Source organism: Variovorax paradoxus, from assembly GCF_030815975.1.
Taxonomy (GTDB): Bacteria; Pseudomonadota; Gammaproteobacteria; order Burkholderiales; family Burkholderiaceae_C; genus Variovorax; species Variovorax paradoxus_N.
This window is the reverse complement of sequence record NZ_JAUSXL010000002.1, coordinates 4,109,319-4,163,214: the sequence shown is the minus strand read 5'-3', so window position 1 is coordinate 4,163,214 and position 53,896 is coordinate 4,109,319. Positions and strand designations below refer to the sequence as shown.

The 53,896-nt window shown below is 66.1% G+C and carries 58 protein-coding genes and 1 pseudogene (2 of these 59 only partly in view); 26 read left to right on the top strand and 33 right to left on the bottom strand.

The annotated features are described in order from the left end of the window. The 3 genes in view from QFZ47_RS23285 to QFZ47_RS23275 are tightly spaced (at most 45 nt apart) and all read left to right on the top strand, a layout consistent with a single transcriptional unit that may run on beyond the window. A protein-coding gene (locus tag QFZ47_RS23285) for a histidine phosphatase family protein (protein WP_307657887.1) crosses the window boundary here: on the top strand, positions 1-11 show its end. 631 nt of this gene lie to the left of the window's left edge; 11 of the gene's 642 nt are visible here — the last part of the coding sequence; its start codon lies off the left edge, out of view; it ends in the stop codon at positions 9-11. A 45-nt stretch (positions 12-56) separates the two neighbouring features. Then, positions 57-1,019 carry a DnaJ C-terminal domain-containing protein gene (locus QFZ47_RS23280; protein WP_307657886.1) on the top strand — a complete coding sequence of 321 codons (963 nt, stop codon included), beginning with the start codon at positions 57-59 and terminating at the stop codon, positions 1,017-1,019. A gap of 2 nt (positions 1,020-1,021) precedes the next feature. After that, positions 1,022-1,333: a chaperone modulator CbpM gene (locus tag QFZ47_RS23275; protein ID WP_307657885.1), complete on the top strand. Its 312-nt coding sequence runs from the start codon at positions 1,022-1,024 to the stop codon at positions 1,331-1,333. Positions 1,334-1,363: 30 nt separating this feature from the next. Here QFZ47_RS23275 and QFZ47_RS23270 read toward each other — a convergent pair whose 3' ends face one another. From QFZ47_RS23270 to QFZ47_RS23235, 8 genes are all read right to left on the bottom strand, one after another. Continuing rightward, a complete protein-coding gene (locus QFZ47_RS23270) occupies positions 1,364-1,996 on the bottom strand; it encodes a DUF2894 domain-containing protein (protein WP_307657884.1) in 633 nt (210 codons plus the stop codon). 22 nt (positions 1,997-2,018) lie between these two features. After that, a complete protein-coding gene (locus QFZ47_RS23265) occupies positions 2,019-2,675 on the bottom strand; it encodes an OmpA family protein (protein WP_307657883.1) in 657 nt (218 codons plus the stop codon). Then, entirely contained in the window at positions 2,675-4,765 is a 2,091-nt protein-coding gene (locus QFZ47_RS23260) for a DUF802 domain-containing protein (protein ID WP_307657882.1), read from the bottom strand. The genes QFZ47_RS23265 and QFZ47_RS23260 overlap by 1 nt, the downstream gene beginning before the upstream one ends. Continuing rightward, a complete protein-coding gene (locus QFZ47_RS23255) occupies positions 4,758-5,462 on the bottom strand; it encodes a DUF3348 domain-containing protein (protein WP_307657881.1) in 705 nt (234 codons plus the stop codon). Before QFZ47_RS23255 ends, QFZ47_RS23260 begins: the two co-directional genes overlap by 8 nt. 121 nt (positions 5,463-5,583) lie before the next feature. Further along, positions 5,584-5,928: a DUF2867 domain-containing protein gene (locus tag QFZ47_RS23250; RefSeq protein ID WP_307657880.1), complete on the bottom strand. Its 345-nt coding sequence runs from the start codon at positions 5,926-5,928 to the stop codon at positions 5,584-5,586. 12 nt (positions 5,929-5,940) lie between these two features. Further along, a complete protein-coding gene (locus tag QFZ47_RS23245) occupies positions 5,941-6,120 on the bottom strand; it encodes a hypothetical protein (RefSeq protein ID WP_307657878.1) in 180 nt (59 codons plus the stop codon). Beyond that, positions 6,117-6,344 carry a DUF7661 family protein gene (locus QFZ47_RS23240; RefSeq protein ID WP_307657877.1) on the bottom strand — a complete coding sequence of 76 codons (228 nt, stop codon included), beginning with the start codon at positions 6,342-6,344 and terminating at the stop codon, positions 6,117-6,119. The genes QFZ47_RS23245 and QFZ47_RS23240 overlap by 4 nt, the downstream gene beginning before the upstream one ends. Continuing rightward, entirely contained in the window at positions 6,341-6,817 is a 477-nt protein-coding gene (locus QFZ47_RS23235; protein ID WP_307657876.1) for an NUDIX hydrolase, read from the bottom strand. The genes QFZ47_RS23240 and QFZ47_RS23235 overlap by 4 nt, the downstream gene beginning before the upstream one ends. A 64-nt stretch (positions 6,818-6,881) precedes the next feature. Here QFZ47_RS23235 and QFZ47_RS23230 point away from each other — a divergent pair, with 64 nt between their 5' ends. Further along, positions 6,882-7,454: a DNA-3-methyladenine glycosylase I gene (locus tag QFZ47_RS23230; protein ID WP_307657875.1), complete on the top strand. Its 573-nt coding sequence runs from the start codon at positions 6,882-6,884 to the stop codon at positions 7,452-7,454. A 99-nt stretch (positions 7,455-7,553) separates the two neighbouring features. Here the strand turns inward: QFZ47_RS23230 and QFZ47_RS23225 are convergent, their stop codons facing one another. The 5 genes and pseudogenes from QFZ47_RS23225 to QFZ47_RS23205 all read right to left on the bottom strand — a co-directional run bounded on the left by QFZ47_RS23225 (position 7,554) and on the right by QFZ47_RS23205 (position 11,861). Continuing rightward, positions 7,554-7,895 carry an alpha/beta hydrolase gene (locus QFZ47_RS23225; protein ID WP_307657874.1) on the bottom strand — a complete coding sequence of 114 codons (342 nt, stop codon included), beginning with the start codon at positions 7,893-7,895 and terminating at the stop codon, positions 7,554-7,556. 163 nt (positions 7,896-8,058) lie between these two features. Continuing rightward, positions 8,059-8,791 (bottom strand): annotated as a pseudogene (locus tag QFZ47_RS23220) (isocitrate lyase/PEP mutase family protein). 4 nt (positions 8,792-8,795) lie between these two features. Beyond that, positions 8,796-10,250 carry a bifunctional 2-methylcitrate dehydratase/aconitate hydratase gene (locus QFZ47_RS23215; RefSeq protein WP_307657873.1) on the bottom strand — a complete coding sequence of 485 codons (1,455 nt, stop codon included), beginning with the start codon at positions 10,248-10,250 and terminating at the stop codon, positions 8,796-8,798. Positions 10,251-10,284: 34 nt separating this feature from the next. Continuing rightward, entirely contained in the window at positions 10,285-11,451 is a 1,167-nt protein-coding gene (gene prpC, locus QFZ47_RS23210; protein ID WP_307657872.1) for a bifunctional 2-methylcitrate synthase/citrate synthase, read from the bottom strand. Next, positions 11,448-11,861, bottom strand: coding sequence for an acyl-CoA thioesterase (locus tag QFZ47_RS23205; RefSeq protein WP_307657871.1), 414 nt, complete (start codon positions 11,859-11,861; stop codon positions 11,448-11,450). Before QFZ47_RS23205 ends, prpC begins: the two co-directional genes overlap by 4 nt. A gap of 105 nt (positions 11,862-11,966) precedes the next feature. Between QFZ47_RS23205 and QFZ47_RS23200 the strand changes: the two genes are divergently transcribed. Further along, a complete protein-coding gene (locus QFZ47_RS23200; RefSeq protein ID WP_307657870.1) occupies positions 11,967-13,481 on the top strand; it encodes a short-chain fatty acyl-CoA regulator family protein in 1,515 nt (504 codons plus the stop codon). On the opposite strand, the gene QFZ47_RS23195 is transcribed toward QFZ47_RS23200, so the two are convergent. Then, positions 13,423-14,292, bottom strand: coding sequence for a hypothetical protein (locus QFZ47_RS23195; RefSeq protein ID WP_307657869.1), 870 nt, complete (start codon positions 14,290-14,292; stop codon positions 13,423-13,425). The two genes, QFZ47_RS23200 and QFZ47_RS23195, sit on opposite strands and share 59 nt — an antisense overlap. Positions 14,293-14,328: 36 nt before the next feature. Continuing rightward, positions 14,329-16,674, bottom strand: coding sequence for a 5-methyltetrahydropteroyltriglutamate--homocysteine S-methyltransferase (gene metE, locus QFZ47_RS23190; RefSeq protein WP_307657868.1), 2,346 nt, complete (start codon positions 16,672-16,674; stop codon positions 14,329-14,331). A 102-nt stretch (positions 16,675-16,776) separates the two neighbouring features. On the opposite strand from metE, the gene QFZ47_RS23185 reads away from it, so the two are divergent. Further along, positions 16,777-17,703 (top strand): LysR family transcriptional regulator, encoded by a 927-nt coding sequence (locus QFZ47_RS23185; RefSeq protein ID WP_307657867.1) that lies wholly within the window; start codon positions 16,777-16,779, stop codon positions 17,701-17,703. Here QFZ47_RS23185 and gcvA read toward each other — a convergent pair. Beyond that, positions 17,672-18,616, bottom strand: coding sequence for a transcriptional regulator GcvA (gcvA, locus tag QFZ47_RS23180; RefSeq protein ID WP_307657866.1), 945 nt, complete (start codon positions 18,614-18,616; stop codon positions 17,672-17,674). The genes QFZ47_RS23185 and gcvA overlap by 32 nt on opposite strands. 147 nt (positions 18,617-18,763) lie before the next feature. Here gcvA and QFZ47_RS23175 point away from each other — a divergent pair, with 147 nt between their 5' ends. Together QFZ47_RS23175 and QFZ47_RS23170 are read left to right on the top strand one after the other, a co-directional pair. Further along, positions 18,764-20,044, top strand: coding sequence for an MFS transporter (locus tag QFZ47_RS23175; RefSeq protein WP_307657865.1), 1,281 nt, complete (start codon positions 18,764-18,766; stop codon positions 20,042-20,044). Then, positions 20,016-20,171: a hypothetical protein gene (locus QFZ47_RS23170; RefSeq protein WP_307657864.1), complete on the top strand. Its 156-nt coding sequence runs from the start codon at positions 20,016-20,018 to the stop codon at positions 20,169-20,171. Before QFZ47_RS23175 ends, QFZ47_RS23170 begins: the two co-directional genes overlap by 29 nt. 11 nt (positions 20,172-20,182) lie before the next feature. Here the strand turns inward: QFZ47_RS23170 and mmsB are convergent, their stop codons facing one another. Genes mmsB through QFZ47_RS23150 form a run of 4 tightly spaced genes read right to left on the bottom strand, consistent with a single transcriptional unit; the run spans position 20,183 to position 24,946 of the window. Next, entirely contained in the window at positions 20,183-21,082 is a 900-nt protein-coding gene (gene mmsB / locus QFZ47_RS23165) for a 3-hydroxyisobutyrate dehydrogenase (RefSeq protein ID WP_307657863.1), read from the bottom strand. Positions 21,083-21,114: 32 nt separating this feature from the next. Next, positions 21,115-22,230: an enoyl-CoA hydratase/isomerase family protein gene (locus tag QFZ47_RS23160; protein WP_307657862.1), complete on the bottom strand. Its 1,116-nt coding sequence runs from the start codon at positions 22,228-22,230 to the stop codon at positions 21,115-21,117. Between the two features lie 31 nt (positions 22,231-22,261). After that, complete coding sequence (locus tag QFZ47_RS23155) at positions 22,262-23,416, bottom strand: acyl-CoA dehydrogenase family protein (RefSeq protein WP_307657861.1); 1,155 nt, start codon at positions 23,414-23,416, stop codon at positions 22,262-22,264. A 6-nt stretch (positions 23,417-23,422) separates the two neighbouring features. Next, positions 23,423-24,946 (bottom strand): CoA-acylating methylmalonate-semialdehyde dehydrogenase, encoded by a 1,524-nt coding sequence (locus tag QFZ47_RS23150; RefSeq protein WP_307657860.1) that lies wholly within the window; start codon positions 24,944-24,946, stop codon positions 23,423-23,425. 140 nt (positions 24,947-25,086) lie between these two features. On the opposite strand from QFZ47_RS23150, the gene QFZ47_RS23145 reads away from it, so the two are divergent. Both QFZ47_RS23145 and QFZ47_RS23140 read left to right on the top strand, forming a co-directional pair. Continuing rightward, positions 25,087-25,992, top strand: a complete 906-nt coding sequence (locus QFZ47_RS23145; RefSeq protein WP_307657859.1) for a LysR family transcriptional regulator — start codon at positions 25,087-25,089, stop codon at positions 25,990-25,992. Between the two features lie 338 nt (positions 25,993-26,330). Next, positions 26,331-27,497, top strand: coding sequence for a pyridoxal phosphate-dependent aminotransferase (locus tag QFZ47_RS23140; RefSeq protein WP_307657858.1), 1,167 nt, complete (start codon positions 26,331-26,333; stop codon positions 27,495-27,497). On the opposite strand, the gene QFZ47_RS23135 is transcribed toward QFZ47_RS23140, so the two are convergent. From QFZ47_RS23135 to QFZ47_RS23125, 3 genes are all read right to left on the bottom strand, one after another. Then, positions 27,494-28,873, bottom strand: coding sequence for a CoA transferase (locus QFZ47_RS23135; protein ID WP_307657857.1), 1,380 nt, complete (start codon positions 28,871-28,873; stop codon positions 27,494-27,496). The two genes, QFZ47_RS23140 and QFZ47_RS23135, sit on opposite strands and share 4 nt — an antisense overlap. 82 nt (positions 28,874-28,955) lie before the next feature. Then, positions 28,956-29,594 carry a 3-oxoacid CoA-transferase subunit B gene (locus QFZ47_RS23130; protein ID WP_307657856.1) on the bottom strand — a complete coding sequence of 213 codons (639 nt, stop codon included), beginning with the start codon at positions 29,592-29,594 and terminating at the stop codon, positions 28,956-28,958. Between the two features lies 1 nt (position 29,595). Continuing rightward, complete coding sequence (locus QFZ47_RS23125) at positions 29,596-30,399, bottom strand: CoA transferase subunit A (protein ID WP_307657855.1); 804 nt, start codon at positions 30,397-30,399, stop codon at positions 29,596-29,598. A gap of 103 nt (positions 30,400-30,502) precedes the next feature. On the opposite strand from QFZ47_RS23125, the gene QFZ47_RS23120 reads away from it, so the two are divergent. Further along, a complete protein-coding gene (locus QFZ47_RS23120) occupies positions 30,503-31,069 on the top strand; it encodes a LuxR C-terminal-related transcriptional regulator (RefSeq protein WP_307657854.1) in 567 nt (188 codons plus the stop codon). A gap of 64 nt (positions 31,070-31,133) precedes the next feature. On the opposite strand, the gene QFZ47_RS23115 is transcribed toward QFZ47_RS23120, so the two are convergent. The 6 genes from QFZ47_RS23115 to QFZ47_RS23090 all read right to left on the bottom strand — a co-directional run bounded on the left by QFZ47_RS23115 (position 31,134) and on the right by QFZ47_RS23090 (position 36,012). Next, on the bottom strand, positions 31,134-31,370 hold the full coding sequence (locus QFZ47_RS23115) for a hypothetical protein (RefSeq protein ID WP_307657853.1): 237 nt from the start codon (positions 31,368-31,370) through the stop codon (positions 31,134-31,136). After that, a complete protein-coding gene (locus QFZ47_RS23110) occupies positions 31,363-32,352 on the bottom strand; it encodes a hypothetical protein (protein ID WP_307657852.1) in 990 nt (329 codons plus the stop codon). The genes QFZ47_RS23115 and QFZ47_RS23110 overlap by 8 nt, the downstream gene beginning before the upstream one ends. A gap of 108 nt (positions 32,353-32,460) precedes the next feature. Continuing rightward, the gene (locus QFZ47_RS23105) at positions 32,461-33,432 is read right to left on the bottom strand and encodes a Bug family tripartite tricarboxylate transporter substrate binding protein (RefSeq protein ID WP_307657851.1); all 972 of its coding nucleotides are present in this window, start codon (positions 33,430-33,432) and stop codon (positions 32,461-32,463) included. A 47-nt stretch (positions 33,433-33,479) separates the two neighbouring features. Then, the gene (locus QFZ47_RS23100) at positions 33,480-33,860 is read right to left on the bottom strand and encodes a VOC family protein (protein ID WP_307657850.1); all 381 of its coding nucleotides are present in this window, start codon (positions 33,858-33,860) and stop codon (positions 33,480-33,482) included. Next, complete coding sequence (locus QFZ47_RS23095; RefSeq protein ID WP_307657849.1) at positions 33,857-34,840, bottom strand: hydroxymethylglutaryl-CoA lyase; 984 nt, start codon at positions 34,838-34,840, stop codon at positions 33,857-33,859. Before QFZ47_RS23095 ends, QFZ47_RS23100 begins: the two co-directional genes overlap by 4 nt. After that, positions 34,837-36,012, bottom strand: a complete 1,176-nt coding sequence (locus QFZ47_RS23090) for a CaiB/BaiF CoA transferase family protein (protein WP_307657848.1) — start codon at positions 36,010-36,012, stop codon at positions 34,837-34,839. The genes QFZ47_RS23095 and QFZ47_RS23090 overlap by 4 nt, the downstream gene beginning before the upstream one ends. A 113-nt stretch (positions 36,013-36,125) precedes the next feature. Here QFZ47_RS23090 and QFZ47_RS23085 point away from each other — a divergent pair, with 113 nt between their 5' ends. After that, positions 36,126-37,037 (top strand): LysR family transcriptional regulator, encoded by a 912-nt coding sequence (locus QFZ47_RS23085; RefSeq protein ID WP_307657847.1) that lies wholly within the window; start codon positions 36,126-36,128, stop codon positions 37,035-37,037. Between the two features lie 57 nt (positions 37,038-37,094). Here QFZ47_RS23085 and QFZ47_RS23080 read toward each other — a convergent pair whose 3' ends face one another. Beyond that, a complete protein-coding gene (locus tag QFZ47_RS23080; RefSeq protein WP_307657846.1) occupies positions 37,095-37,784 on the bottom strand; it encodes a hypothetical protein in 690 nt (229 codons plus the stop codon). Positions 37,785-38,045: 261 nt separating this feature from the next. Here QFZ47_RS23080 and QFZ47_RS23075 point away from each other — a divergent pair, with 261 nt between their 5' ends. Continuing rightward, the gene (locus QFZ47_RS23075) at positions 38,046-38,318 is read left to right on the top strand and encodes a helix-turn-helix domain-containing protein (RefSeq protein ID WP_307657845.1); all 273 of its coding nucleotides are present in this window, start codon (positions 38,046-38,048) and stop codon (positions 38,316-38,318) included. Positions 38,319-38,345: 27 nt separating this feature from the next. Here QFZ47_RS23075 and QFZ47_RS23070 read toward each other — a convergent pair whose 3' ends face one another. Next, complete coding sequence (locus QFZ47_RS23070; RefSeq protein WP_307657844.1) at positions 38,346-39,299, bottom strand: LysR family transcriptional regulator; 954 nt, start codon at positions 39,297-39,299, stop codon at positions 38,346-38,348. Positions 39,300-39,403: 104 nt separating this feature from the next. Between QFZ47_RS23070 and QFZ47_RS23065 the strand changes: the two genes are divergently transcribed. The 3 genes from QFZ47_RS23065 to QFZ47_RS23055 all read left to right on the top strand — a co-directional run bounded on the left by QFZ47_RS23065 (position 39,404) and on the right by QFZ47_RS23055 (position 43,678). Beyond that, positions 39,404-40,912 (top strand): CoA-acylating methylmalonate-semialdehyde dehydrogenase, encoded by a 1,509-nt coding sequence (locus QFZ47_RS23065; RefSeq protein WP_307657843.1) that lies wholly within the window; start codon positions 39,404-39,406, stop codon positions 40,910-40,912. A gap of 114 nt (positions 40,913-41,026) precedes the next feature. Continuing rightward, the gene (locus tag QFZ47_RS23060) at positions 41,027-41,872 is read left to right on the top strand and encodes a class I SAM-dependent methyltransferase (RefSeq protein WP_307657842.1); all 846 of its coding nucleotides are present in this window, start codon (positions 41,027-41,029) and stop codon (positions 41,870-41,872) included. Positions 41,873-42,079: 207 nt separating this feature from the next. Further along, a complete protein-coding gene (locus QFZ47_RS23055; RefSeq protein WP_307657841.1) occupies positions 42,080-43,678 on the top strand; it encodes an OpgD/OpgG family glucan biosynthesis protein in 1,599 nt (532 codons plus the stop codon). A gap of 49 nt (positions 43,679-43,727) precedes the next feature. On the opposite strand, the gene QFZ47_RS23050 is transcribed toward QFZ47_RS23055, so the two are convergent. Beyond that, entirely contained in the window at positions 43,728-45,416 is a 1,689-nt protein-coding gene (locus QFZ47_RS23050) for an acyl-CoA dehydrogenase family protein (protein WP_307657840.1), read from the bottom strand. 220 nt (positions 45,417-45,636) lie between these two features. On the opposite strand from QFZ47_RS23050, the gene QFZ47_RS23045 reads away from it, so the two are divergent. The 9 genes from QFZ47_RS23045 to argE all read left to right on the top strand — a co-directional run bounded on the left by QFZ47_RS23045 (position 45,637) and on the right by argE (position 52,915). Beyond that, positions 45,637-46,476 (top strand): AraC family transcriptional regulator, encoded by an 840-nt coding sequence (locus tag QFZ47_RS23045; protein ID WP_307657839.1) that lies wholly within the window; start codon positions 45,637-45,639, stop codon positions 46,474-46,476. A 231-nt stretch (positions 46,477-46,707) separates the two neighbouring features. Next, on the top strand, positions 46,708-47,700 hold the full coding sequence (locus QFZ47_RS23040) for a class I SAM-dependent methyltransferase (protein ID WP_307657838.1): 993 nt from the start codon (positions 46,708-46,710) through the stop codon (positions 47,698-47,700). Between the two features lie 46 nt (positions 47,701-47,746). Then, a complete protein-coding gene (locus QFZ47_RS23035; protein WP_307657837.1) occupies positions 47,747-48,565 on the top strand; it encodes a hypothetical protein in 819 nt (272 codons plus the stop codon). Between the two features lie 60 nt (positions 48,566-48,625). Next, positions 48,626-48,925, top strand: a complete 300-nt coding sequence (locus QFZ47_RS23030) for a DUF1330 domain-containing protein (protein ID WP_307657836.1) — start codon at positions 48,626-48,628, stop codon at positions 48,923-48,925. Between the two features lie 85 nt (positions 48,926-49,010). Beyond that, on the top strand, positions 49,011-49,922 hold the full coding sequence (locus QFZ47_RS23025) for a DMT family transporter (protein ID WP_307657835.1): 912 nt from the start codon (positions 49,011-49,013) through the stop codon (positions 49,920-49,922). Positions 49,923-49,943: 21 nt separating this feature from the next. Beyond that, positions 49,944-50,669 carry an alanyl-tRNA editing protein gene (locus tag QFZ47_RS23020; protein ID WP_307657834.1) on the top strand — a complete coding sequence of 242 codons (726 nt, stop codon included), beginning with the start codon at positions 49,944-49,946 and terminating at the stop codon, positions 50,667-50,669. A 12-nt stretch (positions 50,670-50,681) separates the two neighbouring features. Beyond that, positions 50,682-51,314 carry a Rieske 2Fe-2S domain-containing protein gene (locus QFZ47_RS23015; protein ID WP_307657833.1) on the top strand — a complete coding sequence of 211 codons (633 nt, stop codon included), beginning with the start codon at positions 50,682-50,684 and terminating at the stop codon, positions 51,312-51,314. 219 nt (positions 51,315-51,533) lie between these two features. After that, positions 51,534-51,779, top strand: a complete 246-nt coding sequence (locus tag QFZ47_RS23010) for a Rossmann-fold NAD(P)-binding domain-containing protein (RefSeq protein WP_307657832.1) — start codon at positions 51,534-51,536, stop codon at positions 51,777-51,779. Beyond that, positions 51,776-52,915, top strand: a complete 1,140-nt coding sequence (argE, locus tag QFZ47_RS23005; protein WP_307657831.1) for an acetylornithine deacetylase — start codon at positions 51,776-51,778, stop codon at positions 52,913-52,915. The genes QFZ47_RS23010 and argE overlap by 4 nt, the downstream gene beginning before the upstream one ends. A gap of 69 nt (positions 52,916-52,984) precedes the next feature. Here argE and QFZ47_RS23000 read toward each other — a convergent pair whose 3' ends face one another. Beyond that, positions 52,985-53,410 (bottom strand): FKBP-type peptidyl-prolyl cis-trans isomerase, encoded by a 426-nt coding sequence (locus tag QFZ47_RS23000; protein ID WP_370880606.1) that lies wholly within the window; start codon positions 53,408-53,410, stop codon positions 52,985-52,987. Positions 53,411-53,513: 103 nt separating this feature from the next. On the opposite strand from QFZ47_RS23000, the gene eat reads away from it, so the two are divergent. After that, on the top strand, positions 53,514-53,896 hold the 5' end (the start) of the coding sequence (eat, locus tag QFZ47_RS22995) for an ethanolamine permease (RefSeq protein ID WP_307657830.1). The gene runs 1,039 nt beyond the window's last position; only the first 383 of its 1,422 coding nucleotides appear in the window; the start codon lies at positions 53,514-53,516; its stop codon lies beyond the right edge, outside the window.

The following is a 53,896-nucleotide window of genomic DNA, read 5'->3' as shown; positions in this document are numbered from 1 at the left end:
GCCTGGCCTGAACCGGCCGGCGCGCGTACCGTTCGGCGTTCACACTACCGACAAGCATGGAATTCAAGGACTACTACAGCGCCCTGGGCATCGACCGCACCGCGTCCGACGACGAGGTGCGCAAGGCCTACCGCAAGCTCGCGCGCAAGTACCACCCCGACGTCAGCAAGGAGCCCGACGCCGAGAAGCGCATGCGCGACATCAACGAAGCCAACGACGTGCTGCGCGACAAGGAAAAGCGCGCCGCCTACGATGCGCTGGCCGACCGCGTGGCGCGCGGCGGCCACCCCGAGGGCGACTTCCAGCCGCCGCCGGGCTGGGACGCCGGCTTCGAATTCCACCGCGGGCCGAACCAGGGCCCGGCCGACCATGCCGAATTCAGCGAGTTCTTTTCGTCGCTGTTCGGCGAGGCCGAGCGCCGCGGCGCGGCAAGGCGCAACTACCGCGCACGCGGCGAAGACCATCATGCGGCCATCGAGATCGCGCTCGAGGATGCGCTCAACGGCGCCGAGCGCGAGATCACGCTGCGCGCGCAGGAACTCGACGCGCAGGGCCGGCCCACGTTCAAGACGCGCACCCTCAGCGTCAAGATTCCGCCCGGCGTTCATCCGGGGCAGTTCATCCGGCTCGCCGGACAGGGCATGCCCGGCCATGGCGGCGAACCCGCGGGCGATCTCTACCTGGAGGTGCGCATCGCGCCGCACAGGCTCTATCGCATCGAGGAGCGCGACCTCTACATGACCTTGCCCGTCACGCCGGCCGAGGCCGCGCTCGGCGCGCAGGTGAAGGTGCCCGTGCCCACCGGCGGCGTGGTCGAGGTGACCGTGCCGCGCAACGCGCGCAGCGGCCTCAAGCTGCGGCTCAAGGGCCGCGGCCTGGCCGGCAAGCAGCCCGGCGACCTGTACCTGCTGCTCGAGATCGCGCTGCCCCCGGCCGACAGCGAGGCCGCGCGCAAGGCCTACGAACAGCTGGCGCAGGCATCCGCTTCGTTCAACCCACGCCAGCATCTGGGAGTCTGAGCATGGCGACCGTTTCCGTGACAACAGCCATCAGTGCGTCGCAGCCGCTCGCCGCCAGCGAGCTGGCCCATGCCTGCGGTGCCGATACCGATTGGGTGGTGCAACTGGTCGAGGTGGGCATCGTGCAGATTGCCGTGGCCGAGGCGCCGCCCGAGCACTGGCGGTTCTCGAGCACCGACCTGCAATACGCGCTCGAGGCGCGCCGGCTCGAGCGCGACTTTGGCGTGGGCCTGGATGCCGCCGCGCTGATTCTCGATCTGCAGCATGAGGTGCGGCGGCTCAAGGCGGTGATCCGGGCCCACGGGCTTCGCTAGCCGCTGCGCAAGCAGCGGGACAAGCGGGAATCAGCCGGATTTGCCGCGCGACGTTTTCTTCTGGCCTTCGGCGCGCGGCGCATTCGCAGTGGCCGCCGGGGCATTGCTGCCGTTCAGCTGATCGACCCACAGCAGGGTGTCGACGTACGACATGAACCGGTTGAGATATTCGGGCGACAGCTCGTGCATCAGCATGAGGGACCGGTGCACCAGGTGATGCGAGTTGAGCGGGCCCGCATTCTCCGGCACCTTGGCCAGTGACTGCGTCAGCCGCCGGTCGGCGCTGAGCCGCGACCAGGTGCTTCTGAAGTAGCGCAGGGTCCTGAGTTCGGGGGTGGCGGATGCGGCATTGTCGGCCGCCGCACTCTCATCGCCTTGCGGCGACGCCTGCCGCGCCATGTGCTCGACGAGCTCCGCCAGCGGCCCGCGAGGAAGCGGGGCCGCCTGTTTCGCGCTGCCATCTGGAACGGCCGAAGCACTGTCAGCGCACGGGGCCTTTTCGAGATTTTCGCGAAACGCCGCAAGCAGCGTGGCCAGCCTGTCATCGAGGATGCGCCGCGCATCGCCCTCATGGGCACTGGCCCTCCTGGCGAGCACCTCGATGAACCGAAAGCGCACGGGATCCCGGCGATGCTCGCCCCGCACGCGCCATGCGTCGAGCACCCCGGCGGGGTCCGTGCTGCTGCTACCCACGAGACTTGGTGCCGGCGCCAGCCTGCCTCGGCGTGGGCGCCATCTCGACACGCCGGTTCTTCGCCCGTCCTTCGGCGTCGGCATTGGACGCCACGGCCTGCTCGGAACCGAAAGCCGCGGCAAACACCGATGACGAAGGAACGCCCTCCTCGATCAATGCGCGGGTCACCGTCAAGGCTCGCTGGGCCGAGAGCTCCCAGTTGTCCGCGAACGGCCGGTTGCCGTCCTTCGGCTGCCGCATCTGCCGATCGTCGGTGAAGCCGCTCACCATCAGCACCTCGTCGCGGGACCGCAGATAAGTGGCCACCGGCGCGGCCAGGCTCTTGAGCACTTGCCGGCCCTCGGGCTGCAGGTCGGCCGAGTTGAAGGCGAACAGCACGCTGCCGCTGATGCCGATGCGCCCGTTGTTCAGCGTGACGCGGCCGGCAGCGAGCGGCCCGGCCAGCGCTTGCTCGAGCGCCTCGCGGCGCTGCGTCTCGGCCTGGCGCTGCTGCACTTCGGCCTGCAGCTTGGCCGCCAGGTCCAGTTGCATGCCAAGCGCGCCCACCAGAATCAGCACGAAGGCCCCCACCAGCCCCGACATCAGGTCGCCGAAGACCGCCCACACCGGCACGCTCGGCTCCAGGCCGGCGTCGAGATCGTCCCGCATCACGCCTCGCTGCCCACCGCGGCCTGCCGGCTCGCGATCTGCTGCAGGTCTTCGACGATCTGCTTCTGCGACATGATGCTCAGGTCGATGACTTCTCTTGCCTGCGCCACGTAGTAGGCCAGCTGCTCGTCGCTGCGCGCGATCGATTTGCCCAGTGCGCCTTCGACGCGCTGCAGGTGGGCCACCAGCTTGTCGTTCGATTCGCTGAACAGCTGCACCGCAAAGCCGAAGGCCTCGCCAAGGCTGGCCACTTCGACGGCGCTGCCGGTGATCTGCGCGGCGACCGCGGCCATCTTTCCGGTTTCCTCATCGACCTTCTCGGTGAAGCGGCTGCCCACGCGGTCCAGCACGTCCGCCGATGCACCCACCAGCGCATCGACCGCCGAGCGCTGTTCGGTGGAGGCGTGGTTCACCGCGTCGAGCAGGGTTCCCAGCGTTTCCATGATGCGGCTGCGTTCTTCCAGCATCGCGTTGTCGCGCGCCATGCTGTCGGAAAGTTTCTGGCGCAGCTCGGCCACCACTTCGGCCGCGACCCGCGGCGCTTCCGATGCGGCCTGCAGCAGCCGGGCAATCTCGCCGACCGTGTTCTTCGCGTGGGCCTCGGCCTGGGTGGACATATCGCGCGCGGTCTGCGCAAGCGCTTCGAAGAGCTGCTGCTGCTGGCCCGCCGTGTGGGCACCCGCCTGCTGCCACTGCTGCTGCAGCGATGCGGACACCGCGGCCAGCGCTTGCGTCCAGGCCGACAGCCGCTGTTCGTCGCGCGATGCGATGTCGGCCTGCAGCGTGGCATGCGCCTGTTCCACCGTGCGCAAGAGCGATGCCGAGTGCTGCTCGAAGCCGGCCGCTGCCGCCGCGAGCGACTGCTGCGCATCCTGCGACAGTTTCTCGCTGACGCGCTGGTGCTGCGCGAGCGCGCTGCCCCAGGTCTCCGACACGCTGCCTGCCGTCTTTTCAAGGTGTGCGGACACGCCCTCCACCAGCGATGCCGACCGCTGCTCGAAGGTCTCGGCAAAGCGGTCATGCGAAGCACGCAGATCCATGGACAACGCCTCGGAGGTGCGCTGGTGCTCGGCCAGCGCAGCCAGCCAGGTGCCTGCCACGCTCGCGGTGGCGGCCTCGAAGCGGCTCGAGAGACCATCGAGCTGCTGCTGCACGGTGCGCGCCACCGTGTCGTGCAGGGAGGCCGTCTCGCGCGCGATGCCCGCCATGGTGGCTTCGACCACCGGCTGGATCGTCGCGCCGGCGATGCGGGCGCTTTCGCTCAGGCTCTGCTTGAGCGACTGGTCGACCGAGGAAGCCAGGCCGGCATACACGGCCTCGGCCTTGGTGTGGAACTGCGCCTGGCCGGTGGCGAGGCGCTCATTCAAGGCCTGGCTCTGCCGCTCCATCGCCGCCATCATGGCCTGCAGCTGGTCGACCAGCCGGGGCATCTGGTGGGCCTGCTGCTCGAGCAGTTGAAACGACGCCTCGCGCTGGTGGGCCAGCGAGTAGGCGCGCAGCGTGGTTGCGATTCTGCTGTCGAGCATCTGGCCCGCTTGCAGCCGTTCGCGCCGGCACAAGGCCGAGGCCAGCCCTAGCATCGCGGAGGCAGCCACGCCGGCCACCGACGTGCCGAATGCCAGCCCCAGGCCCTTCACAGGCGCCGACAGCGAGGCGCGGATGGCCGGCAGGTCGGTCGCGCTTTCCAGCGCCATGCCGGTGCCGTTCAGCGTGACCACCATGCCGAGGAAGGTGCCCAGCATGCCCAGCAGCACCAGCAGTCCGGCCAGGTACGGCGTGAGTGCCGGGCCCGGCAGGCCCACGCGCTCGCCTTCGATGCGAAGGCGCACCGCGTTGCGCAGCGTCGGATGCAGCCGGTCGAGCCAGGCGCCCAGGCTCGCCGGAGGCTCGGAAAGATCCGCCACGGCACGCGTCAAGGTGGAGGTGGCCTGCTGGAAGCGATGCAGTTCCAGCGCCCCCATCAGGTAGAACGCGCCGACCAGCATCGTGACGGCGAGCGCCAGGGTGTGCGAGCCGACGTATCCGGCCCCGACCCAGCACACGACGGCCAGGCCCGCGGCAAAAACGGCGTAGTGAAGAAATCTATTCATGGCACTCTGGTTGCCTCATGCGAAGGGCTTCGAGCAGCCCTTCGATCGGTTGAAATCGGAAGTCCAGTTCGGCGAGCAGCACGTTCTTCATGTCCTTGCGGAACACATGCAGCCACTCTCCGGCCTGAGCCTCGCTGTTGTCGGGTTCGCCCGCCGTCTCCAGGCCCTCGAGGCTGTCCTGGCGCAGGCGCGTGAAATGCTTTTCGAGCAGCGCGGGCACGGCCCCGAGCAAGCTGTGCTCGCGCGCAGCCAGCACCTGCTCCATCACCACGTCCACGGCGGCAAGCCGGGCCATGGCGGGCGACCTGGCCGCCAGCAGCGCCCGCAAACGGCCGCGCAACGGGCCGATGCCCGCTTCCATGGCCTGTTGCAGCGTGAGATGGCGGCGGCGAAACGGCGTGAAGTCAACGGCTGCCGCGACAGCGCCGTCTTCGGCCACGGCCTTTGCCAACGCTGCGCGCGCACGGACGCATTCGCGCTCCTCGGCGCTCGCGGAAGCTCGTACGCGTGAAGGCGCTGCCGCCGAAGCACCATCGAGCGCCGCGGACAGCGAGATGGCATCGGTCCAGCCGAACCATTGACTCAATCGATCCGCGGTGGCCTGCCTGGGTTCGCGGACGCCGATGTCGGTCAGTCGAGAGAGCAAGCGAACAAGCGCCGAGCCGTTGAAAACTGTGCGCTGTGAAACTTGCGCCATACCGCCAGAACGAAAAACCTGGCAGTCTACACTGGCAACTCCCGCTGGCCTTCCCGTCCCTGTGCGCCTGCCGGGAGAGAAAGTTCAAGCAAACGTTCCAAGCGGTAACGAGGCGTTCCGTTCAGGCCGCCACTTCCGTGGGCCAGCCCGAGCGCGCCGCGCGTTCGAGTGCCGAACGCACCACCAGCCGATGGAACGGCGCGATCAACCGGATGTAGTTGCGGCCGAAGAGGTTATGGCAGTGCACCACCGTGACGGCCGTGAGCGAATCCCCCGCCACGGAACGCATTACCGAAACGCGGAAATCCAGGTGCCGGTCGTCCTCGCCGAGCACGACCTCGTCCGCATGCGTCTCGTAGATGCGAAAGAAGCCGATGCGCGGCGCACCGCCCCGGGTACCGGCGGCGCGCAGCGCGCTGGCCGTCTTGAGGCCCAAGCCGCCGACCAGCCCGTCGCGCAGCGCCAACAGCCTGTTGACTCAGGGGGCGGGACGCTCGAACGCAAAGCGCGCAAGCGCCAGCACGTCGCGGGTGGCGCCCTGCGGCAGGTCGATGGCGAAGGCGTCGGCCAGGAAGGCGCCGTGATAAAGGCCGGCCACGCGCGCGCCGGAGGGCAGCGCCTCGCGGCGGGACTTGTGCAATCGATGGCTGTTTTTCATTGGAAGATCTCGAAGACATCGCCGTTCGTCGGCGTCGCCTGCTCGTGATAGATGTCGTAGAGATACTGGGCAAGCTCGCCGCGCGTGAGGTCGGATGGAATTGCCAGCTGGATCCTGCGGCGCTTGCCATCGGGCCCCATCAAATAGCTCTCCCAGCGGTCCCCGGCTCTTTCAATGGCCATGACCTGGCCGAACACATTGAACAGGTAGCGCTCGCCAGTCATTGGTATTCGCGCTGAACCGCGTGCGAAAACACCAGCGGATCGGCCGCCAGCGAGGCCGGGAGAAATGTCGGCCTCAGATTGACGGACGCAAGCTCCGCGACGGGGAACCAGCGAAATTCCAGATCCAGGTGGCTTTCGATGCCCCGGTAGGTTCGCGTCTTGTCGAGATGGCCCGAGTCCTCGGCCAGCGAGACGAGAAAGTAGAACCCGATCTCATGGTTGCGCCGGCCCGCAAGGTCGAAAAAATTCTCCGCCACGTGGAGAAGCCGGCCGCATTCGACTTCTTCGCCAAGCTCCTCCCTCATCTCCCGGACGATCGTCGCCGATGCCTCTTCGCCCACCTCGACCCTGCCGCCCGGCAAGGCCCAGTAGTCGTCGCCCGGAGCCCGGTGAAGAAGCGCGCAGCCCGCATGAAGGATGACCGCGGCGGCACGCACCTGAAAGCGCTGGCCGTGAAAATGAACTGAGATCATGAGGCTCGAGTATCAGTGGTTAAAGTCCGAACCACCCTTGCCGAAGAACGAAACCCGCAATCAGATGACCCCAGAGATCAAGCCCCGCTGCACCTGGGCCCGGAGCGATCCGCTGCTGGCCTCCTACCACGATGCCGAATGGGGCGTGCCCGAGCGCGACAGCCGCGCGCTGTGGGAAAAGCTCATGCTCGACGGTTTTCAGGCCGGCCTTTCGTGGCTCACGATCCTGCGCAAGCGCGATGCGTTTCGCGCGTCGTTCCAGGGCTTCGTGCCCGAAAAGGTGGCACGGTTCACTGCGGCGGACGTCGACCGGTTGATGCTGGACGCGGGCATCGTGCGCTCGCGCGCCAAGATCGAGGCCACCATCGGCAACGCCCGTGCCTATCTTGCGATGCAGGCGGCGGGCGAAGATTTCTCGGCGTTCGTCTGGGGCATGGCTGGCGGCAAGCCCATCGTCAACAGGACGGGCACGGTGCCGGCCAAGACGCCGCTGTCGGAAGAAGTATCGGCAGCGCTGAAGAAGCGCGGCTTCAAGTTCGTGGGGCCGGTGATCGTCTGTGCGTGGATGCAGGCCACCGGCATTGTGGACGACCACGCGCCCGACTGCTTCTGCCACCACGCTGCGCAGCAGCGCTGAAAACGCAAAAAGCCGGACGGCACCTGGTGCGCCGTCCGGCTTTTATCTTTGCAGAGAGAACATGCAGCCTGGCTGCCGCCGACTCTCTCCCGCCCGCCTTTACAGGCCGGCTTGGCGCGTGAAGCTGCGTGCTTGCGAGGGGATCACGCTGCCTGCGAAGGCTTCGCGGCGCAGGTTCTGGCCAGGCGCATGGGCAGCCGCAACGGCTTCGCTGCGAACCGCGGCGCGGTCGGCCGAGGCAGCCAGCACGGGAGCCACGGTGGACGAAGCTGCGTCGCTGTAGACATTGCCTTCGCGGGCGGCAGCAACGGCCTGGGGCGCCACGTCGGCGCGGCTGTAGCCGGCGCTCAGAGGTTGCACGCCTTCGTAGGTTTCTGCGTGGGCGCCGGCAGCGGCGAGCAGGGAGAGAGCGGCGGCGGCGAGGAGGTTCGAGGTCTTCATTTCAATTTCCTTCTTGATCGGGCTTTGGATGCCCTGAAGTTTGCACCGCAATGACAAGGGAAAACCCTAGCCAATCGAATCGCAGTGTTCATGAAACTGAAACAATGACGGGGAACTTTTTGAGTTGAGAGCCAAAGTGCACACTTCTTTGAAGAAATTCGGCTCAGCCTGCGTATTTTTTCTCTAACTCGTCGAGCCCGGGTTTGCCGACCAGGCGTTGCCGTTCGGCAAACGAAACCACGAGCGATGGGTCTTCGTCGAGGCGGCGAGTATCGCGCAACACGGTCAACGCACGTTGCATGCCAGCCACTGCGCCCTGCAACGCGGCATTGGCATACAGCACCAGCCCATCGCCGAGCGCACCGAGCTCTTCGGCGCCGAAGGTCGGCGTCTTGCCGCCGATCACCATGTTCATGAGCTGCGGCTTGTCGAGGCGCCGCGGCATCGGTGCGCGCATCGACCGCGGCCTTGATCTTGCCGAGCATCTCGGCCGTGTCGATCACCGCCTTGCCCGCGAAATGGCCGCAGCGCTTGGGGCTGACCTGGTCTTCGAGCTGGATGCAGTCGGCCCCGGCCCGCTCGAGCACGCGCACCGCATGCCGCACGTTGAGCGCGTTGCCAAAGCCGGTGTCGGCATCGACCAGCAGCGGCAGCGTCACCGCGTCTCGGATGCGCGCGGTGTGCTCCGCGATTTCGTGCAGGCCCATGAAGGCCTGGTCGGGCAGGCCGAAGTGCATGTTGGTGACGCCGGCGCCGGTGATGTAGACGGCCTCGAAGCCCAGGTCTTCGATCACGCGGGCCGACAGCGCATTGAACGCGCCCGGCACCAGCACGCCGCGGCGCGCCTCGGCCAGGCGGCGCAGGGTTTTCTTCGGCGACTCGTTGTTCATTGGCATGGGATCAGGCGGCATAGAGATCGACATACGCGTGCACCGGCATGGCCTCGAGCTTCTTCGCATCGAGCGACACATCGAGGATGGCCTGCTGCTGCTTCTGCGCGAAGCGGCGCGCCAGGTTGGTACGGAACTTGGCTTCGAGCAGCGGAATGCCCTCCGCGCGGCGGCGCCTGTGGCCGATCGGGTATTCGACCGCCACCTCTGCAAAGCTGGTGCCGTCCTTGAACTCCACGGTCAGCGCATTGGCGATGCTGCGCTTCTCGGGATCGTGATAGTCGGCCGTGAAGCGCGGGTCTTCCATGCACACGATCTTGCCGCGCAGCACATCGATGCGCGGGTCGTTCGCCACGCCGTCTTCATAGTCGGCGGCCGTGAGGCGGCCGAAGATCATCGGCACCGCCACCATGTACTGGATGCAGTGGTCGCGATCGGCCGGGTTGGCGAGCGGTCCCTTCTTGTCGATGATGCGAATGCAGGCTTCATGCGTGCGGATGCTCACCTTCCTGATGTCGTCCACGGTCTTTCCGCTCTGCTGCAATTGCGCATGCAGGGCCATGCCTGCCTCCACGGCCGTCTGGCTGTGGAACTCTGCGGGGAAGCTGATCTTGAACAGCACGTTCTCCATCACATAGGTACCGTACGGCCGCTGGAACTCGAAGGGCTGGCCCTTGAACAGCACGTCGTAGAAGCCCCAGGTCTTCGCGGTGAGCACGCTGGGGTAGCCCATCTCGCCGGTCTTGGCGATCAGCGCCAGGCGCACTGCGCGGCTGGTGGCGTCGCCCGCGGCCCAGCTCTTGCGGCTGCCGGTGTTGGGCGCATGACGGTAGGTGCGCAGGCTCTGCCCGTCGACCCATGCGAGCGACACGGCATTGACGATCTCGTCGCGCGAGAGCCCCATGAGGCGCGCCACCACCGCGGTCGAGGCCACCTTCACGAGCACCACGTGGTCGAGCCCCATCTTGTTGAACGAGTTCTCGAGCGCCAGGCAGCCCTGGATCTCGTGCGCCTGGATCATCGCGGTGAGCACGTCGCGCATCACGAGCGGCTTGCGCCCGGCGGCCACCGCATTGCGGCTGAGCCAGTCGGCCGTGGCCAGGATGCCGCCGAGGTTGTCGCTCGGATGGCCCCACTCGGCCGCGAGCCAGGTGTCGTTGAAGTCGAGCCAACGGATCATCGTGCCGATGTTGAACGCGGCCTGGATGGGATCGAGCTGGTACGGGGTGCCGGGCACCTTCGCGCCGTGCGGCACCGCCGTACCGGGCACGACCGGGCCGAGCAGCTTGGTGCACGCCGGATACTCGAGCGCTTCGAGGCCGCAGCCTAGCGTGTCGATCAGGCAGTGGCGCGCGGTTTCATAAGCGAGCGCGCTGGCGATCTGCTCATGGGCGAGCACGTAGTCGACGATGTCGACCAGCACCTGGTCGGGTTCGGGGCGGACGTTGCTGATGTGAGCTGACATGATTTTTCTGTGGTGGTAGGCGGAACGGATGCTTTCAGCGGCGATCGGAGATGGGCACGAAGATCAGGTCTTCGGGCCCGGTGTAGTTGGCGCTGGGCCGGATGATCTTGTTGTCCTGCCGCTGCTCGATGATGTGCGCGGCCCAGCCGCTGGTGCGCGCGATCACGAACAGCGGCGTGAACATGGCGGTCGGCACGCCGAGCATGTGGTAGCTCACGGCGCTGAACCAGTCGAGGTTGGGGAACATCTTCTTCTCGTCCCACATCACGGCCTCGATCCGCACGGCAATGTCGTACATACGCGTGGACCCGGCCTCGTCGGAGAGCTTTTTCGCCACGCGCTTGATGACCACGTTGCGTGGGTCCGAGACGGTGTAGACCGGGTGGCCGAAGCCGATCACGACTTCCTTGGCGTCCACGCGGCGGCGGATGTCGGCCTCGGCCTCGTCGGGCGTGTCGTAGCGCTTCTGGATTTCGAAGGCCACCTCGTTGGCGCCGCCGTGCTTCGGCCCCCGCAACGCGCCGATGGCGGCGGTGATGGCCGAATACACGTCGGAGCCCGTGCCCGCCACCACGCGCGCGGTGAAAGTCGAGGCGTTGAACTCGTGCTCGGCATAGAGATTGAGCGAGGTGTGCATCGCGCGCTCCCAGCTCGCCGATGGCGCGCGGCCATGCAGCAGGTGCAGGAAGTGGGCGCCGATCGAGTCGTCGTCGGTCTCGACCTCGATGCGCCGGCCCTGCGTGGACCAGTGGTACCAGTACAGCAGCATCGAGCCGAGCGAGGCCATCAGCCGGTCGGCGATGTCGCGCGCGCCCGGCAGCGAATGGTCGTCCTTCTCGGGCAACACGCAGCCCAGCGCCGAGACGCCCGTGCGCATCACGTCCATCGGATGGGCGCTCGCAGGCAGGCGCTCCAGCGCCTCCTTCACGCTCGCGGGCAGGCCGCGCATGGCTTTCAGGCGGCTCTTGTAGGCGCGCAGCTCGGCAGCACTGGGCAGCTTGCCGTGCACCAGCAGGTGTGCGATTTCCTCGAACTCGCAGACATCGGCAATGTCGAGGATGTCGTAGCCGCGGTAGTGCAGGTCGTTGCCGGTGCGTCCCACGGTGCACAGCGCGGTGTTGCCCGCGGTCACGCCCGAAAGCGCGACGGATTTCTTCGGCCTGAAGCCGGCGGTGGGCGCGTTCTCTGTGGTCAGTGTCATACGGTCTCCTCGAATGTCTGTTCATGAAGGCGCGGCGGGCTTGCCAGCCGCACCGGCCGTCCGGCGGCGTCCACCGCCACCATCTCGAATTCGCCGTCGAGCACGCGCGTGAGCGCCTCGGTGGCCACGTCCTGCACGTTGCCGACCACGCGCACGGTGAGCGAGCTGCGGCCCACGCGCGACACCTGCGTGTCGAGCACCAGCGTGCTGCCCAGCCGCACCGGTGCATGGAACAGCACCTCGCTGCAGCGCGCCATCACCACGTCGCCGCGCACGAAGCTGCGGCCCGACAGAAACGCGGCCTTCGACAGCAGCTGCAGCGCCTGCCCGCCGAACAGGGTGCCGTAGTGGTTGGTGTGTTCCGGAAACACCACCTCGATCAACCGGACAGTGCCGCGTGCGTTTTGCATGATTCGCAATTTACGCAACATCGTGCCCATAATGAAGACCTGAATTGGCGAATGATTGCGAAGGCATTGCAATTAATTTGCGAATCTTGCGAATGGAGCTAGAAGATGAAGAAGACCTTCATGGGCGTGCGACTGCGAAGCCTGCGCGAAGAGCGCGGCCTGAGCCAGCTCGCGCTCGCACAGCAGCTCGGCCTGTCGCCCAGCTACCTGAACCAGATCGAGCAGAACCAGCGCCCGCTCACCGTGCCGGTGCTGCTGCGCCTGCATGCCACGCTGGGGGTGGACATCCAGGCCTTCTCGGAAGACGAAGAGGCACGCCTCGTTGCCAGCCTGCGCGAGGCGCTGGCCGACAACCCGGGCGGCGATGCCGTCGCGCTCGCCGAACTGCGCGAAGTGGCCACGCAGATGCCCGCCGTGGGCCGCGCGCTGGTGGCGCTGCACCAGCGGCACCGCGATGCCATGGAGCGGCTCGAAGCGCTGGCGGCCGAGCTCGGCGACGGCCGCGGCGACCTCGCGCGCATGCCGCAGGCGCGGCCGATGCCTTTCGAGGAAGTGCGCGACTTCTTCTTTGCACACCAGAACCACATCGCCCCGCTCGACAACGCCGCCGAGGCTTTCTCCGCGCAATGGCGGCTGCGCGAAGGCAGCCCGGGCGACCGGCTCGCTCACCGTCTGCTCGAAGCGCATGGGGTGCAGGTGATTCCGGCGGAAGACGACGAAGGCGGCGCGCAACGCCGCTTCGATCCGGCCACGCGCGTGCTGCGGCTGTCACGCTACCTGGAGCCGGGCCAGCATGCGTTCCAGCTCGCCACGCAGCTCGCGTTTCTCGAACTCGGCGGCATGATCGACCAGTTGGTCGCCGAGGCAACGCTGTCGAGCGACACCGCGCGTTCGCTCGCGCGCATCGGCCTGGCCAACTACTTCGCGGCCGCCCTGCTCTTGCCCTACGGCATTTTTCTTGAAGCGGCCGAGCAGCTGCACTACGACATCGACCAGCTCGCGCGGCGCTTCGGCGTAGGCTTCGAGACCATCTGCCACCGCCTGAGTTCGCTGCAGCGGCCCGAGGCGCGCGGCGTGCCCTTCTTCCTGATTCGCGTCGACCGCGCGGGCAATATCTCGAAGCGGCAGTCGGCCACGCACTTCCACTTTTCGAAGACCGGCGGCACCTGCCCGCTGTGGAATGTGTACGAGGCCTTTGCGCAACCGGGCCGCGTGCTCACGCAACTGGCGCGCATGCCCGACGGCCGCGCCTACCTGTGGATCGCGCGCACGGTGTCGCACGGCTTTCGCGGCTACGGCTCGCCCAACAAGACCTTTTCCATCGGGCTGGGCTGTGACATCAGCCATGCCACGCGGCTGGTCTACTCCAAGGGCATGGACCTGCGCGACCCCGAGGCGCCGACGCCCATCGGCGCGGGCTGCAAGGTGTGCGAGCGCGAGGCCTGCCCGCAGCGCGCCTTTCCGTTCGTGGGCCGGCCGCTCGACGTGGACGAGAACCAGAGCCGCTTCATGCCCTATGCCGTAGCGCCCGACAGGTACGCCACCGCACGCACCGCCGTCATCAGGAACGCGGCCAGCCGCGCACCAGCGTCCGGATCGCCACGGCGCCGCTCCCCTTGACCTCGGCGCGGTAGGCACCCACCAGCGCTTGGCGCTCGGCCGCGGCCTGCGGGTCGTTGCGCCAGGCGAGCAAGGCGGCCACGTCCGCATCGGGCAGGGCGGCGAGCAGCGCCTGCGCGGCCTGTTTTTCGAACTCGCGCGCCACCGTCAGCAGGTTGCGCGGGCGCGGCGCGGTGATGCCGCGCGACCACAGCGTGTCGACAGCCATGTCGAACGTGCGGTCCGGCAGCGAAGTGAACTGGCCGGCGTTGCCGCGCGCCAGTTGCTTGGCGACGGAACTCAGCAGCAGCTGGCTCGAGAAGTCGACCTCGCGCAGGTCGGCCACGGCCATGCGCTCGAGCAGTTCCGCGCGCGCGGGGTCGGCCGGCTTCGCACGCTCGCGGTTGAAGAACTCCGCCTTGCCTGCATCGTCCATCGCGGCGTAGTCGGCGCGCAGCCTGGCGAACCGGGCCACGGCCTCCAACACCTGGGGTCCCGGTGCGGCACCTCCCTTGCCAGCCGCGGCCACCTCCTGCTGGATCGCAGCCATCGAGGCCTTGACGTCGAACGACTGCGCGGCGGCGGTGTCCAGCGCCGCGAACGCCTTGTCGGTAATGGCCTGGTCCGCTGTGCTCAGCAACTGCCGCGCATCGCGGGACACCGCACCCGGCGCATACGCGGCCTGATAGCGCGCCTGCACGCCTTCGAACTGCATCAAGGCCTGCGCGCGATCTTGCGCCCAGGCCATGGCCGGCGCGAGCAACAGCGGCAGCAGCAGCAGGAGAAAGGGCGCGAGAAAGAAACGTCTAGCTGAAACTGAAAGGGCAACCATGTCGCATTATTGGCCCCCCGGGGGTTCCCTGCTGCTTCAGGCCGCCGCCAGCTCCCTGCGCAGCAGCTTGGCGGCCGCAACCATGTTCGACAGCGCCGCCTCCGTCTCGGGCCAGCCGCGGGTTTTCAGGCCGCAGTCGGGGTTGATCCAGAGGTTCTCGAGCGGCACCACGCCCGTGGCCTTGCGCATCAGACGCACGATCTCGTCCACCGAGGGAACGCGCGGCGAGTGGATGTCGTACACGCCGGGGCCGATCTCGTTCGGGTAGCGGAAGCCGCCCGCGTTGTTCTCGCCGCCAAAGCCCCGCAGCAACTCCATGTCGGAGCGGCTGGTCTCGATGGTGATCACGTCGGCATCCATGGCCGCGATCTCGGGCAGGATGTCGTTGAATTCCGAATAGCACATGTGGGTGTGGACCTGCGTCTGGTCGCGCACGCCCGAGGCACTGATGCGGAAGGCGCGCGTAGCGGACTTCAGGTAGGCCGGCCAGCCGGCGCGGCGCAGCGGCAGGCCTTCGCGGATGGCGGGCTCGTCGATCTGGATGATGCCGATGCCGGCGCCCTCGAGGTCCACCACCTCGTCGCGGATCGCCCAGGCGATCTGCTCGCAGGTGGTGCTGCGCGGCTGGTCGTTGCGCACGAAGGACCATTGCAGGATGGTGACGGGGCCGGTCAGCATGCCCTTCATCGGCAGCTTCGTCAGGCTCTGCGCATAGGCGGTCCATTCGACCGTCATCGGCGCAGGGCGCGCCACGTCGCCGAAGATGACCGGCGGCTTGACGCAGCGCGAGCCGTACGACTGCACCCATCCGTTGGCGGTGAAGGCAAAGCCGTCGAGCTGTTCGCCGAAGTACTCGACCATGTCGTTGCGCTCGGCCTCGCCGTGCACCAGCACGTCGATGCCCAGCGCTTCCTGCTTGCGCACGGCCAGTGCGATTTCGGCGCGCATCTTCTCGCGGTAGCCTGCTGCATCGAGCTCCCCGCGCTTGAAGGCGGCGCGTGCGGCGCGGATCTCCGCTGTCTGCGGGAACGAGCCGATGGTGGTGGTCGGCAGCGCGGGGAATGCGAAGCGCGCGCGCTGCACCCGCTGCCGCTCGCCGAACGCGGACGCGCGCCGGTCATCGCCGGCCACGCTGCGTGCAAGCCGCAGCGCCACGTCGGCACGGTGCACGCGCGGGCTGCTGCGCCGTGCGGCCGCGGCGGCGCGGGCGGTTTCGAGTTCTTGCGCGACCGAGTCTTCGCGGCCGTCGAGAACGGCCTGCAGCACGCGCAGCTCGTCCAGCTTTTCGACGGCGAAGGCGAGCCAGGACTTGAGCTCTGCGTCGAGCTTGTTTTCGGCCGCCAGGCTGAACGGCACGTGCAGCAGCGAACACGATGGCGCGATCCAGAGCTCGCCGCGCTTCTTGTCGACCACCGGGCGCAGCGTGGCAAGCGCGGCGTCCAGGTCGGTGCGCCAGATGTTGCGGCCATCGACGATGCCGACGGACAGCACCTTGTGCGCCGCGAGCCAGTCGGCCACGCCGGTCAGATCCTGCGGCGCGCGCACGGCGTCCACGTGCAGGCCGGCCACCGGCAGCTGGCAGGCCAGGCGCAGGTTGTCCGCGAGCGGCGAGAAGTACGTGGCCAGCAGCAGCTTGGGCGCGCTGCGGGCCAGCTGCCAGTAGGCGCGCTCGAAGGCATTGCGCCAGACATCGGGCAGGTCCAGGCCGAGGATGGGTTCGTCGATCTGCACCCATTCCACGCCCTGCTGCTTGAGGCGGTTCAGCACCTGTTCATAGACGGGCAGCAGTGCATCGAGCAGCGACAGGCGGTCGAAGCCGGCCTGCTTCTCCTTGCCGAGGTACAGGAAGCTCAGCGGCCCCAGCAGCACAGCCTTGACCGCATGGCCGGCCTGCTGCGCCTGTGCCACTTCGTCGAAGAGCCGCGTCGAGGCAAGCGTGAACTGCGTGGCCGCGGTGAACTCGGGCACGAGGTAGTGATAGTTGGTGTCGAACCACTTGGTCATTTCCAGGGCGAAAGTGCCTTCGGCGCCGTGGCTGCAGCTGGCGTCATGCACATGGACAGCCTCGTCTTCTACCCCGCGCGCCATCTTGAAGTAGCGCGACAGCTCGGGCTCGTCGCCCTTGAAGCCGAAGCGCTCCGGCTCGCAGCCGAAGAGCTGGATGTGGTTGGCCACGTGGTCGTAGCAGGCGAAGTCGCCGACCGTCACGTAGTCGAGCCCCGCGTCGCGCTGGGCCTGCCAGTGGCGCTCGCGCAATTGTTCGCCAACTTCTTCCAGAGCGGCGCGGTCGATCTCGCCGCGCCAGTGCTTTTCGAGTGCGAACTTGAGTTCCCGGTGGGCGCCCATGCGCGGAAAGCCGAGGATGTGGGTACGGGTGGTCATTGCAGGTATTCCGGTCGCTGAAACTTTGAGAATCCACAATGGTCGGGCTTTGGCACATATGATTCAAACGAAACCTTTTGCCCATTCACTTGAATTGAATTCATGTTGCAGTCGATCCTCGAAATACGCCACCTGCGCACGCTCGTTGCGCTGCGCGACACCGGCAGCCTGGTGCGCGCGGCGCAATTGCTCAACCTCACGCAGTCGGCGCTGTCGCACCAGATCAAGCTGCTCGAAGACCGTTACGGCGCGCAGCTCTTCGAGCGCAAGTCGGTGCCGCCGCAGTTCAGCACCACCGGGCTGCGGTTGCTGCAGCTGGCCGATACCGCACTTCCGCTGGTCGAAGAAGCCGAGCGCGACGTGGCACGGCTTGCCCTGGGCCGCAGCGGGCAGCTGCGCATCGTGGTCGAGTGCCACACCTGCTTCGACTGGCTGATGCCCGCGATGGACGCCTTCAGACAGCGTTGGCCCGAGATCGAGCTCGACATCGTCTCGGGCTTTCATCCCGACCCGATCGCGCTGGTGATGCAGAACCGCGCCGAGGTGGCGATCGTGTCCGAAGAAGACCCCGACGAAACCGTCGATTACCACGCGCTGTTCCGCTTCGAGATCGTCGCGCTGCTCGCCAACGACCATGCGCTCGTCGCCAAGCCGCATCTCACGGCGCGCCACTTTGCCGACCAGACGCTCATCACCTACCCCGTGCCCGACGAGATGCTCGACATCGTGCGCCAGGTGCTGGCACCGGCCGGCGTGGAGCCCGCCCACCGTCGCACGACCGAGCTCACGGTGGCGATGCTGCAACTGGTGGCCAGCGGCCGCGGCGTGGCCACCTTGCCGCTGTGGGCGGTGCAGAACTATCTGGACCGCGGCTACGTGACAGCGCGGCGCGTGGGCGCAAAGGGCCTGACCGGGCGGCTCTACATGGCCTGCACGCAGGGCACCTCCGGCCAACCGTGGCTGGCCGACTTCGTGCGCATCACGCGCGAGAGCTGCTTCAAGAGCCTGCCCGGGATCGAGCTGCTTTGACCGGAATCTTCCTGCGCGGCCTGGCAGTTTTTCTGCTGGACTCGGCAGTGATCCATTCGCGGAAGGCCGCGACCTTGGGCCGGTCGCGGCTGTTTTCCGGACAGACGAGGTAGTAGGCAAAGTCTTCGAGCCAGCTCACATCCGAAAGCCGGACCAACCGGCCTTCTGCAACATCGTCGGCCACCACGGCGGAAGGCAGCAAGGCCGCGCCCTGCCCCGTGAGCACCGCCTTCAGCAGCAGGCCAGAATCGTCGAAGGACGGGCCGCGCGCCGGGCCGGTGTCTTCGATGCCCTGCGCCTGGAACCACAGTTGCCAGGCCTTGCGCTCGGCATCGTTCACGCGCGGCCAGCGCCTGAGATCGGATGGCAATGCAGGCATGCCGAACTGCCTCACCAGGGCCGGCGTTGCGACAGGAACGATCTCCACCGTCAGCACGCGCTGGCTGCTCAAGCCCGGGTAGCGGCCGAGGCCGTGGCGAATGGCAACGTCCACGCCGTCGCGCGAAAAATCAGCCAGCGCAGTGCTGCTCACCACCTGCAGATCGATATCAGGATGCGCATCCTGAAAACCCTTGAGGCGCGGCACTAGCCAAGCGGACGCGAAGAACGGCGTGGCGCTCACCGTGAGAATGCCGGTCTCCGCGGGCACGGCAATGCGGCGCGTGGCGTCGCTGATCTGCCGGAACGCATTGCGCACCGGCGGCAGATAGGCCTGGCCGGCATCGGTCAGAAAGATGCCGCGGTTCGCGCGGCGAAAGAGCGGAATGCCCAGATGCAGTTCCAGCGACTTGATCAACTGGCTCACGGCACCGGCGGTGACGCACAGCTCGTCGGCCGCGTTCTTTACCGACAGGTGGCGGGCGGTCGCCTCGAAGGCGCGCAGCGCATTGAGCGGTGGAAGTTGATGTTCCATGGTTTAGTTAATCTGATCCGAATGCTTCAGAAAATCCGGTTTGCCTGGTTGCGCACAAGAAACGATCATCCAAATTCACCGGATGAAGAAAAGCCAACGCGTTGTACCAAGGTCGATTTTCCAGCCATTAGATATTCTGAGCAAATCATGTCCAATCGATCCCCCACACCCGTCTTCCGCGGCTGGCTCGTGGTAGCAGGCGCCTTCGCCGTCACCCTCGTGGGCTTTGGCAGCGCCTACACCTTCAGCGCTTTCCTCGAATCGCTGCAGCGCGATTTCGGCGCCTCGCGCGGATCGGTGTCGCTGGTGTTCTCGCTCGCAGGCTTTCTCTATTTCGGACTGGGCGTGGTCAGCGGCCCGCTCGCGGACCGCTGGGGTTCGCGGCGGCTCGCGGTCGCGGGCATGGTGCTGGTCGGCCTGGGCCTGGCCGCGGCGGGGCAGGCCCGGAGCCTGAACCAGGTCTGCCTCGCCTATGGACTCGGCGTCGGGCTCGGGGTCGGCGCGTCCTACGTGCCGGTGCTGGGCGCAGTGCAGCGCTGGTTCGTCAGGCGCCGCGGATTCGCCTCGGGGCTGGCGGTGAGCGGCATCGGCGTGGGCACGCTGGTGATGCCGCCGCTGGCGTCGCTTCTCATCGAGGCGATGGGATGGCGCCATGCCTATCTCGCGCTCGGTGCGCTGGCCGCGTTGGTGGGCGTGGGCATGGCGCTGCTGATCGAGAACGATCCGCGCGACCGCGGGCTCGGTCCCGACGGCGATCCACCGCAGCCGCGCGCACCGTCAGCCGTGCCCGCAGGCTCCTCGGTGCGACACGCAATAAGGTCGCGCCGCTTCGCCGGCCTCTATGCGGCGTGCCTGATCAGTTCGTTCGGTCTCTTCGTTCCCTTCGTCCATCTGGTGCCCTACGCGCTCGACCATGGCGTGCCCGCGGGCTCGGCCGTGCTGCTGCTGGGCGCCATCGGCATCGGCAGCACGGCGGGGCGATTTTTCCTTGGCGGGCTGGCCGATCGGCTGGGCCGGCAGCTCGCGCTGCCGCTGATGTCCGTGGGCATGGCGCTTTCGCTGGTCGTGTGGGCGGTGTCCGCCGGGTTCTGGGGGCTGGCTCTCTTCGCGTTTGCCTACGGCGTCTTCTACGGCGGCTTCGTTGCGCTGCTGCCGGCCCTGGTCATGGACTATTTCGGCGGCCGCAGCATCGGCGCGATCCTGGGCGTGCTGTATACCAGCGTGGCCTTCGGCACCCTGGTCGGCCCGAGCGCAGCGGGCTTTGCGTTCGACATCAGCCGCAGCTACCTGCTGCCTATCCTCGCCAGCATCGGCGCCAACCTGGTCGCGGCCGGGGTGCTGGTGGCCATGTCGAAGATGCGTGCGGCGGCAAAACCGGGCCCGCGGGGTACAGTCGGGAATGAACCCACACACGCCCAGCGCTCCTAAGCCGCCCGAAACGGCTCCCGCCGAGATCACGGAGACGCAGGCGTTCACGCGCGCATGGGCCGTGTTCCTGCTGCTGTTCGTGGGCGTGCTGGTGCTCCTGTGGGCCAGCGACGCCCTGTTTGGCTAGAAATCTGAAGGCTAGGAAGAAGCCTTCTGCAGCAGCTTCAGCACGCTCGAGAAATCGAGCGCGCCATGGCCCGCGAGGCTGTGCGCCGCATAGAGGCTGCGCGCCAGCCCGCCGAGCGGCGTCGCGGCCCGCACGGCCGTGGCGTTTTCTTGCGCCAGGCCCAGGTCCTTGAGCATCAGGTCGGTGCCGAAGCCGCCCGCGTAGTTCTTCGATGCGGGCGCCGTTTCCATCACGCCGGGCATCGGGTTGTACTTTTCGAGTGCCCAGTTGCCGCCGGAGCTGCGCCGCATGATTTCTGACAGCACCTTGGGATCGAGCCCGTTGGCCACGCCCAGCGCCAGCGCCTCCGAGGTGCCGATCATCAAAATGCCGAGCAGCATGTTGTTGCAGATCTTCGCAGTCTGGCCCGCGCCGATGCCGCCCGCGTGGAAGATGTTGGCGCCCATCTTCTCGAGCACGGGGCGCGCGCGTTCGAGGTCGTCGGTTTCACCGCCGACCATGAAGGTCAGCGTGCCGGCAATCGCGCCGCCCGTGCCGCCGGAAACCGGCGCATCGATCATTGCAATGCCCTTGGCCGCGGCCGCCTCGGCCACCTTGCGCGAGGTGGCGGCCGCGATGGTGCTGCTGTCGATCACGAGCGTGCCGGCACGGATGCTGTCGAGCAGGCCGGGCTTGCCGCCGCTGCCGAGGAACAGGCCCTCCACGTGCGCGCTGGCCGGCAGCATGCTGATGACCACGTCGGCATCGGCCACCGATTCGGCGGCTGACGCGGCAATAGGCAGGCCTTCCGCCGCGTATTTCTTGCAGGCCTCGTCCGACAGGTCGAAGGCCTTGACCGCGTGCCCCGCCTTGCGCAGGTTCAGGGCCATGGGGCCGCCCATGTTGCCGAGGCCGATGAATGCGATTTTCATTTGCTTGTCTCCGTTGTATTTGTAGAAGAGGCTCAGGCCAGCGCAGCCAGCTCCGCGGGCATTTCGCCGCGCGGACGCAGGTGGTCTTCGATGAAGGCGGGCGTGATCTCCTCGATGGTGGCGGGGTTCCAGCGCGGATTGCGGTCCTTGTCGATCAGCACCGCGCGGATGCCCTCGGCAAAGTCCTTGTGCGCGCAGAAGCCCAGCGACGCCCAGTATTCGAGCCGGAACACCTCGGCCAGCGACATGCGGTGCACGCGCTGCCAGAGTTCGAAGCTCAGCGCGGCCGAACTCGGCGCGCCCTTGGCAAAGGTCTTGGCGGCGGACTGCAGCCAGGCATCGTCGCTCTGCAGGCTGCGCAGGCGCTCCGCGATGTCGAGCAGGTCGTCGCCGGCCATCAGCGCGTTGATGGTGTCGTAGTGCTCGCGCACCTTGGAGGGCGGCAGCTCGGCGCCCTCGCCGGCACGCGCGAGGATGCGCGAAAGCTCGGCGCGGTCCGCCTTCTGCTCGCCGCGCCAGTGCGTGGCCGCAATCGCTTCGAGCACCTGGCCCTTGCGTTCGTGCGGCACCAGCACGTCGGCCAATCCACAGAAGATGGCGTCGGCCGCATTGAGGTTGGCGGCCGTGAGCGCCAGGAACAGGCCCGTGCGCCCCGGCGTGCGGCGCAGGAACCAGCTGCCGCCCACGTCGGGATAGAGCCCGATGCTGATCTCGGGCATGGCGATGCGGCTCTGCGCCGTGACCACGCGGTGCGAGCAGCCCGACATCAGCCCCACGCCGCCGCCCATCACGATGCCATGGCCCCAGCAGAGGAAGGGCTTGGGAAAGGTGTGGATCAGGTAGTCGAGCTCGTACTCCTCACGGAAGAAGTCTTCGGCGTAGGTGTTGCGGGCGGGGCCGCATTCGAGCAGCGTCTGATAAAGCTGGCGCAGATCGCCGCCGGCGCAGAAGGCCTTTTCGCCGGCGGCCTGCAGCAGCACGCCGACGATGCCGTCGTCTTTCGCCCATTCGCGCAGCTTGGGCGTGAGCAGGCGCACCATGTCCACCGACAGCGCATTGAGCGAGGCGGGTGCGTTGAGCGTGGCGGTGGCAAAGCGCTGGCCGCCGGCGGTCTTGATTTCGTCGAAGAGAACTACGGAGTCGGTCATGTCTTGAGAAAGAGGTTCTGGATGCGGGACCTCAGCGGATATCGCTGTCCCCTTCCAGCAATTTTCGCGCAACGATCACGCGCATGATCTCGTTGGTGCCTTCGAGAATCTGGTGCACGCGGGTATCGCGCACCAGCCGCTCCAGCGGGAACTCGCTCAGGTAGCCGTAGCCGCCGTGCAGCTGCAGCGCATCGTTGCAGACATTGAAGCCCGCGTCGGTCGCGAAGCGCTTGGCCATGGCGCAGTAGGTACTGGCGTCGGCATGGCCCGCGTCGAGCTTGGCTGCCGCGAGCCGCACCATCTGGCGTGCAGCCACCAACTCGGTTGCCATGTCGGCCAGCTTGAACTGCAAGGCCTGAAAGCTCGCGATCGGCTTGCCGAACTGCTGGCGCTCGTGCAGGTAGCGGCGGGCCGCATCGAGCGCGCCCTGCGCCGCGCCCACCGAGCAGGTCGCGATGTTGATGCGCCCGCCGTCCAGCCCCTTCATGGCAATGCGAAAGCCCTCGCCTTCCTTGCCCAGCAGGTTCTCGGCCGGGATGCGCACGTTGTCGAAGTTGATGGCGCGCGTGGGCTGGCTGTTCCAGCCCATCTTGTGCTCCTTCTTGCCGTAGCTCACGCCCGGTGCATCGGCCGGCACCGCGAAGGCCGAGATGCCGCCGGCACCGCCGCCGCCCGTGCGCGCCATCAGCACCAGCACGTCGGTCGCGCCTGCGCCCGAGATGAAGGCCTTGCCGCCGTTGACGACGTACTCGGCGCCCTGCAGCTCGGCGCGCGTCTTGAGCGAGCCCGCGTCCGACCCGGCGCCCGGCTCGGTGAGGCAGTACGACGCGAGCTTGCGCCCGCTCGTGAGGTCTTCGCCCCATTGCGCGGCCACCGCATCGGTCGCCCAGGTGCCGAGCATCCACGTCGCCATGTTGTGGATCGTGATGAAGGCCGTGGTCGAGGGGTCGACCGCGGCCATCTCCTCGAACACCAGCGCCGAGTCGAGCCGCGGCAGCCCGAGGCCGCCGATGCGTTCGGGCGCATAGAGGCCGCAGAAGCCCAGTTCGCCGGCCTTGGCGATGGCCTCTTTCGGAAAGATGGCCTCCGCATCCCACTGCGCCGCATGCGGTGCGAACTCGGCCTGCGCAAAGTCGCGCGCGCTCTGCGCGAAGGCGCGTTGCTCTTCGGAAAGTTCGAAGTCCATTCGCCCTTACTTGAGACTGATCGTGGTGTTGACGCCGTGCGACACGGTGCTGTCGTCGAACCAGCGTGCCGTCACGGTCTTGGTCTGCGTGTAGAACATGATGACCTGCTTGCCGTACGGCCCCAGGTCGCCGAGCTTCGACGCGCGTGAACCCGTGAACGAGAACATCGGCACCGGCACCGGGATCGGCACGTTGATGCCGACCTGGCCCACGTCGATGTCTTCCTGGAAGCGGCGCGCCGCGGCGCCCGACTGCGTGAAGATGGCCGTGCCGTTGCCGTTCGGGTTGCTGTTGATCAGCTCGATGGCCTCGTCGATGTTCTCGGCATCGGCCACGCACAGCACCGGGCCGAACACTTCCTGGTCGTAGATCGTCATGCCGGGCTTCACGCCCGAGAAGATCGTCGGGCCGACGAAGTTGCCCTTCTCGTAGCCCGGCACCGTAGGCTTGCGGCCGTCGAGCTCGAGCTTGGCGCCATCGGCCACGCCGCGCTCGATGAGGCCGTTGACGCGTTCAAACGCGGCGCAAGAAACCAGCGGTCCCACGTCCACGCCCTTATCGGTGCCCGCGCCGATCTTCAGCGTCCTGGCCTTGGCGATCAGTTCGGGCACCCAGTTGCGCGCCTCGCCCACCAGCACCGCCACCGACACCGCCATGCAGCGCTGGCCGGCCGCGCCAAAGCTTGCGCCTGCCAGCGCATTGAGCGTCTGTTCCTTGTTGGCGTCGGGCATCACGATGGCGTGGTTCTTCGCACCCATCATGCATTGCACGCGCTTGCCGGCCAGCGTGGCGCGGTTATAGACGTGCGTGCCGACCTTGGTCGAGCCGACGAAGCTGATAGCCTTGATGTCCTTGTGGTCGCAGATGCCGTTGACCACGGCTTCGCCGCCATGCACCACGTTCAGCACGCCGGGCGGAATGCCGGCTTCGAGCGCCAGTTCACACAGGCGCATGGTGACCATCGGGTCTTGCTCGGAGGGCTTCAGCACGAAGGTGTTGCCGGTGACGATGGCCATCGGGAACATCCACAGCGGGATCATGGCCGGAAAGTTGAACGGCGTGATGCCTGCGCACACGCCCAGCGGCTGCATCAGCGTGTAGGTGTCGACGCCGTTGGCCACGTTGTTGGCCAGCTCGCCGAGCTGCAGGTTGCCGATGTTCGATGCGTGCTCGACCACCTCGAGGCCGCGGAACACGTCGCCCTCGGCGTCCGGCAGCGTCTTGCCCTGCTCGGCGGTGAGGATGGCGGCCAGTTCGCCCATGTTCTCGCGGATGAGCTGCTGGTACTTCAGGAAGATGCGGGCGCGGGCGCCGAGGGGCGTCTTGCGCCAGGTCTTGAAGGCGTCCTTGGCGGACGCCACGGCGGCGTCGAGCTCGGCCTGCGTGGCAAAGGGCACGCGGGCCAGCACCTGCTGCGTGGCCGGGTTGACGATGTCGCGCCATTCGGTGGTCTTGGATTCGACGAACTTGCCGCCGATCAAGAGCTTGACGGTGGCGACCTGGGTCTTGGGGGTGGTGGTGGCGTCCATGGGGTTTTGTCTCCTGTGAATACGGGGCCTGCGTGGCAGGTTCAAGCCGCATCCTAGCTTTGCAGATTTGCCATGACAATAGACAAATATGCGCCATCGCTTTGCAAAAATGCAGAGCCGACCCCACGGAACGCGAGCACATGGACTGGGACAACCTTCGCTACTTTCTGGAACTGGCCCGCTCGGGCACGCTGATGAGCGCCGCGCGCCGGCTCGAGGTGGACCACACCACGGTGGCGCGCCGCATCCAGGCGCTCGAAAAGGAAGTGGGCGCCCCTCTTTTCTCGCGCGAATCGGGCGGCCACCGGCTCACCGAGGCGGGCCGACGGCTGCAACCGCAGGTCGAGGCCATGGAAAGCGCGTTCCAGGCGGTTGAAAGCACCGCACCGGCTTCGCAGGAGGGCCTGTCGGGCCTGATCCGCATCGGCGCCACCGAGGGCTTCGGCACCGTGGTGCTGGCGCCGCAGCTCGCGCTCTTCGCGCAGCGGCATCCCAAGCTCACCATCGACCTGCTCGCCATGCCGCGGCTGGTGCACCTGTCGCGGCGCGAGGCCGACATCGTGATCTCGCTCGAACGCCCGGCGCGCGGCCCCGTGGTCGTCACCAAGCTCACCGACTACACGCTCAGGCTCTATGCCTCGAAGCAGTACCTGGCCGCGCACAAGCCCATCAAGACGCGCGAAGACCTGCGCGGCCATACCTTCATCAGCTACGTGGACGACCTGCTGTTCAGCAAGGAGCTGCAGTACCTCGACGAACTGCACCGTCCCGACACCTTTGCGTTGCGGAGCACGAGTGTGCTCGCACAGCATCAAGCCGTCGCAGCGGGCGCGGGCATTGCGGTGCTGCCGGCCTTCGTGGCCGACCGCGACAAGGCGCTGCGGCCAGTGCTGGCGGGGCAGGCGAGCTTCACGCGCACTTTCTGGATGTCAATGCCGGTGGAGACCAAACATCTGGCACGCATGCAGGCTGTGTGGGAATTCCTGCGCGAAACTGCGGCGGGGCAGCGGGGGCTTCTCTTGCCAGACAGCGCCGTGGGCACATGATGACCGGTGGGCGTTTGTCGAGGGGCAGGCGTTCGGGGCGCGTGCACAGGACACCGGGTACTCCCCTCCGCGAATGTCCCCCGGCCTTCGGCCTCCTCCTTGATTTCGCTGCGGGGAGCACCCGATGCCCTGTGCACCTGGGCACGCTCTTGGTGTACAGCCGATCAACGACCGCTCCGCATAACGATCCCGTCGATGGAGTGCCTTGCGCAGCGAAATAAAGGAGGAGGCCGAAGGCCGGGGGACATTCGCTTCGCCGCGTACCCCGTCGGCGGGATCGCGCCCCGAACAGCGGCGCCACAAACGCACAATGCGGCGAACAGAAGCAAGGAGATCGCATGCCACGTCATCGCCCCGCACGGCTGGAACACATCGCAGGCATTGGCGTCGACCGCATGGGCGCCATCGCCGACGATGCGGACGGTCCGCCCTTTCTCCGGCTCGAAAACCTCGACGTCGATATTCCGCCGGACCCCGAAGCCATCGCGCGCACCGTGCGTGCGGCTTCGGAGGATTCGGACAACAGCTACCTTCCCTTCGTCGGCCAGTCGCGCCTGCGCGAGGTGGCGGCACGGCACGTGTCGGCACTCTCAGGCGTGGGCTACGACGCGCGCAACTGCGTGATCTCCGCGGGCGGCCTCTCGGGCATCCTCAACGCGCTGCTCGCCACGGTTGAAGTGGGCGACGAAGTGCTGGTGACCGATCCGACCTACGCGGGCCTGCTCAACCGCATCCGCCTGGCCGGCGGAACGCCGAAGTACGTGCCCTTCGCCTTCACGCCCGGCGGCGAATGGAAGCTCGATCGCGCGGCGCTGCGATCCGCCATCGGGCCGCGCGTGCGTGTGATGCTGCTGATGTCGCCTTCGATGCCGACAGGCGGCTACTTCGACGAAGACGACTGGTGCGCCATCGCCGCGCTGTGCGTGCAGCAAGACCTGACGCTCATCCTCGACACCGCCATGGAACGGCTCTTGTTCGACGGGCGCCAGGTGATCCATCCTGCCGGCCTGCCCGGCATGGCCGAGCGCACGATCACGGTCGGCTCGTCGGCCAAGGAACTGCGCATGATCGGCTGGCGCGTGGGCTGGACCGTCGCACCCGAAAGCTACATGCCCGACCTCATCGCCGTTTCGCTCGCCAACGTGGTGGTGCCCGTGGGCATCGCGCAGGACGCGGTGGCGACGGCGCTCGAACAATCGGCACACACGCTCAGGCCCTATGTGGCCGAACTGGAACGCCGGCGCGACACGGTGCTCAATGAACTCAAGGGCTTGCCGGTCGGCGTTCCGGCCGGCGGCTGGTCGCTGCTGCTGCGCACAAGCGACTTCGGCATCGACGGGCAGACGCTGTCGGAGCGCCTGCTGGCGCAGCGCGTGTGCGCGACCGCCATGCGGGGCTGGGGCCAGACGCACGGCGCACAGTATCTGCGCTTCGTGTTCTCCAACGAACCGGTCGAGCGGCTGCGCGGGCTCGGCGACAAGGTGCGCGCCGCGCTCGAGGCCTAGGCCCAGACCGGCGCATGGCTGCCCGGCGGCATCGACGGGCGCGGCCACGCGGCCGGCGTGCGCGACAGCTGCGCGCTGTGGCGCAGCGCAGTGAGTTCGCCGAAGCCCGAGGCCGAGGTCTCCACGTAGGGCTTCAGGTCGGGTCTGGCGATCGACAGCCCGCCCGGCAGGCGCCCGAGCCCTCGCAGCCATTGCCCCGTCTGCGCCAGCGACACCTGCACGTGCCAGCTGCCGCCCTCCTGCTGCTGCCGCCAGAGCGCCGCGGCGGCGCCGAGGGCGATCAGGTAGCCCGTGGCCTCGTCGAGGATCTGCATCGGCAGCGGCTTGGGCTTGCCGTCACCGGCCGCTTCGCCTTCGGCCTGGTTGAAACCCATGGCGGTCTGCACGAGTGAATCGAAGCCGCGGCGATGCGCCCACGGGCCTTGCGTGCCATAGGCCGTGAGCGACACGCACACGATGCCAGGCCTGAGCCGCGCGAGTTCCGCCGGTCCGAAACCCAGCGCCTCGATGCCGCCCGGGCGATAGCCCTGCACGAAGACATGGGCCTGCGTGGCGAGTTGCCGCAGCGCGGCGCGGCCAGCTTCGGTGCGCAGGTCCACATGCGCCGACAGCTTGCCGCGGCTGGTCTCGGCAATGGATTCGATGTTGGGCAGGTGCGGCGAATTGACGAGCATCACGTCGGCGCCATACGCTGCCAGCGCGCGGCCGCCTACGGGGCCCGCGAGGATGCGCGTGAGGTCGAGCACGCGCACGCCATCGAGCGGCCGCTGGTCCTCGCGCAGCGGCGGCAGCACGAGCGGCGGTGCATCGCCGATGCGCTCGATCGTGAAGAGCGGTTGCGCCGCAATGGCCTGGCCTTGCGGCGAGGCGTCCCATTCGTCGAAGCGGCGCAGCGCGGTCGCCGCCAGGCCTTGCGCGGCGGCTGCGTCTTCGAAGTCGAGCGCGCGCCAGGTCGCCATGACAGCCTCGGCCTCCGCGCGCGTGGCGGCGGCCGGATCGAGCTTCATCAGCCGCAGCGCACCATCGCGGTGGTGCGCGAAGTTCGCGTGAATGCGGACCCAGCCGTCGGCGCAGCGGTACAGCCCGGAAAACGTGTCCCACAGGTCGGGCACGCGGCCGTCGAGGCTGAACCACCCGGTGCAGTCGAGCGCCGCGTGCCTCATGTCGACGGCCACTTCCTGGCGCTCGGCGCCGCGCAAATGCCCCAGTTCGCAGGCCGCGAGCGCTGCCGCCGCGATGGTGCTCTGCGCGGCCGTACCCACCGCGAAGGACGACGGCAGCACCGGGTCTTCGCCCGTGAGCCGCGCATGTTGCAGGGCCTCGACCGGCAGGCCCGCCCGCCGCCAGATGCTGTCCAGGGCTTCGCTCGCATTCATTTCATTTCTCCAGAACGTCCAAAGCAAAAAGGCAGGGCCCGCTCTCGCGGCCCTGCCCTTTATCGTGGTTGCGTGGGCAGCCTTACTGGATCAGCCTGGCGCCGGTCTTGGCCTGCAGCGTGTCGAAGCTCACGCCCGGCGCGAGCTCGACCACCTTGAGACCTTCGGGCACCACGTCCATCACGGCCAGGTCGGTGATGATGCGGTCGACCACGCCCACGCCGGTCAGCGGCAGCGTGCACTTCTCGAGGATCTTGAGGTCCTCGGTGCCGTCCTTCTTCTTCGCGACGTGCTCCATCAGCACGATCACGCGCTTCACGCCAGCCACCAGGTCCATGGCACCGCCCATGCCCTTGACCATCTTGCCGGGGATCATCCAGTTGGCGAGGTCGCCCTCCACGCTGACCTGCATGGCGCCGAGGATCGACAGGTTGATCTTGCCGCCGCGGATCATCGCAAAGCTGTCGTGGCTGCCGAAGATGGCCGAGCCGGGAATCGTGGTCACGGTCTGCTTGCCGGCGTTGATCAGGTCGGCGTCGACCTGGTCTTCGGTCGGGAACGGGCCGATGCCGAGCATGCCGTTCTCGCTTTGCAGCCACACTTCCTTGTCGCCGACGAAGTTGGCCACCAGCGTGGGAATGCCGATGCCCAGGTTCACGTAGAAACCGTCTTCGAGTTCTTGCGCCGCACGCGCGGCCATTTGGTCTTGGGTCCAGGGCATCTCAGGCTCCTTTGTTGTTCTTGACGGGCGCGGGTACTTCGCTGCCGGCGGCGGCCTGCGCAATGGCGGCCTGCGCTTCGACCTTGGCGGCGGCCGCATCGGCCGGCGCGGCCGCGCTCACGGTGCGTTTCTCGATGCGCTTCTCCGGGTTGGCGTTGAGCACGATGCGATGCACGTAGATGCCCGGCAGGTGGATGTCGTCAGGGGCCAGTTCGCCCACTTCGACGATCTTCTCGACCTCGACGATGCAGATCTTGCCGGCCATGGCGGCGGCCGGGTTGAAGTTGCGCGCCGTGAGGCGAAAGCGCAGGTTGCCCGACTTGTCGGCCACGTGGGCCTTCACCAGCGCCACGTCGGGCACCAGCGAGCGTTCCATCACATAGGTTTCGCTGTCGAATTCGCGCAGTTCCTTGCCTTCGGCCACCTGCGTGCCGACACCGGTCTTGGTGAAGAAGGCCGGAATGCCCGCGCCGCCCGCGCGCAGCTTTTCGGCCAGCGTGCCCTGGGGCGTGAATTCGAGCTGCAGTTCGCCCGCAAGGTACTGGCGCTCGAACTCCTTGTTCTCGCCCACGTAGGACGCGATCATCTTCTTGATCTGGCGCGTCTCGAGCAGCTTGCCGAGGCCGAAGCCGTCGACGCCCGCGTTGTTGGAGATGCAGGTGAGATCCTTGACGCCCGAGTCGTGCAGCGCGTCGATCAGCGCCTCGGGAATGCCGCACAGGCCGAAGCCGCCGACCGCGAGCGTCTGCCCGTCGGCCACGACCCCCTTGAGTGCCGCGTCTGCGGAGGGATAAATCTTGTTCACTCGGGCTCCTTGATGGATGTGGAGAGTTGGCGAAAGCTTCGAAGAAGAGCCTTGAACGATACTACGTAGTCGCATACGTAGTATTTCGTAATGGTGACCCCCGATGCCCGAGATCGATTACCGGCTGGCTTTTGAACATGCGCCCGTCGGCATGGTGGTGTCGAGCAACCGCACCATCGTGGCCTGCAACGAGCGGGTGTGCGAGATTTTCGGTGCAACGCCCTCCGCATTGGTCGGGCATTCGTTCAGCATCCTGTACCCGAGCGTGGCCGAGTTCGAGCGCATCGGCAAGCGCATGGAGCCGTTCCTGAACGCCAGCGGCCGCTACGCCGACAACCGCATGATGAGGCGCCTGGGCGGCCTGCACGGCGCCATCGCCGGCGAAACCTTCTGGTGCCATGTCACCGGGCACGCCATGAACCGCGCCGCGCCGCACGAGGCCGGCATCTGGACCTTCGAGGACCTGGGCTCACGCCGCGCGGTCAAGGCCGAGCTCACGCCGCGCGAGCGCGAGGTGGCGGCGCAGGTGATGCGCGGGCTCACGTCCAAGGAGATCGGCAAGGCGCTGGGCATCAGCCACCGCACGGTGGAACTGCACCGGGCGCGGCTGATGCGCAAGTACGCGGCGGCCACCACGGCGGAGCTGGTGCAGAAGCTCATTGCGGGTTAGAGGTCGATCTCCAGGCTGGCTGCATCCACGCCCCGGAAGCCTGGATTTTCAGAACGAAAACTCTTTAACGGGAAACATAGCCCTTTTCAAGGATCCGTCCATCGCTAGCGTCAATGACAAACCACGCGCAAGTTCCCAGAGCCATGGCATTGGTGCGAATATTCCACTGCCCACGGTCCTCGAGCTTGCCGAACCAAGATCGGCGCTGTCTCAACACGGCTTCAACGGGCTCGCCAAAGGCCCAACCCAGCGACTGTGCCTCGGCTCTGGCGATCGCCAGTGCGGTCTGCTCGTCAATCATGGTTTGTGTTTGGGATCTGGCCGCCACTCACCCCGACCCAGAAGCTGGAGCCACCGATAAGAATTCGGCCGATGTACATGCCTTCCACCGCTAGTTGAGACACGGTGACGTACCCGTTCTGGATCGGGAAACGGTACGCGCCAAGTGCCTGAGCCAAGCCATGCACTTTCAGCTGTCCGTAACCTTCCGCCAACGCTTCCTCGAGGTAACGCAGAAGCGAAGATCGTGAATAAGCAGACCAACGCAGTTCCGCACGCAGTTGACGCAATGGGCCGGTCCGCGGCGAAAAATAGCGATGAACCAACTCATGGAAAAGCGTGATCCGCTGCTCGGTGAGGCTCTGACTGCGAGCAATGCTGACGTCGCCGAACAGACTGGTGGAGCCCGCGATCCCGCCAGGCAGCGACTCGGGCCGACTGAGCCGCAGCGCATTCCCTGCAGGAGGAGGTGTCCCAACGTTGGGCAAAGGCTCGACTTTCGGTACGCCACGCTCTATTACCGTACGGGCGGCACCGCGCATCAGCAGCGCCTGGATCGCCGAAATTCCAAGCAAGGAAATCGCTTTTGCAAAGTGCTCGGCAGCCTGATCGAGATCCGCATCCGACCGGCCATTTACCGCCTTCTGCACAAAATCGGTGAGCTCACTGGCTCCTGAAAATACAGACATGCCGAGCGCAGCGAAGCCCACCACGAGCAGAATGATGTCGACGATTTCGCCCACGCCGAAGAAGTGCGAGCCAGCCCACACGATCAGCGTCCCGGCGACGATCGCAAGCGCCTCGGGCTGCAACATCGCCATGACGGTCGATCGTGCTTCGCTTGGCAACAGAGGCAGGGCCCGCCGCATGGTTTCGCCGACTCGGTCTGTCACTGACATTTCCAGTACTTCAGCCACAAATTCCCCCTTGAGCACACCAAGAAAACGACCGTTTGGTTGATTGGTTTTCTCGCCCGAGGCTACCAGCGCGACGCATGCGTGCACCGGCCTTTTTGCGCACTTTCGCCAAAAGTCCACGGGGTTGAAAACCCGATACTTCCCTACTAAGTCGGCCGCCTCGGCGCGGGGCGAACGCCGGGCCCGTGAGCTTACTCAATCCGGCTTGATGTCCGCCGCCTTGATCACCTTCGCCCAGGCCGCCAGTTCCTGGTCGACGAACTTGCCCAGCGCCGCCGGATCCATGTAGGTGGCAAAGGCGCCCTGCTCGTCCACCTTCTTGCGGAACGACTCGCTCTCGACGATCTTCCTGATCTCGGCGCTGAGCTTGTTGACGACCTCGGGCGGCGTCTTTGCCGGTGCGAACACCGCGAACCACGACTCCACCTCGTAGCCCGGCAGCCCCGCCTCGGCCGAGGTCGGCACGTCGGGCATCGACGGATGGCGCTTGCTGCCCGTGTATGCCAGCGGCTTGATGCGCCCGCCCGCGAAATGGCCGATGACCGAGGGCGGCGTGGTGATGAACATGTCGACGTTGCCCGCGATCAGGTCGTTGATGGCCGGGCCCGAGCCCTTGTAGGGCACGTGCGTCATCGGCTGCTTGGCCTGCCGCGACAGCAGCTCGCCCGCGATGTGCTGGATGGAGCCGTTGCCCGACGAGGCGTAGAACAGGCCGCCCTCTTTCTTCTTCTTGCCATACTCGATCAGTTCCTTCATCGAGTTCACGGGCAGCTTGCCGCTCACCGCGACCACGTGCGGCGCGCGCATCACCAGCGCCACCGGCACGAAGTCCTTGGTCGGGCTCCACTTGATCTGCGGAAAGAGCGCGGGGTTGCCGACGTGGTAGCCCGAGTACTGCATCAGCAGCGTGTAGCCATCGGGCGCGGCGCGCGCGACGGCCTCGGTGCCGATGTTGCCGCTGGCACCGGGCCTGTTGTCGACCACGATGGGCTGGCCCAGCGCGCGCTGCAGCGGGTCGGCCACCATGCGCGCCATGATGTCGGTGGACCCGGCGGGCGCGGTGGGCACGATGAAGGTGATCGGTTTCGAGGGCCAGGTGTCGGCGCTGGCCGCGGCGGCCGCCAGCGCGAGGCCTGCGGCTATCAAAAGGCGATGAGCGGGTTTCATGATTTGTCTGTCTCCGGTGTTTTTGGGTTGCATTCGAAGCCGGCCCGTCAGGGCGCCAGCTCGGATATTTCGATGAGATTCAGGTCGGGGTCGCGCACATAGACCGATCGGATGCGCGAGGTGGAGCCGGTTCGCATCACGGGGCCTTCGAGGATCGGCACGCTGTTGCTCTTCAGCCGCGCAATCACATCGTCGAGCGGCACGCTCGCGATGAAGCACAGGTCCAGCGAGCCCGGCGTCGGCAGCTGCGCCTTGGGCTCGAACTCGTGCCCCTTCACATGCAGGTTGATCTTCTGGTGGCCGAAGCGGAAGGCCTTGCGATTAGCGCCGAAAGTCTCCAGCGCCATGCCCATCACGTCGATGTAGAAGCGGGTGCAGGCCGCCTCGTCGGCGGTGGTGAGCACCAGGTGGTCCAGATGGTCGATCATGCGTGCAGCTCCTTGGCTCGGCGCGCATGCGCACGCGCCGCGATGTCGTTGAAATCCGCCGGCGGCGCATGCCGCGTGAGCCGGTGGCCGGCGCGGGAAACCTGGCTCGGCAAGCCGTGCTGCACCAGGGTCTCGAGCTCCGACGCGGCATCGATCAGCCCCTGCAGATCCATGCCGGTGTCGTAGCCCATGCATTGCAGCATGTGCACCACGTCCTCGGTGGCCACGTTGCCGGTGGCACCGGGCGCATACGGGCAGCCGCCGATGCCGCCCAGCGACATGTCGAGCCGCTCGATGCCCGCCTCGACCGCGGCCACCGTGTTTGCCAGCCCCATGCCGCGCGTGTTGTGAAAGTGCGCCGTCCATTGCAGGTCGGGGTGCCTCGCCATCACGGCCTCGCAGAGGGCCTGCACCTGCGTTGGATAGGCCATGCCCGTGGTGTCGCACAGCGTGACGCCCTGCACCTGAAGCGCCGCGAAGCGGTCGATCCATTCCAGCACGGCGGCCAGCGGCACCTCGCCTTCCATCGGGCAGCCGAACACGCAGGAGAGCGACACGTTCACCGGCACGCCGGCCCGACTGGTCAGCGCGACGACCTCGGCCAGCTGCGCGAACGACTGCTCGCGCGTCATGCGCAGGTTGCTGAGGTTGTGGGTCTCGCTCACCGACATGACGATGTTGAATTCGCCGATGCGGCTCTCCAGCGCGCGCTCGGCCCCGCGCAGGTTCGGCACCAGCGCGGTGTAGACCACGCCGGGGCGGCGCGCGATGCGCTGCATCACTTCTTCGCCGTCCCGCAGCGCCGGAATCGCCTTGGCGGAGGTAAATGAAGTCACCTCGATCTTGGCGTAGCCGAGTGTGCCGAGGCGATCGATGAGCGCGATCTTCTCGTCGGTAGGGATGAAGCGGCTTTCCATCTGGAAGCCGTCGCGCGTGGCCACTTCGTTGATGAAGAGCCGCTTGCCGTTGCCTGCCTTCATACGGCCTCGCTTTCCTCGCTGCGGCGCGCCGGCCAGCCCGTGCCCCGCAAGTCGCCGGTGTGTTCGCCGAGCTGCGGCGCGGGATGCGCGATGCGCCCCGGCGTGGCGCTGAGCTTGGGCACCACGCCCGGCACCTTGAGCATGTCACCGTCGGCGGTGGTCGCCTCGACGATCATCTGGCGCGCCAGGTACTGCGGATCGGTGGCGATGTCGGCCACCGTGTAGATGCGCCCGACCGGCACGCCGGCTGCATCGAACACTGCCAGCACCTCGTCGCGGCTGCGCTGCAGCGTCCAGGCCTCGATGGCGGCGTCGATCTCTTCCACCCGCTGCACGCGGCCGTCGTTGTGCACGAGCTGCGGATCGTTCTCCAGGTCCGTGCGGCCGATGGCGCGCATCAGCCGGCGGAAGATGCTGTCGCCGTTGCCCGCCACGAGCACGTAGTGGCCGTCGCTGCACTTGTAGGCATTGGTCGGCGCAATGCCCGGCAAAGCGCTGCCGGCGCGCTCGCGCACCGCGCCGAAAGCGTCGTATTCGGGCAGCAGGCTTTCCATCACGTTGAAGACCGACTCATAGAGCGCCACGTCGATGAACTGCCCCTCGCCGCCATGGGCCGTGCGGTGGTGCAGCGCCGTGAGCACGCCGATCACGCCATGCAGCGCCGCCAGCGTGTCGCCGAGCGAGACGCCCACGCGCACCGGCACGCGGCCCGGCTCGCCGCTCAGGTAGCGCAGCCCGCCCATCGATTCGCCGAGCACGCCGAAGCCCGGCTTGTCGCGATACGGGCCAGTCTGCCCGTAGCCCGAGATGCGCAGCATGATGAGCCGCGGGTTGAGCGCATGCAGCTGCTCCCAGCCCAGACCCCAGCCTTCGAGCGTGCCGGGCTTGAAGTTCTCGATCAGCACGTCGGCCTCGAGCGCCAGGGCGCGCACGGCCTGCTGGCCTTCGGCGCTGCGCAGGTCCAGGCACACCGAGCGCTTGTTGCGCGACTGCACCTCCCACCACACCGAAGTGCCTTCGCGCAGCAGCCGCCACTTGCGCAGCGGATCGCCGACGCCGGCGGGCTCGACCTTGATCACGTCGGCGCCGAATTCGGCGAGCGTCTTGCCCGCGAACGGGCCGGCAATGAGCTGGCCGAGCTCCAGCACCTTGAGGCCTTCGAGTGCGTTCATATCTGAATGTCTCCTGTGGGAATGCCTCCACTCTAGGAACAGATCGCGGCCAACGGAATTGCTTTGATGGCAGCAGCCCTTCGCAAAACGCGAAGGCTTTCTAGAATGGACGGATGGCCGTCCCCATCAACCCCGCCCGCGTCGACTTCGTCACGCTGCGCCTGTTCTGCGCCGTGGCCCGGTCGGGCAGCATCACCAAGGGCGCGGAAGCCTGCCACCTGGCGCTCTCGGCGGCCAGCCGGCGGCTTTCGGACTTCGAGGCCGCCACAGGGTCGAAGCTGCTGGAACGCAGCTCGCAAGGCATTGCGCTCACGCCTGCCGGCCACGTGGCCATGCAGCATGCGATGCGGCTGTTCCAGGGCTTCGAGCAGTTCAGCAACGAGCTTGGCGACTACTCGAGCGGGGTGCGCGGCCATGTGCGGCTGTGGGCCAACATGTCGGCGCTCACCGAATTCCTGCCGGCCACGCTGGCCACCTTTCTGGGCCAGCACCCGGACATCCGCGTCGAAGTCGAGGAGCAGCTGAGCGGCGACATCGTGCGCGCGCTGGTCGACGGCCTGGCCGATGTGGGCGTGTTCGCCGAGAACACGCCGGCCTACGGCCTCGACGTGGCGCCGTTCCAGACCGACGAGCTGGTGGTTCTGTGCGCCCGGCAGCATCCGCTCGCGCGCACTCGCCGGACCGATTTCAAAGCCTGCCTCGCGCACGAGTTCGTGGGCCTGAACCGCAGCAGCTCGCTGCTCGAGCTCACCTCGCGCGCGGCCGAGCAGGCCGGCATTCCGATGCGCCTGCGCGTGCAGGTGCGCAGCTTCGATGCGATGTGCCACATGATCGCGGCCAACCTCGGCATCGGCGTGGTGCCGCTCGCGGCCTGCAAGGCGCAGGTGAGCGCGCTCGGCCTCAAGGTGGTGCGGCTCAAGGACGCCTGGGCCGTGCGCCGGCTGCTGATGGCCACCAAGACCGGCGAGACCTTGTCGCCGGCGGCGCAGCTGCTGGTCGGGCAGTTGATGGCGTCGTCCACCTGAAATCTGAAAGCGCGGCCGGAAGACCATCGTCGTCAACCGATTGATTCACGAGACGGGCTACACCATTGCCCGAAACCGGCTCCCGTTTCGACCATCCTGGGCGCGAATTCGCTGGCCACGGTCGATGCCTACCTGGTAGATGCTGGACAGCTCGCAAGGCCGCCAGAAGATCGCCCCGTCGAACGCCGTGGAGATATCGATCTTCGCCAGCCGGTAGAACCCCAGCACGACGCCTTGTGCAAATGCGGAAATCAGCGGCTCTGCGTGCTCGGCTCTCCTGAAGTTGCTGCGTATCAGTTTCCCGCCCTGCTCCATGAGCTTCAGCGCGCGGCTCGACGCAGTCGCGGTACTCTCCATCGGCACTCGCAAACACCAAAGCGCGGACCCGAGCGTCCACACGCTATGGCGCGGTACCTCGTCGAATCGAGCCCCTTCGATCGTGATCTGCCTTGCACGAATTTCGCCGAAGTCGAGATGGTCTTGACCATAGAAGAATTTGACAAACCGTTCAGCTTTCCTCATCGCGGCGAACTCGCTCCGCGCCATCTTTTCCGTGGCCCTTAGGCCTGAAACATGCTCGACAAGAAAATCGAACTCTTCTGACGACATCCGGCGACCGGACGCCGTGCCACGGTCATGCCAGTCAGCCAGCTGCGCCAAGGTCTTGCACTCCATGAAAGTCCTGTCGAAGGGCGAATCTGGAGAGAAGCAGGAGAGCCGCTTGGGCCTGCCTTGAATCCGTTTCATGACAGGACGCCTCAGTTCGCCATCTGCTTGCCCGCTATGGGCACTTTGGACACGCCGATACGGTTGGGGTAGAGGGTGTGGGCACGGACCGCGCCCAAGAAAAAAATCCTGCACTTCATTTCGAGCCTTCCCTGATCTTTTTTTAGATATCGCGCAGGCTGGCCTCCAGTCTTGCGCGGAATGATCGTAGCCGAAAGGAAACCATATCCCGTGAAATCTTATTCCGTGGAGGTTTATGCATGAGGAATAGACCATCCATGCATGGCCAAACCTCTGCCCCCTGAAAAGCAAAAAACACCTGAACTGGTGCTTTTCGGGGAGGCTGTTCGCCGTCGGCGCAAGGAGCTCGGCTATTCGCAGGAAGCCTTCGGCGATGCATGCGGCATAGACCGCAGCTACATGGGCGGCATCGAGCGCGGCGAACATAACCTCGCCCTGGTCAACATCCTGAAGATCATCAGGGCGCTGGACATTCAGCCTTCGGAGTTCTTCAAGGAGCTGGACAAGCCCGCGAAGAAGAACAAGTCAACATAGCGAGCTGCGGCTGGGCTCCGCCTGCGGTCAGACAGCCTTGGGCAGCTCGAATCCCGCCTTGAGCGTTTCGCGCAGATGGCTCACGAACAAGTTGACCGCGCGCGGTATGTGCAGCGAGTAAGGCCGTATGGCGTAGATCTGGTCGGCGAAGGCGCCCGTGGGCTGCCAGTCGGGCAGCACCTCGACCAGCTTGCCCGCCTGCAGACCCGATTGCGCGCTGAAGTCGGGCAGGAGCGCAATGCCGAGCCCCGCCTGGGCGGCGTCGCGCAGTGCCTCGCTGTTGTTGGCCGCCAGCGGGCCGCCGATGGGCACGGTCACGCGCTCGGCCTGGCGCGCGCGGCCGCCGCGCCGCTCGAACGACCACACGTTGGTTTCCTGCCCGCGCGGATAGTGCAGGCAGTCGTGCTCCGTCAGCGCGGGCGGCGCCAGCGGCGTTCCCCGGCGGCGCAGATAGGCACGGCTCGCCACCAGCACCGAGCGCGTGTCGCACAGCCGCCAGGCCACGTGCGTATCGGGCGGCGATGCCGCATGCCGCACCGCCAGGTCGAAGCCTTCCGTGGCCAGGGAGCTCAGCCGGTCGGAAAGCTCCATTTCGACGCGGATCGACGGATGCGCCAGGAGAAAGTCGGCGAGCCTGGGCAGCAACTGCTGCCGCCCCAGCGCCACCGGCGCGGTCACCCGCACCAGGCCGCGCGGTTCGCCCGCATGGTCCCGCGCCTCCAGGAAGCTGTGGGCGATCTGCTCGAAGGGCTCGCGCGTCTGGTCGACCAGCTGCTGCCCGGCCTCGGTCAGCCGCATGCTGCGGGTGGTGCGCCGCACGAGCGTGACGCCCACGGCCCGCTCCAACTCGGCGATGCGCTGGCTCATGGCCGCCTTGCTCACGCCCAGGCGCGCCGCGGCGGCGGTATAGCTGCCCTGCTGGCCGAGCACGATCAGCCAGTGCAGGTGCATCCAGAGCGATTCGGCTTTTTGCAGATCCATGGTGGGATTGTTCACTATAGCGAACAAACAGTTCAACTTTAGCGTCTAGGCAGGCGCTCTTCCCTTTCCTAGACTGTCGCATCACTCCACTCTTGGCGGTATCCATGACCCAGCAGATTGCCCATTTCATCGGCGGCCAGCACGCCGCCGGCGGTTCCACCCGCACGCAGGACGTCACCAACCCGGCGTCCGGCAAGGTCACGGGCAAGGTGGCGCTGGCCGCCCAGGCCGACGTCGATGCCGCGGTGGCCGCCGCGCAGGCCGCCTTTCCCAAGTGGGCCGACACGCCGCCGATCCGCCGCGCCCGCGTGATGTTCAAGTTTCTGGAGCTGCTCAACCTGCACAAGGACGAACTCGCGCACATGATCACCGCCGAGCACGGCAAGGTGTTCACCGACGCGCAGGGCGAAGTTTCGCGCGGCATCGACATCGTCGAGTTCGCCTGCGGCATCCCGCAGCTGCTCAAGGGCGACTTCACCGACCAGGTCTCCACCGGCATCGACAACTGGACGCTGCGCCAGCCGCTCGGCGTGGTTGCCGGCATCACGCCCTTCAACTTCCCGGTGATGGTGCCGATGTGGATGTTCCCGGTGGCCATTGCCGCGGGCAACACCTTCGTGCTCAAGCCCAGCCCGACCGACCCGACCCCATCGCTGCGCATGGCCGAGCTGCTGAAGGAAGCGGGCCTGCCCGACGGCGTGTTCAACGTGGTGCAGGGCGACAAGGTCGCGGTCGATGCGCTGCTCGAGCACCCCGATGTCAAGGCCATCAGCTTCGTGGGCTCCACGCCCATTGCCAACTACATCTACGAAACCGGCGCCCGCAACGGCAAGCGCGTGCAGGCCCTTGGCGGCGCAAAGAACCATATGGTGGTGATGCCCGACGCCGACATCGACCAAACGGTGGATGCACTCATCGGCGCCGGCTACGGCTCGGCCGGCGAGCGCTGCATGGCCATCAGCGTGGCCGTGCTGGTGGGCGACGTGGCCGACAAGATCATTCCCAAGCTCGTCGAACGCACGAAAACGCTCAAGGTGCTCGACGGCGAGAACCTCGCGGCCGAGATGGGCCCGATCGTCACGCGCGCGGCGCATGAGCGCATCACCGGCTACATCGCCCAGGGCGAAAAAGAAGGCGCGAAGCTGCTGGTCGATGGCCGCGGCTTCGACGGTGCGATGGCAGGCCAGGGCTGCGGCGACGGCTTCTGGATGGGCGGCACGCTGTTCGACCACGTCACGCCCGAGATGCGCATCTACAAGGAAGAGATCTTCGGCCCGGTGCTCTCCTGCGTGCGCGTGGCCAACTTCAAGGACGCGGTCGACCTGGTCAACGGCCACGAGTTCGGCAACGGCGTGAGCTGCTTCACGCGCGACGGCAACGTGGCGCGCGAGTTCGGCCGCCGCATCCAGGTGGGCATGGTCGGCATCAACGTGCCGATCCCGGTGCCGATGGCATGGCACGGCTTCGGCGGCTGGAAGCGTTCGCTGTTCGGCGACATGCATGCCTATGGCGAGGAAGGCGTGCGCTTCTACACCAAGCAGAAGTCGATCATGCAGCGCTGGCCCGAGAGCACGCCCAAGGGCGCCGAGTTCGTGATGCCGACCGCCAAGTAGCGTTTTGCCGGCGGCGAGAAGAGCCGCCGGACATGGGAGCGGCACGAACGAAAAGCTGACTTGCCCCTTGGCGCGGGAGCGGCCAGACTTGCGCATGACCCTGTGCCAGCGCCCATGACAACAAGCAAGAGGCCCGCGCGAAGCCTGTCGCCCGTGCCTTCCACCTTGCGGATTCCCCTTGCCGCGCGTGCCTCGGGCGACGCGATGTTTCCACAGATGGCCGTGCGGGACGCCTACGCCGCATCGATCCTCGAAAAGATCCGCGACGACGGGCAGGCCCTCCCCGAAGACCGGGCCACCATCTACGGCATCCTGAGCCGCACGCGCCGCTTCCGCAGCCTCGCGCAGGAGTTCCTCGAGCAGCATCCGGGCGCGCGCGTGGTGAACATGGGCTGCGGGCTGAGCCACTACTACCAGTGGCTCGACGACGGAAAGTGCCGCATGACCGACGCCGACCTGCCCGAGGTGCTCGCGCTGCGCCGCGAGCTCATTCCCGAAACCAATACGCGCCACGATGCGCGCGCGCTCGACCTCACATCGGCCCATTGGTGGGAGCAGCTCGACCTGCCGCGCAAGCGCCAGGGGCGGCCGGTCTTTCTCTTTACCGAAGGCGTGCTGATGTACCTCCAGCCGCCACAGGTGCAGGCCGTGCTCGCGACCTTCGGCGAGCGCGCCCCCGCAGGCTCGGTGCTGGCCTTCGATGCGATGTGCTGGCTGGCCGTGGGCCGCGCCGCGCAGCATCCGTCGGTGCGGGCCACCGGCGCGGAGTTCCATTGGGGCCTGCGCAAGGCCGCCGAGCTGACGCAAGCCCATCCGCGACTGCGCCTCGATGCCACCTACCGGGTGCTCGAAGGCATCGGCCTGCCCTACGCCCTGTTCGCGCCGCTGATGCTGATGCTGCTCGGTGTACCGCTCTATGCCGTCTACGCGCTGGGCGTGGCCGACAGCGCCGATACATAAACGCACAAATTTCTCAGGTCCCGGCCTTGTCCGGCCCGCGCTGCGCAGCTTGGCTGACGCAGGAAGCCGCGCTGCCGCGGCATGCTCGCCGCTCTTGTGCGCGGAGAACCCGACTCCGGCTGCATTAGGATTGTTTTTCCGAAGCCGACCGGCACCAGCCGCCGGCCGCGCCGCTTTCCCCCCAGACTCGCAACCCTCAAGAAACACATGCTTGATCGCCGATCCTTCCTTGCCGCAGGTGGTGCCGCCGCCGCACTCGCCGCCCTTGGACTGCCCGAAGAGGCATTGGCCGCCAACGGCCTGAAGCTGAGCCAGCCTTCGCCCTTCTCGTTCGACCGCCTCGTGGCGCAGGCCAGGCGCCTGGCCGGGCAGCCCTATGCCGCCGCCACGCCGCTCGCACCGGAGGTGCTCGAGAAGATCGACTACGACGCGCACGGCAAGATCAAGTTCGACCCGGCCAATGCGCTCTTCCGCGACGGCCCGGGCGCGTTTCCGGTCACCTTCTTTCACCTCGGCCGCTTCTTCCAGACGCCGGTGCGCATGCACGTGCTCGAAAACTCCGATGGCGATGCCTTCGCGCGCGAGGTGCTCTACAGCCCTTCGTACTTCTCGATGCCGCCCGACAGCCCGGCGCGCGCGCTGCCGGCTGGCGCGGGCTTTGCGGGCTTTCGCCTGCAGGAAAGCCGCCTGGGCGACCAGAGCAAGCTCGACTGGCAGAAGAACGACTGGGTCGCGTTCCTGGGCGCCTCCTACTTCCGCGCGATCGGCGAGCTCTACCAGTACGGCCTGTCGGCCCGCGGCCTTGCGCTCGACGTGGCGGTACCCGACAAGCCCGAAGAGTTCCCGACCTTCACGCGCTTCTATTTCGAAACGCCGGCCGCGAACAACACCACCTCGATGACGGTCTACGCACTGCTCGAAGGGCCGAGCGTCACGGGCGTGTTCAAGTTCGTGATGCAGCGCGGCAAGGCCGTGATCATGGACATCGACTCGCGCCTGTTCCTGCGCCGCGACGTGTCGCGCCTGGGCCTGGTGCCGCTCACCTCGATGTACTGGTACTCGGAAACCATCAAGCCCACCGCCATTGACTGGCGCCCCGAGGTGCACGACTCCGACGGACTGGCCATCTGGAACGGCGCGGGCGAGCGCATCTGGCGCCCGCTCAACAACCCTGTGCAGACGCGCGCCTCGGCCTTTGCGGACGCCCGGCCGCGCGGCTTCGGGCTGCTGCAGCGCGACCGCGTCTTCGACAATTTCCAGGACGGCGTCAACTACGAGAAGCGCCCGAGCCTCTGGATCGAACCACTGGGCGATTGGGGCGAAGGCTCGGTGCAGCTGATCGAGATCCCGACCGACGACGAGATCCACGACAACATCGTCGCCTTCTGGGTGCCCAAGGCCGATGCCAAGGCGGGCGCGAGCTACAGCCTGCAGTACCGGCTGCACTGGACCGACCAGGAACCCTTTCCCTCGCCGCTCGCGCGCTGCGTGGCCACGCGCATCGGGCGCGGCGGACAGCCGGGCCAGCCGCGCCCGCCGGGCGTGCGCAAGTTCATGGTGGAGTTTGTCGGGCAGCCGCTTACCACCGTGCCCTTCGGCGTGAAGCCCGAGCTGGTGCTGACGGCGCCGCGCGGCAAGTTCTCCTACGTCTTTGCCGAGGCCGTGCCCAACGGCGTGCCGGGCCACTGGCGCGCGCAGTTCGACTTCACGCCCGAGGGCAACGAGCCCATCGACATGCGGCTCTATCTGAAGAATGGCGACCAGACGCTGACCGAAACCTGGCTGTTCCAGTACCAGCCGGTGTGATCGTCACGCGGCGCGTGGTGCGCTGCAGGAGCTTCACGCGCAGCCGGGCCTACGTCACGTCCGCGCGCGCGACGATCTCGCGCAAGTCCGCCCCCGTGCCCAGCGTTCCCATGACGCCGGCGTGCTGACCGCCCAGGCGCGACGCCACGAAGCGCTGCGCAATGGCGCCCGGACTGTGCCTGCACATCTCGCTCGCCTGAAGTGCCAGCGCCATGCGCGTCACGACGGCGCGCGCATTGCCCTCGTCGATCGCACCGCCGCACAGATCGGCGCGCAGACTGGCGATGAACTTCACATGCGCTGCGTCGGTATTTTGCGGTGGGGCGATTTCATCGAGGAACACATCGAGCGCGCCCTTTTCGCGGCCGAGCGCGCGCACCACGTCCATGCACATCATGTTCGTCGTGCCTTCCCAGATCGAATTGAGCGGCGCCTCGCGGTACAGCCGAGCGATGGGGTTCTCCATGATGAAACCGTTCCCGCCGTGGACCTGCAGTGCTTCGTAGACGAAATACGTCGCACGCTGGCAGTTCCAGTACTTGACCACCGGCGTCGCCACGCGCGCAAAGAGCCGCTCCGATTCGTTCGACGCCATGCTGTCGGTCGCCCGTGCGACGCGCATCGCCGACAACATGGCGGCCTCGCTTTCCAGCGCCAGGTCGGCCAGCACATTGGTCTGCATCGGCAGGTCGGCCATCCGGCGCCCGAAGCCGTCGCGCGTGGATGCGTGGTGGATCGCCAATGTCAGTGCCTGCCGCATCAGGCCCGCCGAGCCCACGGCAAAGTCCAGCCGCGTCAGGTGCGCGTGCGACAGGATCTCGCGGATGCCGCGTCCCTCCTCGCCGACCAGCATCGCCCAGGTCCTGTTGAACTCGACCTCGCTCGACGCATTGGAACGGTTGCCGCACTTGTCTTTCAGGCGCTGCACGGCAATGCGATTGGCGCTGCCGTCGGGCAGGAAGCGCGGAACGAAAAGGCAGCTCACGCCGGACGTCGTCCGTGCCAGCGTGTAGAAGCCGTCCGAGGTGGGAACCGAGAAGAACCACTTGTGGCCCGTCACGCTGTAGATGCTCGCGCCGTTCTCGGTGCCGGCGAAGGTGGCCGTGGTCTGGGTCTGGCGCAGGTCGGAGCCGCCTTGCTTCTCGGTCATGGCGTAGCCGATCACGGCGCCCGTCTTTTGGGGCAGCGGAAGGCGGCGTGGGTCGTAGTGCCCGGAGAGCGTCTTCTCCCGCCACATCGCAAACTCCGGCCGTCCCGCAAAGCCGGCGCAGGCCGCGTATGCCATGCCCGTGGGGCAGCCGGTGCCGTTCTCGACCTGGTTCCACAGGTAGCTCAACACCGCCCGTGCAAGGTGTCCCGACGGCTCATCGGTTGTCCAGGCAAGGCTGGGGACGCCGTGGGCGAACCCCAGCGCCATCAGTCGATGCCAGGCGGGGTGGAACTCGACCCAGTCCAGGCGGTTGCCGAAACGGTCGTGCGTTCGCAGCTGCGGGCTGTGCTCGTTGGCCAGCCGCGCGAGCTCCTGCACCTCTTCGTTGCCTGCCAATGCGCCGAGTGCCGTCGCATTCGGCATGCTCCAGGCCGCATGGCGCGCCACGAGGTCTCGCAGCGCCACATCGCCTGTGAACGCGTTGTGGCCGACGCAAGGATCGGCCTGGTTGAATACCTTGTGCGTATCGGTGCCGTCGCCCAGGGCCGACTGAAACTCCGGTACGGTGCTCTCGAGAGGCATGTTCATACGGTCTCCATCCAGCGAGTGATTGCGCTGCGGGCATGGTGAAGCATTTCGCGCGATTCGTGAATCTGATCTTCGCCGGGGTCGGGCATCCGGTGCACCGATGAAATGGCACAGCCTTTGCTTGACTCCAAGTCCCGCGACCTGGCTCACCATCGGGTGCCATGCCATCGGTGGAACGCCCCCAAGCCGTTGCAGCTGCTCATCCAGACGGAGGTTTTCGTTGGCCAAGCTGGACCCGCTGAATACATCGCGCTACTGGCATGTGCCCGGCATGCCGGGCATGGACATGCTGCATGCGGACTTCACCACGCACGAATATGCACCGCACGTGCACCATTCCTACGTCATCGCAGTCACCGAGACCGGCGGCGCGGAGTTCAAGAGCCGCGGCCGCACTGGCATGGCCCACCAGCAGGCGCTGCTCGTCTTCAACCCGGCCGAGCCCCATTCGGGCCGCATGGGTGGCAGCGCGCGCTGGCGGTACCGCGCCGTCTACCTGGCCGAGCCGGGCATCAGGCACCTGATGGCCACGCTGGGGATCGATCAGCCCCGGTACTTCGGGTCCAACACCTTCGACGACCCGGACCTCATCGCCAGCTTTCTGGAGCTTCACCGCGCGTTCGACGGCCACGGCGCGCAGTGGGACCCGCTGCGGCAGCAGGAGTTGTTCGTTCACAGCTTCGGCACGCTCTTCCATAGCCATGCGCAGCCGGGGCAACGCGTGCTCCAGGCGCCCACGGATGCGCGCGTGCTCGCGCCGGTGCTCGAACTGCTGCGCGACGCCTTCTCGGAGCGATTGACGCTCGAACAGATGGCGGCAGCGGCCAGGCTGACGCCATTTCAACTGATCGGCGCCTTCAACCGCACGATCGGCTTGACGCCCCACACCTACCTGACGCAGCTGCGCCTGCGGGCCGCCATCCGTCACCTCGCAGACGGCCGGCCGCTGATCGAAGCCGCCATCGCGAGCGGCTTCTACGACCAGAGCGCCCTCACCAGGCACTTCAAACGCACCTTCGGCATGACGCCGCTGCAGTACGTGCGCGCCCGGATCTGCTGAGGACTCCCACCCCCGGCGCTCGCGCCGCGGGCTGAACCCCCCTGCTTCTTTTTTTCGCTGCGCCCGGGCAGCGGGTTCCATGCGCGCATCCGCTTTCTGGCGCAGTGGACTGCAACTGCAATTTTTACCAATACGGGTGCCCGGAGGTTCTTTATCGTGCAGCTAAATGGTTTGCAGCCCTGCACACAGTAATCAATTGGTTTTCAATGACGTTGAACTCACAGGTGACCCATGCAAAATGTCGATCGCAGCCTTACCGGCTCTTCCCTCGCAGGCTCCGCCATCCTGCTTGAAATAGGTGCCGAATACGGAATCATCGAAATTCTCCAGAATTCGCCGGTCGTGGACGCCGCTACCGCGTCCAGGTCCTGTGGAATCAAGGAGTCCGTGATTTCCGCCTACCTCGATTCCCTGAGCAAGGCAGGCATCATCGAGGTGCTGAGCACGGGAGCACCGGCAACCTACAAGGCCGGCAGCAATTTTGACGAATTGATCAACGAAGTCGGATATCTCTCCTGGGCACTGCGCGCCTGCGCCCCCTTGATCAACAATGCCAAGGAATTCTCGGAAAACAACGAGGAGGCGCAAATCAAATACCCCCGCAGCGGCGGATTGGTTGCGCGCACATCGAAATGGATGGGCGAGAAATCCTTTTATCCGCAGCCCGAAAATGCCATTGTTGCCATGGCTCCCAGGAAAATCGTGGACCTTGGGTCCGGTTCTGGCGGATTCCTGATTCGCATGCTCAAGAAGATTCCGGGCTCCAAAGGCGTCGGCATCGACCTCAGCCCCTCGGCCACCGAACAAGCCGTTCGCGCCGCCGGTGAAGCGGGCATGAGCGACAGGCTGCAATTCGTCACCGCCCCTATCCAGGTTCTGGTGGAAGACGCCTCCCTCATCAAGGACGCGGACATCATCCACGCAGGATTCGTCATGCACGATCTTCTTCCTGCCGAGGAAGAAACCCTCGACGCCCTGCTGCGCGCCTGCGCCGCCCACGCCATCAAGGGCACGCTGATCATCGTGGATGCCATTCCGGTTGCGCCGTCCAATTGGGAAAAGCCATTCGCCGCGGCGTTCAATCATTTGCATAACCATTTCATGTCCAGAAAGCTTCTGAGCGAAGAAGAATGGACTGAAAAATTGTTCCGCGCAGGCTTTACGAATGTGCGGGTCGAAGTACTGGATCACCCTGGAGGGCGCATGTTGATGGCAAGCAAGTAACAAACTTCCACGGCATTTTTTAACGAACTGTAATTAGGAGCACGAAATGAGCGTTACCATTTCCGAACTGATTGATAGAGTTAAAAGTCATCGATGCTATTCGCACCCAATTTTCAAGAATTGGGTCAAGGTCGAACCCGAGCCTCCTGTTGTGGGAGCCCTTTTCCACCAGATCCAGAGCTTTTGCGCATCGACTCGTCCGGGATGGAATTTTCCGGATGCACTCAAGGCACACGGGCTTCACGAGCAGAGCGAATTGCTCGAGGAAATTATCGAGAGCGAGTCGGGCCATGGGCCGGAGTTGGCGACAATGGCGGGTTACATCGTCAATCAATCGGCCGAGAAACCCGTGTTTTCGGACCTCTACAATCAGGCTCAGGTCGAAGCCAAGCTCAAGGATTTCTCCAATCAATTGCTCGGCTCCTTGCCCGGCTACGACATGGAGACCGGAATGACCGCGCAGGTTCGAAAGGCCATTGGCGTCTTCGATGGCCGCAAGATGACGGACATCGAGAACACCTACCGGAATCTCGGTACGACGCTCGCGCTGGAAATGATCTCGAATCAGCAATTGATTCCGGGCGAAAAATATTGCCTCGTGGACAGTGGCATTTACAACGCGGACCTCGAAGTGCCCGAAATGCACTACCTGCTGGAGCACTGGGGCGAAGTCGGCGCCGAGCAGCATCATGAGCAGAACGCCCGCACCGCGGTCGAACTCGCCTTGAAGACGGAATATGCCCACCTTGTGATCGAAGGCGCGGACGATTTCCTCGATTCGCTGACCGGCCTCTGGGACGTTCTGGATGCGGCATTGCTGCAATCCGGCGTGGCCCAGGAAAGAAAACAACTGGCCTATGTATAGCGCGCGGCTCTACAGCTTTTGCGCTTGAACAGCGTTTCAAACACCGAGTCAGGTTGCGATATGGTCGCCTATCTGATTGGCCGGATGTCCATTGTGGATCCGGATCAATACAACGAATACAAGCAACTCACGCCCAGAATCATAGAAAAATTCGGAGGCAAATTTCTCACACGGGGAGGCGAGCGCATGCATCTGGAAGGCGCTCTGGACGACCGACGCGTGGTTCTTGTCGAATTCAAATCTGCCGATGCGGCGAGAAAATTTTACGAGTCACCGGAATATACCTTTGCGCGAGGATTGCGAAAGGATGCTGCAGTCGACATGCAGCTGATGGTGATCGAGGGATTTGAAGGGCATTAGCGCTTCAACCCTGAGGATTTTATTTGATACCAAAAACAAACCGACTGGCACGACCGATGGAGACTCGGTCGTGCTGGAATCAACCATGACGACCATTGCACTACCTGCTGCTTCAAAAAACAATTTCCTTTCTTTCGTTGCGCTTCTGCTTGGCGCGGCGGCGTTGGCGCTGGGCGGCGTTTTTCTTCGCCACAGTGAATTGCCCCCGACCGCAAGCGCGGTCTATCGGGTGGCGCTGGCAATTCCGATTTTCTTCCTGCTTGATATGCTTGCGGCAAGAGCCGAGCCCGTGAGCACGAGCGGACCGGCAGCCGAAAAGATGCCGGCCATTCCGATCAAGCTCATTCTTGTCGGATTCATTTTCTCGGGAAACCTGGCGCTCTATCACTGGTCGATGACGCTGACCACGCTGGCCAATTCGAATCTGCTGGCCAATCTTGCCCCGATCTTCGTGGTGCTCGGCTCCAATTTGTTCCTGGGGAAAAAATTCAATTCCGGTTTTCTGTTCGGCATGCTATTCGCATTGGCGGGCGCATTCATCCTGATCGGCCATCGGCTCGATTTCGGCTCGAATTACATGACGGGAAATCTGCTGGGGCTGTTGACGGCCGTCTTCTACGGCTCATACCTTCTGGCGGTCAGCCTCGTGCGCTCGAATTACCGGACGATGACCGTCATGGCATGGAGCAGCGTCGGCACGCTGATCGTTCTTTTGCCCATCACGCTGTGGCGCGGCGAATCGCTGGTTCCGCACACGGCGCACGGCATGTTGATGCTGCTGGCGCTGGCGGTGGTGTCCCATGTCGGGGGCCAAGGCCTTATTGCCTATGCGCTGGCCAAGCTGCCGGCCGCACTTTCTTCGATCACGCTATTGGTGCAGCCGGTGATTGCCACCGTGTTCGGCGCCTATTTATTCCACGAATACCTGAGCATTACTGAATTCGTGGGAGGCGCGATCATTCTTGCCGGCATCGTCACGGCCCGCCGTTTTTCATAGGCATCTTGCAAATCAAGAATCATGTCACGCTACCTTTGCCATACCCAGCCCGATTGCTTCAACTTCGACGCCGACGTCATCGCACGCCGCCCGAATGCCGTTCTCCTGGACCGCTCTTTCTTCTACCCGGGCGGTGGCGGCCAATTGGCGGACCGCGGCACGCTGCAATGGAATGGCGGCGAATTAAAGATCAGCCGGATCGAAGCGGAAGGCGGCAATGCGTGGCATTGCTTCGACGAGGCCGATATCGGAGCGGTGCCCGGCGACAGGGTCACCGTCAGTGTGGACCGGGAGTTCCGTTCCATGATGAGCCAATTGCACACGGGCCTGCACATCCTCAATGCGCTTGTCTATCAGCGTTTCGAGGGCTCGCTGGTCACGGGCGTGCAAATGGCAGCCGACGGCACGGCCCGCATCGATTTCGACCTGCCCGAAGTCGACAACAACGAGCTGCGCAAGCTCGAGCCCGAGCTCAACACCCTCATCTCGGACGGACTGCAGGTGAATGCGGTGTACCTCAACGCGGCCGAACTCGCGCGCGAGCCCGGGGTGCTGCGCAGCCGGTCCGTGGCACCGCCGAGCCAGGACGACGGCACCACGCGCATCATCGAGATCGTGGGGCTGGACCGGCAGGCCTGCGGCGGCACCCATCTGTCGAAGACCTCGCAATCGGCACCGCTGCGCATCCTGAAGATCGAGAACAAGGGGCAGCACAACCGCAGGATTCGGGTCGGCCTGGTCAAGTAGGCGGCGCAGCCCATGGAACCGCCCTCCCCGCGCGCCCTGCCTCTGCCCGATGGGTTCCGGCCGCCGAACTGCACGTTTGCCGAGGGAGACTGGCCCGTGCTGGCAAGGCAGTGGTTTCCAGTCGCCCGTGTCGACGCGGTGGCGGCAAAGCCGAGGCAGCTGACCCTGCTGAATCTGCGACTGGCCATCTACCGCATGCCCAACGGCATTCGCATCGCCCGCGACGTGTGTCCGCACCGCGGGCTGCCGCTGAGCGCGGGGCGCATCGAAGGCGACGAACTGGTGTGCGCCTACCACGGCCTGCGCTTCGGGTCCGATGGCCTGTGCCGCAAGGTGCCGGAGAAACTCGCGCCCAAAGCCCCGGAATGCTTCAGCGTGGCGCTGTTTCCATCCATTGAACACCTCGGGCTTATCTGGACTTGCCTGATTCCTCATGGCGAGCCAAAACTCCCTGAAATTCTCTCTGGCACCGAAGACATTGATGCAAATTTTTTCGCATCGTCAATCAAACTTCAAATCGAATCTTGGATGGGTTTTGAAAAATTAGAATTCTCATCGAATGGGATATCGATTGAATCCAGCCATCAACTTTCACTGCGAAACTTTGTACTTGACGAGTACCGAAGGCTGTTCGAATCGATGTGATCGACCACGGCTGCACACGCCATGCTGCCATCCCGCGCCTGATATTCACAGCTTCAAATTTTCACCAATATCGCGGCGTCCTCCCCTGTCATGCTAAGTCCACAGCGAGGCCATCACATGACTCAATTATTCCTCCTAGCAAGCCGCGATGTTCGTCCCGTGGCGCTATTGCTATATCTGCACCGCCTTCTGCTGTACCTATCTTGCGTTTCCGCCTACATGAAACTCACAGACCCTGAACATTTCAAGAACCACGAGCAGATCGTCTTCGTCTGCGACGATAGCGTCGGGTTGCACGTCATCATCGCCATTCATGACACGGACAACCAGCTGGCCCGCGACGAGCACGGCGCACAGTTGCGCGGCAGGGAGATCCTGTACGCACCGGATTTCGTGATCAACGCCGGTGGCCTGATCCGGATGGCCTCGGAGCGCGACGGCTTCGACCCTGCGGGTGCCGCATGACCACCGTCGAGATCCTTCGGACCCTGGTGGCGTTCGACACAACCTCGCACCGATCGAACCTGCAACTGATCCATTGGATTGCCGACTACCTCGCGTCGCACCGCGTGAAAGTGCACCTCGTGCACAGCGCGGACGAACGCAAGGCGAACCTGCTGGCCAGCATCGGCCCCGACACGGCCGGCGGCATGGTGCTTTCGGGGCACAGCGACGTCGTGCCGGTGGCCGACCAGAACTGGCGCTCCGACCCCTTCACGCTGGCCGAACGCGACGGCCGCTTCCACGGCCGTGGCACGGCGGACATGAAGGGTTTCATCGCCGCCTGCCTGTCGGCAGTTCCGTCGTGGCAGCAGCGGCCGCTGCGCCGGCCGATCCACCTCGCTTTCTCCTATGACGAAGAGATCGGGTGCCTGGGCGTTCCCCGGCTCGTGAGCCGCTTGAACACGCAGGTGCAGGCGCCTGCGCTGGCCATCATCGGCGAGCCGACCGAGATGCGCATCGGCGTCAGGCACCGCGGCTTCTTCGGGCACCGGGCGATCTTCCGCGGACTGCCCGCGCACTCGAGCGACCCCTCGCTCGGTGCCAGCGCGATCGAGCCCGCCGCCTACCTGGTCACACGCCTGGCCGGCCTGCGGCGAAGCTTTGCCAGGCAGGGCAGCGAGGCCACGCTCAACATCGGCCGGATCGAGGGCGGCACGGCCATCAACATCGTGCCGGGCTGCTGCGAGGTCTTGTGGGAGTTCCGCCCGCACGATGAAACGGCGGCAGCGCTCGTGCGCGATGCGGTCCGCGATGCCTTGGCGGACCTTCCCATCGGTATCACGGTCGAGGCCCTGCAGACCGCCGGCGTGCCAGCGCTGTCCACGCGCAACAACGACGCAGCGGTCTCTACCGCGCGCGAACTCGGCGCGCTCTGGCCGGAGGCGGACCTGCCGTTCGGCACCGAGGCGGGCTTCTTCCAGCAGGCCGGCATTTCAACGGTGGTGTGCGGGCCCGGCTCCATCGCCCAGGCGCACCAGCCCGACGAATGGATCTGCGCCACCCAGCTGCAGGCGGCCGATCGCTTCATGCAATCGGCCGGCGCCTGGGCGCTCTGCGAAGCCACCATTCAATTCACTCCGACGCTCAAGACAGCGTGAAAAGCCTCGACGCCGCCCTCGCCGCCATCGAGACCCCGACGCAAGCCACCCCGGGGACGCCGGCCTCGATCAGCGCTTCTTGACGGACACCAACTCGACTTCGAAATTCAGTGTGGCATTCGGCGGAATCACGCCGCCCGCGCCGCGCGAACCGTAGGCAATGGCCGGCGGGCAGGTCAGCTTGGCCTTGCCGCCGGGCTTCATCTTCTGCACGCCCTCGGTCCAGCACGGGATCACGCCGTTGAGCGGAAACTCGGTGGGTTCGCCGCGGCTGTAGGAGCTGTCGAATTCCTTGCCGCTGTCGGGGAAGGTGCCGCGGTAGTGCACCTTGACCACGTCGGTTGCGGCGGGCGATGCGCCGGAGCCTTCCTTCAGCGACTGGTAGACCAGGCCGCTCGGCGTGGTGACGGGCGCCGATTGCGCCCAGGCGGTGGACACCGCGCACAGCGAGAGAAGAGCGGCACAGAAGAGAGACGAAGAAGAGGAAGACTTCACTGAACACCTCGGGAGATTGGAAAAGCACGATTATGGCCAGCGATGGAACGGGCCTTGCTTTGCTGGATACGCACTGTCAACATCCGCAAAAAGAGGAAGCCCCATGCAGTCCACCGCAGTCACGCCGGCCGCAGCCGCTGTTCCGGCCGGCACCGGCCATCTGAAGAAGGTCCTCGGCCCGGTCCAGCTCTGGGGCATTGCCGTGGGCCTGGTCATATCGGGTGAGTACTTTGGTTGGAGCTACGGCTGGAATACCGCCGGCACGCTCGGCTTCCTGGTGGCCACGGTGCTGGTGGCCACGATGTACACCACCTTCATCTTCAGCTTCACCGAGCTCTCCACCGCCATCCCGCATGCGGGCGGTCCCTTCGCCTATGCGCGGCGCGCCTTCGGGCCGACGGGCGGCTTCGTGGCGGGCTTTGCCACGCTGATCGAATTCGTCTTTGCGCCGCCGGCCATTGCGCTGGCGATCGGCGCCTACCTCAA

Excerpts from the sequence above, each read along its gene's own strand:
- QFZ47_RS23060 (WP_307657842.1), top strand. The coding sequence starts at position 41,027 with ATGACAACAAGCAAGAGGCCCGCGCGAAGCCTGTCGCCCGTGCCTTCC.
- QFZ47_RS23170 (WP_307657864.1), top strand. The coding sequence starts at position 20,016 with ATGAACCCACACACGCCCAGCGCTCCTAAGCCGCCCGAAACGGCTCCC.
- QFZ47_RS23090 (WP_307657848.1), bottom strand. The coding sequence starts at position 36,012 with ATGAACGCACTCGAAGGCCTCAAGGTGCTGGAGCTCGGCCAGCTCATT.
- QFZ47_RS23085 (WP_307657847.1), top strand. The coding sequence starts at position 36,126 with ATGGCCGTCCCCATCAACCCCGCCCGCGTCGACTTCGTCACGCTGCGC.
- QFZ47_RS23205 (WP_307657871.1), bottom strand. The coding sequence starts at position 11,861 with ATGCAAAACGCACGCGGCACTGTCCGGTTGATCGAGGTGGTGTTTCCG.
- QFZ47_RS23255 (WP_307657881.1), bottom strand. The coding sequence starts at position 5,462 with ATGGCGCAAGTTTCACAGCGCACAGTTTTCAACGGCTCGGCGCTTGTT.
- QFZ47_RS23130 (WP_307657856.1), bottom strand. The coding sequence starts at position 29,594 with ATGCCCTGGACCCAAGACCAAATGGCCGCGCGTGCGGCGCAAGAACTC.
- QFZ47_RS23030 (WP_307657836.1), top strand. The coding sequence starts at position 48,626 with ATGGTCGCCTATCTGATTGGCCGGATGTCCATTGTGGATCCGGATCAA.
- QFZ47_RS23145 (WP_307657859.1), top strand. The coding sequence starts at position 25,087 with ATGGACTGGGACAACCTTCGCTACTTTCTGGAACTGGCCCGCTCGGGC.
- QFZ47_RS23155 (WP_307657861.1), bottom strand. The coding sequence starts at position 23,416 with ATGGACTTCGAACTTTCCGAAGAGCAACGCGCCTTCGCGCAGAGCGCG.
- QFZ47_RS23075 (WP_307657845.1), top strand. The coding sequence starts at position 38,046 with ATGGCCAAACCTCTGCCCCCTGAAAAGCAAAAAACACCTGAACTGGTG.
- gcvA (WP_307657866.1), bottom strand. The coding sequence starts at position 18,616 with ATGGAACATCAACTTCCACCGCTCAATGCGCTGCGCGCCTTCGAGGCG.
- QFZ47_RS23280 (WP_307657886.1), top strand. The coding sequence starts at position 57 with ATGGAATTCAAGGACTACTACAGCGCCCTGGGCATCGACCGCACCGCG.
- QFZ47_RS23040 (WP_307657838.1), top strand. The coding sequence starts at position 46,708 with ATGCAAAATGTCGATCGCAGCCTTACCGGCTCTTCCCTCGCAGGCTCC.
- QFZ47_RS23070 (WP_307657844.1), bottom strand. The coding sequence starts at position 39,299 with ATGGATCTGCAAAAAGCCGAATCGCTCTGGATGCACCTGCACTGGCTG.
- metE (WP_307657868.1), bottom strand. The coding sequence starts at position 16,674 with ATGACCACCCGTACCCACATCCTCGGCTTTCCGCGCATGGGCGCCCAC.
- QFZ47_RS23025 (WP_307657835.1), top strand. The coding sequence starts at position 49,011 with ATGACGACCATTGCACTACCTGCTGCTTCAAAAAACAATTTCCTTTCT.
- QFZ47_RS23215 (WP_307657873.1), bottom strand. The coding sequence starts at position 10,250 with ATGTCAGCTCACATCAGCAACGTCCGCCCCGAACCCGACCAGGTGCTG.
- QFZ47_RS23200 (WP_307657870.1), top strand. The coding sequence starts at position 11,967 with ATGAAGAAGACCTTCATGGGCGTGCGACTGCGAAGCCTGCGCGAAGAG.
- QFZ47_RS23115 (WP_307657853.1), bottom strand. The coding sequence starts at position 31,370 with ATGATTGACGAGCAGACCGCACTGGCGATCGCCAGAGCCGAGGCACAG.
- QFZ47_RS23120 (WP_307657854.1), top strand. The coding sequence starts at position 30,503 with ATGCCCGAGATCGATTACCGGCTGGCTTTTGAACATGCGCCCGTCGGC.
- QFZ47_RS23275 (WP_307657885.1), top strand. The coding sequence starts at position 1,022 with ATGGCGACCGTTTCCGTGACAACAGCCATCAGTGCGTCGCAGCCGCTC.
- prpC (WP_307657872.1), bottom strand. The coding sequence starts at position 11,451 with ATGACACTGACCACAGAGAACGCGCCCACCGCCGGCTTCAGGCCGAAG.
- QFZ47_RS23105 (WP_307657851.1), bottom strand. The coding sequence starts at position 33,432 with ATGAAACCCGCTCATCGCCTTTTGATAGCCGCAGGCCTCGCGCTGGCG.
- QFZ47_RS23225 (WP_307657874.1), bottom strand. The coding sequence starts at position 7,895 with ATGAAGACCTCGAACCTCCTCGCCGCCGCCGCTCTCTCCCTGCTCGCC.
- QFZ47_RS23095 (WP_307657849.1), bottom strand. The coding sequence starts at position 34,840 with ATGAAGGCAGGCAACGGCAAGCGGCTCTTCATCAACGAAGTGGCCACG.
- QFZ47_RS23050 (WP_307657840.1), bottom strand. The coding sequence starts at position 45,416 with ATGAACATGCCTCTCGAGAGCACCGTACCGGAGTTTCAGTCGGCCCTG.
- QFZ47_RS23265 (WP_307657883.1), bottom strand. The coding sequence starts at position 2,675 with ATGCGGGACGATCTCGACGCCGGCCTGGAGCCGAGCGTGCCGGTGTGG.
- QFZ47_RS23240 (WP_307657877.1), bottom strand. The coding sequence starts at position 6,344 with ATGACTGGCGAGCGCTACCTGTTCAATGTGTTCGGCCAGGTCATGGCC.
- QFZ47_RS23260 (WP_307657882.1), bottom strand. The coding sequence starts at position 4,765 with ATGAATAGATTTCTTCACTACGCCGTTTTTGCCGCGGGCCTGGCCGTC.
- QFZ47_RS23195 (WP_307657869.1), bottom strand. The coding sequence starts at position 14,292 with ATGGTTGCCCTTTCAGTTTCAGCTAGACGTTTCTTTCTCGCGCCCTTT.
- argE (WP_307657831.1), top strand. The coding sequence starts at position 51,776 with ATGACCACCGTCGAGATCCTTCGGACCCTGGTGGCGTTCGACACAACC.
- QFZ47_RS23160 (WP_307657862.1), bottom strand. The coding sequence starts at position 22,230 with ATGACCGACTCCGTAGTTCTCTTCGACGAAATCAAGACCGCCGGCGGC.
- QFZ47_RS23010 (WP_307657832.1), top strand. The coding sequence starts at position 51,534 with ATGAAACTCACAGACCCTGAACATTTCAAGAACCACGAGCAGATCGTC.
- QFZ47_RS23080 (WP_307657846.1), bottom strand. The coding sequence starts at position 37,784 with ATGAAACGGATTCAAGGCAGGCCCAAGCGGCTCTCCTGCTTCTCTCCA.
- QFZ47_RS23065 (WP_307657843.1), top strand. The coding sequence starts at position 39,404 with ATGACCCAGCAGATTGCCCATTTCATCGGCGGCCAGCACGCCGCCGGC.
- QFZ47_RS23100 (WP_307657850.1), bottom strand. The coding sequence starts at position 33,860 with ATGATCGACCATCTGGACCACCTGGTGCTCACCACCGCCGACGAGGCG.
- QFZ47_RS23140 (WP_307657858.1), top strand. The coding sequence starts at position 26,331 with ATGCCACGTCATCGCCCCGCACGGCTGGAACACATCGCAGGCATTGGC.
- QFZ47_RS23175 (WP_307657865.1), top strand. The coding sequence starts at position 18,764 with ATGTCCAATCGATCCCCCACACCCGTCTTCCGCGGCTGGCTCGTGGTA.
- QFZ47_RS23185 (WP_307657867.1), top strand. The coding sequence starts at position 16,777 with ATGTTGCAGTCGATCCTCGAAATACGCCACCTGCGCACGCTCGTTGCG.
- QFZ47_RS23235 (WP_307657876.1), bottom strand. The coding sequence starts at position 6,817 with ATGATCTCAGTTCATTTTCACGGCCAGCGCTTTCAGGTGCGTGCCGCC.
- QFZ47_RS23135 (WP_307657857.1), bottom strand. The coding sequence starts at position 28,873 with ATGAATGCGAGCGAAGCCCTGGACAGCATCTGGCGGCGGGCGGGCCTG.
- QFZ47_RS23020 (WP_307657834.1), top strand. The coding sequence starts at position 49,944 with ATGTCACGCTACCTTTGCCATACCCAGCCCGATTGCTTCAACTTCGAC.
- QFZ47_RS23245 (WP_307657878.1), bottom strand. The coding sequence starts at position 6,120 with ATGAAAAACAGCCATCGATTGCACAAGTCCCGCCGCGAGGCGCTGCCC.
- QFZ47_RS23150 (WP_307657860.1), bottom strand. The coding sequence starts at position 24,946 with ATGGACGCCACCACCACCCCCAAGACCCAGGTCGCCACCGTCAAGCTC.
- mmsB (WP_307657863.1), bottom strand. The coding sequence starts at position 21,082 with ATGAAAATCGCATTCATCGGCCTCGGCAACATGGGCGGCCCCATGGCC.
- QFZ47_RS23230 (WP_307657875.1), top strand. The coding sequence starts at position 6,882 with ATGACCCCAGAGATCAAGCCCCGCTGCACCTGGGCCCGGAGCGATCCG.
- QFZ47_RS23035 (WP_307657837.1), top strand. The coding sequence starts at position 47,747 with ATGAGCGTTACCATTTCCGAACTGATTGATAGAGTTAAAAGTCATCGA.
- QFZ47_RS23015 (WP_307657833.1), top strand. The coding sequence starts at position 50,682 with ATGGAACCGCCCTCCCCGCGCGCCCTGCCTCTGCCCGATGGGTTCCGG.
- QFZ47_RS23055 (WP_307657841.1), top strand. The coding sequence starts at position 42,080 with ATGCTTGATCGCCGATCCTTCCTTGCCGCAGGTGGTGCCGCCGCCGCA.